The following is a 57,671-nucleotide window of genomic DNA, read 5'->3' as shown; positions in this document are numbered from 1 at the left end:
TTTGCGTTTTTCCCGATGAGCAACACGGCCGAATCCGGTATAATTATGCCTACTTATGGCGATAGTAACTCGCGGGGGTATTACCTTCAAAATGGTGGTTACTACTTTGCACTGAGCGATTTTTACGACCTTACCGTTACCGGAGATTACTACACCAACGGTAGTTACGGCCTTAGGTTTGAAACCAATTATGCACAGCGCTACAAGTTTAACGGTAACTTTAATGTACGTTTTGAAAATATTGTAAACAGCGAGAGGGGTTTCCCGGATTATTCGCGCCAAAAAAACTACAACATACAGTGGAGCCATAGCCAGGACACCAAGGCCAGCCCTAACTCCAGGTTTTCGGCCAGTGTTAACTTAGGTTCCAGTAAATATTTCCAGCAGTCGTTAACTACGGTAAACGTGGGGTCTACGCTGGTTAATAACATGAACTCGTCTATATCGTACTCAAAAACGTTCCAGACGGTGCCGCAGGTTAACCTTTCGCTTAGTGCCACGCACAACCAGAATACGCAAACAGAGGTTATAAACATGACCCTGCCTACCCTGCAGGCCAGTGTAGACCGTGTTTACCTTTTTGCCCCGGCCGATGCCAGCAAAAAAGGCCTTATAAAAAACATTAACTTACAATACAACCTGCGTGGCGAGAACAGGATATCTACGTACGATTCGTTATTCTTTAAGCCTCAAATGTTTAGAGATGCTAAAAGCGCCATGCGCCACACTATACCTTTAAGTACCAACTTTAAGGTGTTTAAATATTTTAGTGTATCGGCCAGTACTACGTATGAGGAAACCTGGGTTATGAACACCCAGCAAAACCAATACCTTGTAGAGCAGGATACGGTTATAAACCGCGATGTAAAGGGTTTCGATTCGTTCAGGACGTATAACTTTTCTTCGAGCATTGGTACAACCATTTACGGTACCTTTAATTTTGGCGAGGATAAAAAAATACAGGCCATTCGCCACGTAATGCGTCCGTCGGTATCGTACAGCTACACACCAAGTTTCGACCAGTATTACGATACGTATCAGTTAGATTCGTCTGGCCTTAATTATGCCTCATATACCCGTTTTGCCAATGGCGTTTTTAGTGCACCGGGGCAAAGTTATTCTAACAATATTGGCCTTGCCGTAAACAATACTTTCGAAGCCAAGGTTAGAGATGATGATGAGAAAGCTACCGAACCTAAAAAGGTGATGCTGCTTAACAACTTAAACCTGAGTACCAGCTACAACATGGCAGCCGACTCGCTGGCGTGGTCGCCCGTTCGAATTTCGGCCGGTACCAACCTGTTTAAAGAAAAAATGAACATTAACTTTGGTACTACCCTGGACCCGTATGCTATAAACAATTCGGGACAAAGGATAGATACGTACAATATTAACAACGGCGGTAGCCTTTTTAGGCTTACAAGTGCCAACGTTACCATGAGCTACTCGGTTACCAGCGAAGACGGAAAATCGGGCGCAGGTAAAGACGAAGACAGCCAGACTGCCCGTAACGGTGGCCGTACCGACGATTTATTTGGCCGTGCAACAGACCTTGCCGATAGCAGGCAGAGCTTGTTTAACGAAGACGATGAAGACGAGGACAAGAAAAAGAAAGACGACTCTAAAGGTGGCTTCTACAACGCAAAACTACCGTGGGATTTGCGCTTTGCCTACTCGCTAACCTATGTTAACAACAGCCGCGAAAACCGTATTAGTGGTAACTCTATAATGGTATCGGGTAACGTAGATGTTACTCCACGCTGGAAAATGGGCTTTTCGTCCGGTTACGACTTTGTACAAAAGGGTGTTACCTTTACCCAGCTTAGGTTTGAGAGAGACCTTTTAAGCTGGAGGATGGATTTTAACTGGGTTCCGTTTGGCGATAACACCTATTGGGGCTTTTTTATTGGTATAAAATCATCTGTACTTAGCGATATTAAATACGATAAGCGTAAAGTGCCAGACCAGACCGTTGGTAACTAATATGGAGAGTGTTGCATCTAAAAGAGGGCTATTTAATTACTTTAAATTAATAGTAGTCTTTTTTGCACTACTACTTTTGGGCCTATTAATGGCTTATAGTTTTTTAGATAAAAACAGTAATAATCCAAAAGAATACTTTAACCTGCTACTTGGTGCCGCACTTGTATTTTATGCTTTTTTTAATGTTTACGGATATTTTAAACATACACCAAAGATTGTAATCGATCGAAAAATATTCCGCGTTGCAAACACATCGTATCGATTAGAAGATATAAGAAGCCTGAAATTAACGGGCAAAAATGGCCATACGTATTTAACGTTAGCCTCTAAAGAAGCTGCAGAAATTATTTTTGAAGATGGTTATGTTGTATATATTAATGATAGTCTATACGCAAATTCATCTCAATTAAAAGTTTTTCTGGAAGATGTTTACAACAGGAAAAACGACGGTATTACAGAACAGGTTTTAATCAAAGAACCTCTTTTGGAAAAACGTGTTAGTAGCAATAAACAATCTATCGATTATAAATATTATAAAGGATTATACATTTTTAGCACTCCGGGTTTAGTTACTATTGTATGCGCAACTATTATAATAGTACAATTATTAATGGCAAATTCTGATGCTGCCCTTTATATATTTTTTGCTATCTTTTTACTATTTTTCCAACTCATATTTATCTCAAGATTTTACTATTTCTTAGCTAATGATAACTTCCTGATCGTTAAAAGTTCTTTTTTATTTTGGAAAAGGCACACCTATCCGCTTTCTACGATAAAAGAAGTTGTTTTTGAATTATCAAGCAAAAAAACTAATGGATTACGCATTATAACTACTGATTACACTACAAGAATATATTTAGCTGGTAGCCTGCAAAAACGCCATTGGAAGGCGCTTAAACTACATTTAGAACAACACAATATACCTGTTAGAAACGAACTCTATTTTAATATATAAATTATGAAAAAAATTATTTTTACAGATAAAGCCCCTGCTCCTATTGGGCCTTACAACCAGGCGGTGCTGGTAGATAACACACTTTACACATCAGGCCAAATTCCGTTAGACCCGGTAACTATGGAGGTTGTAGGCGGCGATATTGAGACCGAGACCAAACAGGTTATGGAAAACATGAAAGCGGTTTTAGAGGCTGCCGGTATGGATTTTAGCAACGTGGTTAAAACAAGCATTTTTATTATTAACATGGACGATTTTGCTAAAATAAACGCCGTATACGGCAGTTATTTTAACGAAGAGTTTGCCCCTGCCCGCGAAACCGTACAGGTAGCACGCCTGCCTAAAAACGTAAATGTAGAAATATCTATGATAGCCGTGCTTTAAGCATTTAAAAACCAATAAAAAAAGGGATTGTAACGCACTTGTTACAATCCCTTTTTTTTATGTAGAAAAGCTAAAATTATTTAGCTTTAGCTTTGTTTACTTCGTGGTATTCAATCAAACCATCAATTGGCCTTCTTAAAACATTACCAAGTTTAAGGCCGTTTTTGCCAAGAATTTCGGCAAGTTCAGCTTTAAGGTAAAAAGCAATAGAACCAACAAAATGTGTTTCAATTTCGTGGGCATTTTCGTACTGGGTAATGTAGTTATCTACAAAAACCTGCATGTTTTTTACAATAATTTCTTTAATAAAAGGCTCTTCTTTATTCTGAATTAAGAATTTAGCAAAAGTAGCCAGGTAAGCATTTGGGTTAGGCTCTTTGTATAAATTATGTTTTATAACATCGGCATCCAGGTTGTATTCGCTCTCAAATTTTTTAGCAAGATGATCTGGCATCTTGTTGAAAAAATACGCACGAACAAGATCGCGGCCAAAGCGGTTACCACTGCAATCGTCCATAGCTATGTAGCCTAAAGACTGTACTTTTTGCTGAAGTTCTTCTCCATCAAAATAGCTGCAGTTAGAACCTGTACCAAGAATACATATAATAGCCTTATCGTTATTTGGGTTGGTAGCGTAGGCTGCTGCATAGGTATCTTCTTTAACGCTAACTTCTGCATTCGGGAAAAATTCCGTAAATATGTTAGTCATATACGTTTTCATCCTGTCTGTACCGCAACCGGCACCATAAAAGTAAAGATTAGATACCTCTTTACGATTGTTGTAAATATCAAATCGGGCCTCCAGCCTTTCAAGGGCTTCTTCCTTATTGATAACCTCAGGGCTCAGGCCAAGTGTCTGGGTTGTAAACAGCCTGTTACCATCGTCATCCAGCGCTATCCAGTCGGCCTTCGTAGCACCACTATCAACTATTAATACCATAATATCAATTGGGTTAGTTTGGGTTAAATATTGAGATATAAGTTTAAATTTGGGTTAAATAAGCTTATATATAAAAACAATGTCCCGCCTTTATTTAAAAAGCGGGACAAAGTTAAGAAATAATTATAGAGATGCAATATGCACCGACAGATCTATTAGTTTGCTTGAGTAGCCATACTCGTTATCATACCAGGAAACCAGTTTAAAGAACGTAGAGTTAAGGCCAATACCGGCTTTAGCATCTATAATAGACGTTCTTTTATCTGAAACGAAATCCTGAGATACAACATCGTCTTCTGTATAGCCAAGGATACCTTTAAGCTCGTTTTCAGATGCTTTTTTAAGTACAGCCATAATTTCTTCGTAAGAAGTTTCTTTAGCTACTTTTACAGTAAGGTCTACCACAGAAACGTCTACCGTTGGTACGCGGAAAGACATACCTGTAAGTTTACCGTTAAGTTCCGGGATTACTTTACCTACTGCTTTTGCAGCACCTGTAGATGAAGGAATGATGTTTATGCTTGCAGCACGGCCACCTCTCCAGTCTTTTCTTGACGGTCCGTCGGCAGTCATCTGGGTAGATGTTGTAGCATGTACGGTTGTCATTAAGCCTTCTACAATGCCAAAGTTATCGTTGATTACTTTAGCAAGCGGAGCAAGGCAGTTTGTAGTACAAGAAGCGTTAGATACTACAGTATCTGCAGCTGTTGCTTTATCGTGGTTTACACCCATTACAAACATTGGAGCATCTGCAGACGGGGCAGAGATGATAACTTTTTTAGCACCACCTGTAATGTGCTGCTGTGCAGTTTCGATAGTTGTAAAGATACCGGTGCACTCTGCAACAACATCTACACCTACTTCATCCCATTTAAGGGTTTTAGGGTCTTTTTCGGCAGTAACCCTAATGTGTCTTCCGTTTACGTATAGTTGGTTATCTTTAACCTCTACAGTACCGTTAAAACGGCCGTGAACAGAATCGTATTTTAATAAATAAGCCAAATGATCTACATCAAGCAGGTCGTTAATAGCCACTACCTCAACATTATCTCTGTTGAAAGTTTCGCGGAAAACAATTCGACCTATCCTGCCGAAGCCATTTATTCCTAATTTAACTGTTGCCATTTTCTTCTAATTGTTTTTTTGTTGTTTAATTATTATCGAGCATTATATAGAAACTATATCAGATACTCTGATAAGTTCCTGGTCTATTTGTGATTTTCCTTTTACAGCCTGCTCAAGCGGTGTAAGCACCACGTCGTCTTTTAAAAGTCCAACCATATAATTTGAATTGCCATCAAGCAATGTTTCTACCGCCCTTACACCCAGCCTGCTTGCCAGTACCCTGTCAAAACAAGATGGTGCGCCACCACGCTGCATGTGGCCTAATATAGATACGCGTACATCGTATTCCGGCATGTTCTGGTCAAAATAGTCTTTAAGTTCAAACGCGCTTTTGCCTATCCTGTCGCCTTCGGCTATTACCACAATGCTGGACGATTTGCCCGATGCCTTACTCTTTTTAAGCGAGTCTACAAGCCTGTCTAAGCCCATATCTTCTTCAGGGATAAGTATTTCCTCGGCACCTGCGCCAATACCTGCGTTAAGTGCTATATGGCCTGCATCCCTGCCCATAACCTCTACAAAGAAAAGCCTGTTGTGCGAGCTTGCCGTATCTCTGATTTTATCTATAACCTCTACTACCGTGTTAAGGGCAGTATCATACCCAAGGGTAAAGCTGGTGCCATAAATATCGTTATCTATGGTGCCCGGTATGCCTATTACAGGGAAGTTGAATTCTTTATTAAATAAAAGCGCACCTGTAAAGCTGCCATTACCGCCTATAACTACAAAGGCGTCTATACCGTGCTTTAAAAGGTTGTCGTGTGCTTTTTGGCGTCCTTCCGGGGTCATGAATTCTTTGGAACGTGCCGACTTTAAAATTGTACCACCTTTATTTATAATGTTATTTACACTACGCGGGCCCATTTCTTTAAAATCGCCTTCTATCATTCCCTGGTAACCCCTGTAAATACCTGTACACTCTATATTATGAAATGCACATGTGCGCACTACTGCTCTAATTGCGGCGTTCATACCCGGCGAATCTCCACCCGATGTGAGCACACCAATTCTCTTTATATTAACTGACATTTTTTAGTATTTGATTGTAAAATTAATAATTTAATATGAATTTTATATTCTAAAATACGTTATATTACAAAATACGCAAACTTTCAATCGTTTTCGTTAATAAGTTTTTCTAAACATCTTGTTAAGATTGAACAAAAAAGCAGGCATATCTGTAAAAATATGCCTGCTTTTTTTTATTATATAGAATTTTAAAAAACTAAAATTATCAATTAATCAGTTTCAGGAATTTGTTCTGGAGGCTTCTCCTCGGTGGTGGGTTTTTTCTTGTTCCTGCTCTCTGCAAATTTGATAAATTCGGGCGACAGTTCAGAGTCCGGAATGTCCGTTCCCTGGCTGTTGGCAGCCTCTGTTTCGGCCTTTTTAAATATTTTGCGGTACAGCTCGCTCAGGGTATCAAAATCAAGTTCGTACGTTAAGCCAATGCCCTGCGTATAGCCTATACCCTCTCCTAAAAAGTTAATATCGTTCTCGCGGTTAAACACCCTGCTCCTAAATGTATTGTCTTCGTTTAGCCTAAACTGCGCCTCTACGTTACCCACAATAGCACTCTCGTTAACCCCGCCAACGGGTACCCCCAGCTGGCCGTTTATGGTTATCCTGTTGTTTATTTGAGACGATACCGTTACCCCCACCTGCGAGTTGGTTTCTACATACGGGTTTTTATTGGCCTGTACATAGTTTAGGCCTATATTTATTTTACTGTCGCCATCGCTAAACAAATCGTTAAACATGCTGCTGGCCCTTTCAAAAAGGCTGCCATATACTGCCGTGTTGGCGTTACTGGTACTGGTAAAGCCACCGGTAGAAAGCAGCGACAGTGCCTGCGTTTGCCTCATATCAAGGTCGGACAGCCTGTATTCAAGATCTGACTTTAATACCGAACTGGCCCCCGGGAAGCTGATGCTAAAATCAGGCTCCGGCGTGGTAAGCGTACCGTTAAGCACAATGCCCACCTCTATAGGTATGTTTCGGCTAAACGACGGGTTTTCTAAAAGCACCGCCGGGTTGGCCTGCGTTTTATACACCGCCTCCAGGTTTAGCCTTGCACGGGTAGGGTCGCCTTCCCACACAATGGTTCCGCCCCTGCGTACCGATAATTTTTTATCTATAAGGCCGCCGTACTTAAAGTTATATTCACCTTCCTGCACCTGGTAGTCGCCCCACATATTAAATTTACCAAGGGTATTAATATTAAGGTATAGTGTACCGTAGCCGGTAGCATTAAGGCTGTGGCCGGTGTTTTTATCTATAATAACCTCAAGGTTAGCATCTGGCGTTACATTAAGGTCGAATTTAAGCTCTAACCCTTTAATGGTTTTGGTTTGCTGCGCAATGCCTTTTATGATATTTTCTTTTTCCTGCGGACTTAAGAAGTGAATGTACGATGCATTGGTACTGCTGGCTGCACCGGTATTGTTGATAGGAATTTTGATATCGGTACCTTTTTCTGATGTGGCATCTACCTCTATAAACAGCGAGCTGGTTGGCCCGGTTAGCGTTGCCTTACCTTTTATAAAGGCGGTGCCATAGTACATGGCTTCGTCTGAATCTTTAGTATCGAGCACCAAAATCCTGTCCGACGTTATATTAAGGTCCAGACCCCAGTCTTTAAAGAATTTATGTTTAACCGACCCGTTAAGCCTACCCGTGGTTTTATACTTGGTGTCTTTTAGCTCTATGTTCCTAAAAAATATCTGCTCCTCATTAATATCTACAGTGGCACCTTCCTCAAAATCAAAGTCTACATTTAGGTAGCCCACCTTTAAGCCACCATCGTTAATGTACAGCCTGCCATCAATTTCCGGGCTTCGGGCGTTGCCCACAATAGCTGCCCGGCCCGATGCCTTGCCCCGAATATCAGGAAACACCGATTTTAAGAAGACTTCTAATGGAGCGAGATCGAAATTAGAGAAAACGGCATCTAACGATAGCTGCGTTTCTTTATTTACAATATCTATAGAGCCCTTGGTGTAAAACGTTTCCTGGTCTTTATTTACGATAGAGCTGCTAACGTTGAACTTTTTAAACGTCTGGTCGCCAATAACATCAAGGTTCATATTGCCCAGCACATAGTTGTTTAGCTTAAGCGAGTCGATAGTTACCGATGAAGCCGGCTCAAACTGGTTCTTATTCTGCTTAAAACTAACCTCGCCATTAAGGCGGCCACCAAAGCTAAGGCTATCGAGGGTTGGGGTTATTTTATTAAGGTCGACATCGTTAAACGACATTTTAAGGTCTTTATAATCTTTACCCTTAATAAGCCCCATTAGCTGCACAGCCTGTTTGTTATGCGACAGCGATATGTTATCGATCTCAAAATCGGTCAGTTTTTTATTGAAGACCACTTTGTTATCACGGGTATCCTGCTCGTTAATATACCATACGTAGTCTTTAAAATTGATCTCTGATTTTTTAAAGCCTACAACCGAGTTGTTTTTCTCGTCTATAGTATGATACAGGTTAAGCTTAAAGCTATCGGTAGCTTTTGGCCCACCTTTAAACTCAGATCGTAAATAGAGCGTATCGTTTTGGGTAACGTTAATAATATTAAGGTCGGTAACCTTGTATCCCTTCATACGGATGCTATCCATACTTATATAGGTGTTGTACAGCGGGTTTTTATTGTCGATATCTATAGCGATATTATTAAAGTACGTTTTATAAGCCTCTATATTAGGCGAATTGAATGCGAGCTTAAACTCACCCTTATCGGCATTAATGCGCCCCCGCAGCCTGGTGTTTTCGCCCACTACCACATCGGGTAAAAAGATGCCTACAATTTTGCTGTAAACGGTAAAATCAAAGTTAAGGAACTGCCCTTTCTTGACTTTATATGGAGAATAATTGGTGTACAGGCTACCAGCGGCATTTTGCGCCAGCTTGGGCAGCTCGTTAACATCAAAAATACCGCTTACACGGCCATCCAGTATATCCTGAGAGTTTAGCGTAATAGTACGCACGTTGTCTTCATCAAAAACCGACTCCAGTAAAAAGTCTTCAAAATAGTAGCTTTCGCGGCTGTTTTGGTACGAAAGGCGCGATAAGTGTACTGTACCGGCCATATCGTTTAGGTTGCTGCCACGGGCATCTATAAGCAAATCGCCTTTAAATATGGAGATGGAATCGTTCGTCATTAGCTTAAGCAACGCCAAATCGGCATAGTCTATCTGTGCATGAAAATCGAAATCCTTTTTCTTTTTGCTCATATCCACCAGCCCGTCAAAGCTCATAAGCAGATTAGGGTCGTTGCTGTTTAGCTTGCCTTTATAATATGGCCAGCGGAACAATCCATCCAGCGTGATGCTCTTATAATTATAGCCGTTAAAGGCCAGGCGGGTAACATTGCCTTTAACAGATGTATTTAACGATTGCTGCGTAAACCCGCGCCCGTCTACATCTAAATGCAGTGTGGCAAGGCCAAGGGTTTTTATGTTGGCAACTGCCCCAAGGTTAAAATCCTGCAGGTCTATGTTGCCGGTATAAGCAGCCTCTGTAGGCTTGTTGTAATTTTTAACCGAAAGGTTGGCCTCTGCCTCGCCCAGTTCGCTCATTACATACAGCTGGGTATCAATATCTTTTTTGGTAAGGGTAACGTGGCCCACAAGGTCTATACGGCCAAATTTTTCTAAAATAGTGGGTAAACTTTTGCCCAGTATGCGCGGCATTATACCCTTAAGGTTTTGGTAGTTAGATGTTATCCTGTCAAAATTACCATTCATGTAAAAGCCCGGCCCCTGCTTATCGAACAAATGCCTGAAGTTAATACTACCGATGATTTCGCTCTGCTCGGCATCCAACAGCTTAAGGTCCTGGAGTATAAAATTGTTAAGCGGCCCGGTAAGGGTTGTAGAAAGGTAAAACTTTTGGTTCTTGCCAAACTCGTTATAAAAATAGTTAAGCTCGTTAGTAGCTATGGTGGCCCTGTTAACCTTAAAGTCGAACTTTACACGGTTAACAAAATCTTTCATATCGTCTTTGCCATAGGTAAGCTTAACCGCACCGGTAAGGGCGCTTTCGGCGGTTTTAAGCTCTAAAGCATCTAAAATAATATTGGTTTTAGAGTAGGTAAATTTAGCTTTAAGATTGTCTACAAAAAGTCCGCGGTGGTCCAATAGCGAGAGCTTTTGTATATCAGCCGTAACATCGCTACCCTTAATATAAAAATCCTGAAGGTGGCCACTTAGCTTTTTAAGGTCGAGCACGCGCGCCGTTACCGCATTTTGGTTGGTTAGCCTAAAGCGGCCGTTAGACACAAAAAGATCATCGGTATGGAGTCGGAATTTACCGCTGCCGGGCTTGCCGTTATCAAAAGATTTTACAAAAACATCAAGGTTAGATGTTTTTTCGCCTTTGTAGGTTTTCATGTGGAAGTTAAGCTTCTCGGCACGAATGGTACCAAACATAAGCTGGGTGTTGCCCAACGACTCTAAATTGCTTAGCAGGTTGGTTTGCAGCCTGTCGGCAGAAACAAGCGTATCGTTATGGTGGTCTAAAATTACAACGCCTTTTAGCTTAACGCTACCAAAAATGGTTATGGCAACTTTATCTATTTGTATGTGGGTGCCAAACTGCTTGTTAAGATAGTCTGACCCATAGTGGGCCAGCCTGGTTTGTACAAATGGCAGCGACAAAACAATAGCCAGTAACAGCAAAAAAAGAAGCAATCCTACAAGGGTGCGGATAAGTATTTTTTTAAATTTTTTGATACTGCTATTTGTTTTAAATTTGCCTATTGGTTGGTTAAGCCACACAACCCACAAAAGTAGGAATTTTTACCTTTGTTAAAATAGGCTTTAACCCTTTTTTATAATTCAAAATCTGTGCCCAAATTATGGCTGATACGCCCGTATATATTTTATCTATAGAAAGTTCGTGCGATGATACCGCCGCGGCTGTACTACAAAACGCCAAAGTGCTTAGTAATGTTGTGGCACGGCAGGAAGTTCATGAGCAATATGGCGGCGTGGTGCCAGAGCTGGCAAGCCGCGCACACCAGCAAAATATTGTGCCTGTGGTAGATGTTGCCCTTGCCAAAGCCGGCATTACGCGCAATCAATTAGGTGCCATTGCCTTTACGCAGGGCCCCGGATTAATGGGGTCGTTACTGGTGGGCAGCTCATTCGCAAAATCGCTGGCACTTGCGTTAGATATTCCGCTGGTGGCCGTAAACCACATGCAGGCGCATATACTGGCGCATTTTATAGACGAGGAGGGTTTTGACAAGCCGCAGTTTCCGTTCCTGGCGCTAACCATTAGCGGCGGACATACGCAAATTGTAAAAGTGAGCAGCTTTTTTGATATGGAGGTTATTGGCGAAACTACCGATGATGCCGTGGGCGAAGCCTACGATAAGAGCGCCAAGATATTAGGCCTGCCCTACCCGGGCGGCCCATTAGTAGATAAATATGCCCAGTTGGGCAACCCAAAGGCCTACCCTTTTACAAAACCCAAGGTGCCGGGACTTGATTTTAGCTTTAGCGGATTAAAAACGCAAATACTGTATTTTGTGCAAAAAAACGTGGCTTTAAACCCTAACTTTGTGCAGGAGAATATGAACGATATTTGTGCCTCTATACAATATACCATTATTAATATTTTAATGGATAAGCTTAAACTGGCTGTAGCCGAAACCGGCATTAAGAAGGTGGCTATTGGCGGGGGCGTATCTGCAAACAGCGGCATTCGCGGCACGCTTAAGGAGGCCGAGAAAAAATACGGCTGGAAAACGTTTATCCCAAAATTTGAATACACTACCGATAATGCCGCCATGATTGGCATTGTGGGCTACCATAAATACCTGGAGCATACGTTTAGCGATGCATCCGTAACCTCTAAAGCACGCATACAACTATAATGCAGTTATTTTATAACCCCGATATTACCCCCGGCAGCACGTCTTTTTTGTTTGATAAAGAAGAAAGCCGCCATATTATTAAAGTGCTTAGAAAAAAAGAAAGCGACATTATACAGATTACCAATGGCGCCGGTAGCTTGTTTACATCGGAAATTGTGTTTGGCAACGAGAAAAAATGCGAGGTTAAAATTACGGCAGAGCAGTTTTTTGAGCCTGCACAGTACGAGCTTCACTTAGCGGTGGCACCTACTAAGCTAAACGACCGCTACGAATGGTTTTTAGAAAAGGCCGTTGAAATTGGCGTTACCCAGATTACCCCGCTTATTTGCGAACACAGCGAGCGCACCAATTTTAAAGCCGACCGTTTTGAGAAGATCCTGCAAAGTGCCATGAAACAGTCGCTGCAATTTTACTTACCCAAACTGCATGAACCCGTGCCTTTTACAACCTTTGTAAACGATGCCAAGGCCGGCGAGCTGTTTATTGCCCATTGCGAAGAAACCGACAAGAAACTACTTAAGCACGCCCTGCAGCCCAAACATAACATTACGATACTTATTGGCCCCGAAGGCGATTTTTCTACTAAAGAAATTAACCTGGCCCTGGCACAAAATTACGTACCGGTATCGTTAGGCAACACCCGCCTTCGCACCGAAACCGCCGCCATTGTTGCAGCGCACAGTGTTGCGTTTGTTAATGAGGAGTAGTTGGCAGTGTTTAGTGTTCAGTTTACAGTCGCAGTTGGCAGGTATTTTGCAGATAATTTTCTTCACGTACTGTCATTGCGAATGAAGCACAGCGGAATGTGGCAATCTCACATAAAAAGAGATTCTTCGACTCCGCTGCGCTTCGCTCTGAATGACAGCCTACGCAGTCTTAAAATGGAACGCGGATGACGCGGATTTAAAAAGGGATTGCGCAGCATCTGCGTTATCCGCGTTCCATTTTACGCAAACCTGAACACTAAATATAAAGCTCCTCTTTTACACCACTACTCAAAATAAAAAAGATCTGGTACTGATTGTCTGAGCTGTACTGAAGGCAGGTTTTATCGTTATACGCCTCTTCATCATAATCTTTTATAAAATCCTGAAGTTCGGCATCTATAGACGGTGCCACATATACATTATAAGTTTTGCCATCTGTGGTAATGCTATTGCCCACGGCATTGTGTTTAAGCTCGAAAGCGTCCTGATAATTCATACTATTGGGGTTTGACCCTAAATTACAAAATTTACAGTTGCAGTAAGCGTTTTGAGGTATTTTTAATGAAATAGGGTGCGTTGATTAATCAGTGTCAGTTAAATCTATAAACATTATTTCTGATTTCTGAGTATCGAATATAAGTAATGAATAATCCCAAGCTACATCAAAAAACCAGTCAGCATCCAAATATTTATAAGTAAATATTATTAGATCTTTAAACCTGTTTTGATATTCCTCCTGCAAAAATTTTGACACAATTAAGGTGGCTTTCTTCTTTACAATACTTCTGTACGCTCCGCCGTCCACCAAAATCCGGATAAGATATTGCGATAGTAAGTCGCCACTTATTTGCTGCGCATTTTCAAAGGATGGGTCGCTCTTTTCAATCTTTAATCGTTCTATATATTCCTGAATATCGTGATGCATCAAAACATTTCTGACAAAGTGTTCGGCATTTAGCGGTTCTTTTAATACAAAGTTATCTTTCTCCTGAAGGTCTACCCTGTACTTATGCAATAGTATACCTCCGTTGCAGTATGCATATTGTACCGCATCCTGCCAACCTTTCGCATTCGCACTAAATTTGCTTATATCAATAAATTTACCCGAAGCCCACGCTAAATCAATTGCTGTTTGTAAACCGTTACCCATTGCACATTATTTAAATCCTTTTGCAGGCAATATAAATAAAAGCATTGTAAACCTACCCTGAGATTTTATATATTTACATTTCTAATTTTTGAAAATTGTAATGAAAAAACTTCTGTATATAATTGCCTTACTGCCTGCCCTGCTTACCGCGCAGGAAATTGCCGTGCTTAAATATTCGGGTGGTGGCGACTGGTATGGCAACCCTACATCGTTACCCAACCTGGCTAAGTTTTGCAACCAGAATATTAGTACTAAACTTAAGCCTAAAACCGCTATTGTTGAGGCCGGCAGCCCCGATTTGTTTTCGTACGCCTTTGTACACATGACGGGACACGGCAACGTGGTGTTTAGCGATAATGATGTAATAAACCTGCGCAACTACTTAACGTCAGGTGGCTTTTTGCATATTGATGATAACTACGGTATGGATAAATTTATCCGTAAAGAGATTAAGAAAATATTCCCCGATAAAGAGCTAGCCCTGGTGCCCATAAACCACGAGATCTATAAAGGCCCGTTTGCTTTTCCGCAGGGTATGCCTAAAATTCACGAGCACGATAACAAAGCGCCGCAGGCTTGGGGCATTTTTGTGGAAGGCCGCCTGGTACTGCTATACACCCTGGAAACCGACCTTGGCGATGGCTGGGAAGACCAGGAGGTGCACAACGACCCCGTTGATGTTAGGACGAAGGCCCTTAAAATGGGGGCTAATATTGTTAACTACGCGTTTAAAGAATAGTTTTTTAAATTACGAATTACGAGTCTTTAAAATGGAACGCGGATGACGCGGATGCTGCGCAGACACGGATTATCACGGATTAATACTGAAGCCAATTTTGCATTATTAATGACCAATTACATGTGAGATCGCTTCGTCGTGCCTCCTCGTAAAGACGGTGCGTGAAGAGTGGAACGTACAGTACCCGTAATTGTCATTGCGAACGTAGCGCAGCGGAGTGCGGCAATCTGTAATGGAATACGGATTATCACAGATTTTTAAAAGCAAATATTGTTTTAGTTACCGATGCAAAGTTACAACCTATCCCTCCAATTAGTACTGAAGTCACTGCTTCAGTAAATGCCATCTTACCTTTAATGGAGCGCACTTACTGAACAGATTGCTTCGTCGTGCCTCCTCGCAAAGACTGTGCGTGAAGAGTAGCACGTACAGTACCCGTAACTGTCATCCTATGTTTGTATAAATAAAAAGTAAGGTGGATTTTAGAGAAAGAATTATTAAATTTCAATAGAAGAAGGGAAAGAAATAAAAACCGAGTTTCGTCATTGGTCTTATAAGGCTGTTCGCAATGCCGGTTCCTTTCCCTTTCTGCTTTAAACTTGGACAGTTCGTTAGGCGTTGGGAGCCTGTAAGTAGGATTGATAAGTTAAGCAGATCTTCTATTTACTTTGTTTCTCTAATAACAAATTTATGGAAAAATCTTTTATTTATGTAGGTGTCGACATTAGCAAACTAACTTTTGATGTGGCTATTTTTAAAAATGGCATTTATTATCATCACAAGTTTAGCAATGATTTAAAAGGCTTTAAATCGTTCATCAAATTACTGAATACTGATAACTGTTGTGTTATGGAAGCCAGTGGGCCTTACTACCTTAACCTCGCCTTTTTCCTTGTGGATCAGGGTATAGCTGTTAGTGTTATAAACCCCTTGGTTATACGCAGGTTTTCACAAATGCGTATGCTCCGCGCCAAGACTGATAAAAAAGATGCTGCGATGATAGCAGAATATGGTAAAACAGAGCGTCCGGTTTTATGGGAGAAAGAAGAAAATTATGTTCTGGAGTTAAAGCAAATGCAGGCATACTGCGAACAACTCAATAAAAGCCGGACAGGCTTAATTAGACAAAAACAGGCCTTTGAAGCTAATCCTGTACAAAGTCAGATAGTGATGAATAGCCTGAATAAACAGGTAGAAGAGTTGGAACAACAATTAAAATTTATTGAAAAGGAAATGGTTAGTTTAATAAAACAATATCATCCGGAACAGTACCAGCAATTAAAAAGCATACCGGGCATTGGCCCAAAGTCAGCTATGGGGCTAATTGTGCTGAGCGGAGGTTTTACAAAGTTCAGTAATGCAAAGCAACTTAGTTCTTATGTTGGAATATCACCAAGAATCTTCGAATCGGGAACCAGTGTAAAAGGGAAAGCACGGATATGTAAAATGGGAATGAGCAGGATAAGGGCAATATTATATGTATGTTCCTAGTCTGCAGTCAAGAAAAATAAGGCGTGTAAACAACTCTTTGAAAGGTTGCTTGAGAAAGGTAAAGCAAAAAAACTTGCCCTAATAGCAGTTGTAAATAAACTATTGAAACAAGCTTTTGCTATCGCAACAAATAAAATATATTATAATGAAATAATTTAAAATTCTCTTGCATATAAACACAGTTCATTGCGAACGTAGCGCAGCGGAGTGCGGCAATCTATAATGGAACGCGAATCTCACGGATTTTTTAAGCGCAAATATTGTTTTAATTCCTGATGCAAAGTTACAACCCATTTCTCTACTTAGTACTGAAGTCACTGCTTCAGTAAATACCATCTTACCTTTAATGGAACGCACCTGCTGAACAGATTGCTTCGTCGTGCCTCCTCGCAAAGACAGTGCGTGAAGAGTAGCACGTACAATACACGTAACTGTCATTGCGAACGTAGCGCAGCGGAGTGCGGCAATCTATAATGGAACACGAATTATTACAGATTTTTAAATGCAAATATTGTTTTAGCTACCGATGCAAAGTTACAACCCATTTTTCTATTTAGTACTGAAGTCACTGCTTCAGTAAATGCCATCTTATCTTTAATGGAGCGCACTTACTGAACAGATTGCTTCGTCGTGCCTCCTCGCAAAGACAGTGCGTGAAGAGTAGCACGTAGAGTACCCGTAACTGTCATTGCGAACGTAGCGCAGCGGAGTGCGGCAATCTGTAATGGAATGCGTATTATCACAGATTTTTAAAAGCAAATATTGTTTTAATTCCTGATGCAAAGTTACAACCTATCCCTCCAATTTGTACTGAAACCAATGTTGCAGTAAACTTACCTTTAATGGAACGCAACTGCTGAACAGATTGCTTCGTCGTGCCTCCTCGCAAAGACGGTGTGTGAAGAGTGGAATGTACAGTACCCGTAACTGTCATTGCGAGGAGGCACGACGAAGCAATCTCACATGTAACTTAGGCATCATTGGTAAATACTCCCTTATTATCTGATGCAAAATTACAATCTATCCCTCCAATTAGTACTGAAGCCGTTGCTTCAGTAAAACAAACTTTACATTTTTTGTACAACCTATAAAACAAAAAAAACAGCCTGTAAACTATATACATGGCTGTTTTTTGCTATTTTGGATGTTTTATGGAATATTGCAGAAAAAAGGCTGCTTCCAAAATCCGAAAGTGAAATATCAAAAATAAAATACCTGATTATCAGGATAGATTTACAAACTGATTTCACATTATTTTTACGACGAAAATTGATGCTAAATTGTTATACATACATACTGTTTCGTAAATTAAAACTTACAATCATAAAAGTTCTGACAGGTGTTTGTAATTTGCTTTAACGGTATCTAAAACCTCCTCCATTTTGCCGCCTAAAATAAGCTTGCTCATGGTGGTGGCATAGCCCTTCATTTGCTTCCATTCTATTTTTGGAGGCATCGCCAGCGAGTCAGGATTAGTCATAACATTCACCAAAACAGGCCCATGCGATTGGAAAGCTTCTTTTAAAGCGGGTTCAAGCTCGTGTGGTTCGTCTACCGTAATGCCCCTAAAGCCCATGGCAGCAGCCACAAGGGCAAAGTCGGGGTTAACCATATCGGTCTCATTATCAGGCAGTCCGGCAACTTCCATTTCAAGCTTAACCATACCTAACGCCCTGTTGTTAAACACAATAAGCTTAATAGGCAACTTATATTGATGGATGGTAGCAAGGTCGCCCAGCAGCATAGAGAGGCCGCCATCGCCACACAGCGCAACTACCTGTTGATCAGGGTGGCTAAGCGCCGCACCTATAGCCATTGGCATGGCATTGGCCATAGACCCGTGGTTAAACGAGCCAAGCAATTTTCGCTTGCCGGTGGCATTAAGGTAGCGGGCACCCCACACGCAGCACATGCCGGTATCTACGGTAAAAATAGCATCGTGGGCAGCCAGTTTATCTATGGTATGTGCCACATACTCAGGCGATATGCGGTCTTTTTCGCCGCGGTCGTTAACATATATGTTCAGGTTTTCCTTAACCTTTTCATACAGCGCAAGTTGCGCCATTAAAAAGCTGTCATCGGGCTTAGCGGTAACCAACGGAAGCAGGGCTTCTACCGTATCTTTAATGTTGCCGCACAGGCCCAGGTCCAGCTTAGCACGGCGGCCCAAACGCTCTGGTTTTAAGTCGATCTGGATAATCTTTTTATCGGTAGGCATAAAGGCCGTGTACGGAAAATCAGTACCCAGCAACAGCACCACATTAGCCTCATGCATAGCATGATACGCCGATGGAAGGCCAAGCAGGCCGGTCATTCCCACCTCATACGGGTTGTCGTACTGCATGCCCATTTTGCCCCTAAACGAGTAGCCGATGGGCGCTTTAAGCTTACCTGCCAGCTCAATTACCTGATCGTGAGCGTCATCGGCACCCGTCCCGCAAAAAATGGTCACTTTCGGGTGGGCGTTCAGTATCTCGGCAAGCTGGTCTAACTCGGCATCGTTAGGTCTGATAATAGGGTTGTTACGGTAGTTGTGCATTGCCGTAGCACTCTCAGCAGCAGGCATTTTCGATACATCGCCGGGTAATCCAAACACCGCTACACCCTTATGGTGCAACGCATGCTGAATGGCCGTTTGCAGCATTCGGGGTGCCTGCTCTGCCGTGGTAGCAATCTCGTTATAACAGCTGCAATCGTCGAACAAACGGGTGGTATTGGTCGATTGAAAGTAGTCGGTACCAAACTCAGGCGTATTAATGGTAGAGGCAATGGCAATAAGCGGTACGCCGCTACGGTGGGCATCATACAAACCATTAATTAGGTGCACATGACCGGGGCCGCAACTACCCGCACAACAGGCAAGCCCATCGAGTTCGGCTTCGGCGGCAGCGGCGTAGGCTCCTACTTCTTCATGGCGAACGTGTATCCACTTAATCTTGCCACTTCGCCTAACGGCATCGTTAAGTTCGTTAAGGCTGTCGCCGGTAACGGCATATATACGTTTTACGTTGTTTTCTACAAGCATTTCTACTATCTGGTCGGCTACTTTTTTACTCATACTATTGTAATTTAAACCTTAATAATTTTTGCTACAAAGGCTATCAAATTTACTAAACAATACTGGCCTGATTGCCCTATTTAACGTAGTAATAACGTTTAAAAAGGCTTACAAACGTTATAGTGGCGCGGCTGCATGCCATAACCTTATCCTACAAACTTCATCAATTCTTAATGTTGTATTAAAGGCAAAAGCATTCGTGATATTTTTCATACATTCGATGTACTAAATCACCAAACTAACCCAAAATGACATCTAAAATTATCGCTAACGGCATAGTCAGGGCCGTACTGGTTCTGGCCGCTATATATATAGGACTGATGTTTTTGTACCAGATACAAACGGTACTTATTTACCTTTTTGTTGCCCTGATACTTAGCATGGTAGCCAGCCCTATTGTATTCTTTTTAAAACGCAAGCTAAAGTTTCCGCACATACTGGCCGTTATAGTAACACTGGTATTTTTACTCAGTTTGCTGGTAGGTTTTATAATGATGTTCGTTCCGCTTATCATCACGCAAAGTGAAAACCTATCCTTACTGGATACCAACAAATTAGAGGGCGATTTTAACCAAATGGTGGCCCAGGTAAACGACTATTTTGGTATCGATACCCAAAAAATGATAAAGGATGCCAACCTTACATCTAAGCTTAACTTTAACTTTATTCCACTGTTCCTTAACTCTTTACTTGGCATATTAAGCGGTTTTGGTATGGGACTTGCATCCGTACTCTTCATAACCTTCTTTTTCTTAAAAGACCGCAAGCTGTTTTTTGTGGGTGCTAAAAAACTACTGCCCGATGCGCATGAAGACAAGATACTCAACTCTTTCCGTAAAATAAACTACCTGCTAAGCCGCTATTTTATTGGGCTTATAATACAAATGGCGGTGCTGTTTACACTGTACCTTGCCACCCTACTTATCTTTGGAGTTAAAAATGCCTTTATAATAGCCTTTATAACGGCATTGCTAAATATTATACCTTACATAGGGCCGGTTATAGCAACCGTTTTGGTAATTGTGCTAACTTTGCTGGGCAATATAGGGCCCGAAACACAGGGCGAAATGCTGTCGACTACGCTGTATGTGGTTATAGGCTACAGCATTGCGCAGTTTATAGACAACAATGTTAGTTCGCCGTTAATATTTTCCAACAGCGTTAATTCGCATCCGTTGGAGATCTTCATAGTGATACTGATAAGCGGCTTTGTGTTTGGCGTATTAGGAATGATAGTTGCCATACCGCTTTACACCGCCATTAAGGTTATTGCAAAGGAATTTTTTCCGCAAAACCCTGTTGTTAAAGCCCTTACTAAAGATATATAGCTTTGCTTTCTACATTATTACAGCCCGAAATCCAGCAATACATTCGCGAGCATACTGCCGATGCCGTTACACAACTGGCATTGCAAAAGAACCCTTTTCCGGAGGTGCCCTTTACCGATGTTATTAACCAGATAGCAGCACGCCAAAAGGCTAAGGATAAGCTGCCTACATGGTTTGAAGCGGAGGATATTATCTACCCGTCCAAGATTTCCGTCGAACAAACATCGTCGGAGGTGGCGGCAAAGTATAAATCGGGACTGGTTTCGGGCGAATGCCTTATCGACCTAACCGGCGGTTTTGGCATAGACGATTATTACTTTAGCAAGGTAATGCAGCACGTTACGCACTGCGAAATGAACATTGAGCTATCGGCCATTGCTGCCCATAATTTTAAAACGCTTGGCGCGGAAAATATTGAGTGCCTGCCCGGCGATAGCCATGATATACTGACACTTACCAACAGGCAGTGGGACTGGATCTATGCCGACCCATCGCGCCGCAGCGATGTTAAAGGCAAGGTTTTTATGCTGAAGGACTGTCTGCCCAGCGTGCCCGATTTGTTAGATACCTACTTTAAATATACCAATAATGTACTTGTAAAAACGGCCCCGCTGCTGGATCTTACTGCCGGATTGGCCGAGCTGCATTCGGTTAAGGCGATACACATTGTGGCCGTTAATAACGAGGTTAAGGAGTTGCTGTGGCACATACAAAAAGGCTTTACCGGCACCCCTGCCCTGCTTGCTGTTAACCTTACCAAAGAGGGCAAGGAGGTTTTTGAAACTACCTATGATAATGCTGCCGAAGCCGCTTACGGCCTCGCTAAAAAATACCTCTACGAACCCAACAGTGCCATTATGAAATCGGGCGCGTTTGATGCCGTTAGCAGTCATTACAATATTAATAAACTGCACAAGCATTCGCAATTATATACATCAGATGAGCTTATCGATTTTGCAGGGAGGCGATTCATTATCAACAACATCATTCCGTATCAAAAGTCTGAAATTAAGCAATTTATAGAAGGTGAAAAGATGAATGTAACCGTGCGCAATTTTCCGTTGGCAGTAACCGAGTTACAGAAGAAATGGAAGATTAAAGATGGCGGCGATACCTATGCTTTTTTTACCACAAACATTGATAACGAAAAGGTTGTGCTGCTGTGCAGTAAGGCGTAACAGCTTAATAATCGTATCTTTACCGCAACGGTTTACATTGTTATTATGGAAGAAATTTTAAGGAGGCAGATTGAGAAAATTGTAAAACTGACTGATGATGAGTTTAGCTTTGTACTGAGCCACTTTACAGCGCGCTCTTACAAAAAGCACCAGTATTTGGTACAGGCCAACAACCCTGCCCCTAACGATAATTTTGTGGTTAAAGGCCTTTTAAAATCGTTTTATATAGACGATGCAGGCAAGACCCACATACTGCAATTTGCTATGGAAGACTGGTGGATATCAGACCCGCAGGCCTATCATAACAAAGTAAACGCTACGCTAAATATCGACTGCCTGGAAGACACCGATATCTTTTTTATCTCGATAGATAACCGCGAAAAACTGTGCGCCGAAATGCAAAAAATGGAGTACTTTTTTATGAAGAAAACCACTGCCGGTTACATTGCCCTGCAAAAAAGGATACTATCGCTTATGAGCCAGAAATCGGAAGAGCGGTACGCGCAGTTTGTGCAGCTGTACCCTGATTTACTCAGCCGCGTACCAAAGGCGTTAATAGCCTCTTACCTTGGCATTTCGCGCGAAACGCTGAGCCGTATGAGTACCTTTTAATGTGATAAACCTCACATTTTTGGCGTGACTAATATCCTTTTTTCCACCAGATCCATTGCCGAAATTTGCAGTACAAATTTTAATACTCGCATTATGGATAAAATAGCATTAGTTGTGGGCGCAAGCGGCATAACAGGCAGCAACCTTGCCCAAAAACTTATTTCTAAAGGCTGGATCACCTACGGCCTTGCCAGGAACCCACAACAGGATATAGAAAACCTTACACCAGTAGCCGCCAACCTTTTAGACCCCGAAAGTTTAGAGAAGGCACTACACAATATAGCCCCTACCCACATATTTATTACCAGCTGGATGCGCAACGATACCGAGGCAGAAAATATTAGGGTTAACAGCCTGATGGTTAGAAATTTGCTTAATGCGCTATCGGCAAAAAAATCAGTGCAGCACGTGGCGTTAGTAACCGGGTTAAAACATTACTTGGGTCCGTTTGAGGCTTATGCCAAAGAAGGCTTTTTACCCGAAACCCCACTTAGGGAAGAGCAGCCACGCCTTGATATTGAGAACTTTTACTACGCACAGGAAGACGAAGTGTATGCTGCCGCAGACCGCGATGGCTTTACATGGAGCATTCATCGCCCGCACACTGTTATTGGCAAGGCTGTGGGCAATTTAATGAACCTGGGCACCACGCTGGCCGTTTACGCAACCATTTGTAAAGAAACCGGCAGGCCGTTCCGCTGGCCGGGATCTGAAGCGCAATGGAACGGCCTCTCTGATGTTACCGATGCAAGGATGCTGGCACGCCAACTTATCTGGGCTTCTACCACCGATGCGGCACGTAACGAGGCATTTAACATTGTTAACGGCGACTTTTTCAGGTGGAAATGGCTGTGGAATAAAATAGCCGAACATTTTGGTATTGAAGCTGTTGGCTTTGATGGAACCATACATCCGCTTGAAGAAGAAATGGCTAATGATGCCGCGGTTTGGAAGGAAATTGCCGAACGCCATAATTTAGCCGAGTCCAATTTAGACCGACTGGCATCCGCATGGCATACCGACCTTGACCTTGGCCGCCCTATTGAGGTAATGACGGATATGTCTAAAAGCCGTAAGCTGGGTTTTACCGCTTTTCAGCACACCGAAGGCTCTTTTTACGACCTGTTTGAACAGCTTCGTAACGAGAACCTGATTCCATAAACAGCACCTATTCAAACAAATAAACCCCTGTAAGCATTGTGTTTACAGGGGTTTTGTTTTTGTGAGTCATATAGAGATCGAACCTGAGACTGCACTTAATCTTCAATATCACAGCCCTACTCTACCGGCACAAGCCTGTAAACAGCCGCAGCCGGACTTTCTACTGCTACGTATATAAAGCCATCCGGCCCCTGCCGAACGTCTCTTACACGGCCAATATTCTTAAGCAGCTTTTCCTGCTTTACTATTTTGTTGCCGTCAAGGTAGCAGAGGTTTAAATATTTAAACCGCAGCGACCCTACAAGTACAGCGCCTTTCCAGGGTTTGTAAACATCTGTAGTTAAAAATGCCATGCCCGATGGCGCTATAGACGGTATCCAGTACAGCTCTGGGTTTTGTATGCCGGGTGCCGTAGTTTTATCGGTTATGGTGTTGCCATCGTAGTTAATGCCATAGCTGGTAAGCGGCCAGCCGTAGTTTTTGCCGGGTTCGATGATGTTAACCTCGTCGCCGCCACGTGGGCCGTGTTCGTTTTCCCAAAGCGCACCGGTATCGGGGTTTATGGCAAGCCCCTGCGGGTTGCGGTTACCATAGCAATACAGCGTGGTAGGTTTGCCGGCCTTATCTTTAAACGGATTATCGGCCGGTATCGATCCATCATCTTTAATACGGTGAATTTTACCCAATTGGTTATCATCCAGGCTCTGCGGGTTCTGCCTTTCGTTACCGCGCTCGCCTACCGATATAAACAGGTAACCATTTTTATCGAACACCATGCGGCTGCCATAATGATGGCGCGTTGGAGCATATGGCAGTGCCTCGAAAATTATCTTACTATCAATTAGCTTGTTGCTTTCCACTTTAGCGCGTATAACTGCAGTTGTGGCAACGGTGCCCTGATTAGTTTTTTTAGGCTTGGAATACGAAAGGTAAATGTAGCTGTTGTTAGCAAAATCAGGGTGCACAATAACATCAAGCAAGCCGCCCTGGCCTTCGGCAAGCACTTCGGGCACACCCGTAATTTCCTGCTTCTTTTTGTTTTTAACACGGTACAATTTGCCGCCCCTTTCGGTAACAAACATTGTTCCGTCCGGTAAAAAAGCCATACCCCACGGCACATCAAGCCCTGTTGCAATAGTATCTAATTTTACGGTAAGTTTTTCGCTTGTAAAAGTGCTGCTAACCGGCACAGCATCAAAATTGTAGGCCTCTACATTTTTAATGCCCTTTAGTATATATTCAGAGAGTTCTTTAATCTCGGCATCGGTAAATGTTTTGGCAAAAGCCGGCATACCCTCGTTTGCGTAGCCATTTTTAATAGCCTTCATTAAATCTTTAAGGCTGTTGCCGTGTTTCCATTGCCTGTCGGTAAACGCGTCCATTTTTTCGCCGTGGCAGCCGCTGCAATAGTTGGCATAGTTCTCGGCAGGTGTTGCTGTGGCAGATGGCTGGTGTACATCCGTTACTGCGCAGTAGCCATCATTTGCCTCTAAAGTAAGGCTTACGCCGATGCCCGTGCAAACCAGCACCGGAATGATTAAATATTTAGCGATCATAAAAAGTTAGATTTGTGTTTTTTGGAACTCAAATCTAATCAATTTTACGACATAATACGATAACGATACCTTATTCTGTAACCAATACAGGCTCAGCAACTTTAGATTTTACCAGTTGCGCCACCCTGCGGATTAAAAATACCGAGCAAAGCGTTACGGCTGCAATTACATAGCCCAGTATATTGTAATTTTCGAGGGGACTGGTCTTGGTAGACTGGTGCACTATATAACCGGCACAAACCGCTGCAATACCGCCCGCAATTTGCTGAAGCGATGATGTTATTGCCATATACGCCCCACGGTCTTTCATCTCAGGGATACCCGTGTTTAGGGTTGTTGCGGGAATCATCCGGCTCATAATACCCATAAACATAACCATATTAATGGCTACTACCTGCCATAGCGGTATGGGGTTTATATTAGTGTATATCAAAATCATAACAATAGAAATAAGCGACCCGGCCGCAAACAGCCAGAACTTGCTAACCCTGTCGCTCAGCTTACCTACCAATGGCATTATAATTAGTACCGATATTCCTGTAAAGAAAAATATAAGGGGCAGCTGCTCGTGCGTCATGCCAATGTTGTTAACCAGGTAAGCACTGCCAAAGGGCTGTAGCATAAATCCGCCCACACTTAGCAGCGCAATGGCCGCAAAGCCAATTTGGTACTGCTTGTTGCTAAGCGTATGCCAAAGGTGCAGGAACGGGCTTTTATCTAACTGTAATTCAAGGTGTTTATTAACCGGCTGCATTTTAGTAACAATGGCAATAAGTATGAGTACGCCCAGTACTGCTATCATTAAAAAAGCCGAATGCCAGCCCCATAGGTTGGTAAAATACAGGCCTAAGGGTATACCCAGTATCTGGCTGGTGGCAAAGGCCATTTGTATAAAACCCATAACGCGGCCACGCTGCTGTATTAAAAACAAATCGGTCACAATAGCCAGCGAAACCGACCCGATTACCCCACCAAACAACCCGGTAAAAATACGTGCCGAAAGCAGCATCCAGTAGCTGGTAGAAAGGGCGCATAAAACGGTGCCTATTATAAAGCCAGTGTAAAAAAAGATAAGCAGTTTTTTACGGTCGAATTTATCGGCAAAGCCCGCTGCCAAAAGTCCCGATGTACCCGCACTAAAAGCATAGGCCGATACGGCATAGCCAAAGTTGGCGGTGCTCATATTCAGGTTTTTCATAAGGATATCGCCCAATGGAGATATGATTATAAAATCCAGTATAACAGTAAATTGCAATAGCGCCAGTATGGCAATTATTATTTTTTGATGTAATGTAAATGGGGCTGCTTTAGCGGTAGGTTCCATTCGGTTTTTTGATTGATGATTTTGGTTGATTTGATTTTGATTGATGACTGAACCCCTGTTTATAGTTCGTGGCATTGGTGGCCCAAAGCATTGATAAGCGCAATTATAGATTGCGGCGTAAGCGTAGCGCTTGCTACACGCAGCACACAATCTACATCATCGGTATCTATGCTCCACTCCTGTATTTCGGCATGGGTGCTTAAGGTTTTATGTACTTCGCAATTAGCGCAAAGTGGGCCTATATCGGTTTTAAAAATATAGAGTTGGGTAGTAGTTTCCATAGTTGGATATATTATGGTTTTAGGGCTTTAATGGTGGCATTAAACGCCTCCTCCATCATATCGGGCGTAAGCGTAAAGGTCTTACCTCCCATGCTTTTGCCTTCGCGGTGAAAGTTGAGCAATGTATACAGCGGCCCGTAGGCAACACTCCAGAAAACCTCGAAAGACATGGGTACTAATTGCTTATTGTTTAAAGCATTATCTATAAACTGCCGCATCATTACTTTAAAATCGGCTAAGAGTCCCGACTGCATTATCTGGTCGCGGTACGGCGAATGCTTAATAACCTCAAAGCAGGCTACCTGTAGCGGAAACTCCAATGCAAAGGCAGCGCGGTTTTGCCACTGTTTCCATAACCCTTCTTCAAAAGGCATCTCTGGCGAAAAATCTTTTACTGTAGATGCAAAGAAGTCAACGCCAATCTCCTCGCCTATCTTCATAATAAGGTCGTCTTTGTCCTGGTAATAAATGTACAATGTGGCGACCGATATGTTGCAGGCTTTGGCAAGCTTATTCATGCTAAACCCCTGAAAACCATCCTGCACAATTTGCTCTATTGCTTTTGCAATAACCAGTTTTTCTTTATCAGTATCCCGTGTGCGCATAGTATTATTTTGTGCAAAGATACTATTATAAATGAATGTTCGTTTATTTATGTATAAAAATTTACTACATCCATATAGTCCTGTAATTTTATTTATATTTGGCGGCATATAGCCAACGCTATATAAATAACCTGATTTTTTTATACTTACTGTAATGAAACAACTTTTTTTAGCCCTAATGTTGGCTTTTTCTTTAATGGCAACGGCACAAGACTGCCAATATAGTGTGGAGGATGCTACCCCCGGAGAAGAACTTAAAACCACCAAAGATTATTTAATGTACGAAAAGGTATTTGCCGGTACCTCTCAGTTTTTGTTCTTTTCTCTTAGCAAAAGCCAGGGTACGCCCATATTAAACTTTCAGTTACTGTCTAAAAGCAAAGATTTTCCGCAGCAATATTGCCTTGATGCAGCCTCTAAAGTGTACCTGCAGCTTAATAATGGCAAAATTATTACCCTTTTAAGTGCTACCGAAGACCAGTGCGCCGGCCTGATGTACGACAATAACGAGAAAAATAACATACGTGTGCTTACCGGAATGTTTTTATTTACAAAAGGATCGTTAGAAGAGCTTGAAAAGTCGCAAATATCATTCATACGAGTTAAGTATGCTACTGAAACGGTGGACTATATAATAAAAAAGGACCTGCAAAGCGAGGCTATGGGGCAAAAATATGAGCCCGAGACCTATTTTATAAAGACACTTAAGTGCATAAAATAATTTAAACAAATTTAATGCTGCAGGTGCCTGACTGTTAATTACTTTCAAAAAAATGCAGAAAAAAAATAAAAAAACCTTCTAAAATAGTTGCAAATAACTAAATAAAAAAGCTACATTTGCAACCGCAAAAAAGGGTTAATTTCTTTAGAGCAAAAGCAGGAGAGGTGCCGGAGTGGTAACGGAGCAGATTGCTAATCTGTCGACGTGCAAACGTCGCCAGGGTTCGAGTCCCTGTCTCTCCGCTGTTTTCGGGGTGTAGCGTAGCCCGGTCATCGCGCCTGGTTTGGGACCAGGAGGTCGCAGGTTCGAATCCTGCCACCCCGACAAATAATGTTCACGTAAAGTGATCGTAAGGGGTCACATAGCTCAGCTGGATAGAGCACCTGCCTTCTAAGCAGGCGGTCCCAGGTTCGAATCCTGGTGTGATCACTAAAAGTTTAAACCATCCGTAACCGGGTGGTTTTTTTGTTTTACTATCTTTTGCACCAAAAGTTATCTTGGCTAAATTTAAGTTATGAGCAATATTGGAACAGAATATCTATTTTTATGCAGGGATAACTATTTGAGAGGAATAACGCCATCTAATAACCAAAACTATTCTAATCCTAACTATGTTAGAATCATCGAAATTGCACAAGAATATTTTGCTGGTAGTAAAATAGATGAGTATAAAAACTTCTTTCAGGAATACCAATACCTGGTTAACCTTTGGACTGCACATATGATTTTAGAGCATGGAAACCCTGATTCAGAATTGAAAGCAGAATGTATTGAGATCATTATGAGGTATACTAATTCTCATAGTACAGAATTGGCTAACCAAGAAAAACAATGGTTGTTAAACAACAGGTATTTTATACAATAGTATTGGTTTGGATTCAATACCTGTGCCTCATTAAATTAGGCGAAATTTGAAAAGCTACTGCAACTACAATTTATATGAGCATAGAAGAACAAATACAAAACTACATTGCCGGCCTTCCCGAGCCAAAAAGTGTTGATATGCAGCTACTACATAAGCTTATACTTAATGTAGTAGCAGGCGGCAAATTATGGTTTGATAACGGTATAAACAACGAAAACAAAACAGTTAGCAACCCCACCATAGGCTATGGATTTCAGGTTATGAAATATGCTAACGGAAAAACCCGGGAGCTTTTTAAAATTGGCCTGAGCGCCAACAAAACCGGAATCTCAATATACATCCTTGGTATTGAAGATAAGGCGTATTTAGCTCAGACATTTACTAAAGAAATAGGCAAAGCCAGCGTAACCGGTTATTGTATTAAGTTTAAAACCCTAAAAGATATAAACGTTGATGTACTTAAAGCTGCAGTACAATATGGGACTGAGACTTAAATAAAATTTTAATACAAACAACGTCTGAATTTGATTCAGGAAACGAAAATTTACGGCTTATAGATATGTACTTTAACCAAAACTTTGAAGATTATTTAGAAGAACTCTACCATTAAATTATAACCGAAGTTATAAAACGCAACATATTGTTTAATGAACCGGGAATTACAAAACGTGTAGTAGCATTGGATAAAAAATTCGGGCTTACGTATTATCCGGAAGGAAGCCAGCCACTAATAGATAAATATGGCCTGAGCTAAAATTAAACCGGTTTGTTATCTTATAATATGTGATGATAAATATTGTGAAGGCAGCAAAATAAGTAGTCTACAGAGGTGCAAACACTGCTTATCATCCCTTACAAACCTAAAACAGAAAGATTTTTAGCACAAAAATGCTAATTTTAAAATAAAATATTTTCATATCACGTTCAAACCTCTATTTTTGCCGGCTAATTTAAATATTGCATACCATGAAAGAATTATTTGCTCAAATTAACGCCGAGATTGAAACATTTAAAACAGAAAGCGACCTGCACATTGAAAAAGGCAACAAAGCTGCCGGAACAAGGGCTCGTAAATCAGCTTTAGAACTAAGCAAACTGCTTAAAGACTTTAGAAAAGTTTCTGTAGAAGAATCAAAAAAATAAGGTTCACAAAATACTAAGCCCTTTGATACGCTCAAAGGGCTTTTTAATTTTATTGGCAGTATAAAACAATCTGTTTTACATAGCTTTCTCCCCCACTCTTTCTCCTCCAAAAAAAGTAATTTAATTGTACGTAATATCTTAGCCTGCTAAACTATATTACGTTATTAAATAGTAGCTTTGTGTTATCCAAAACATCTATCCAAATAAAATTACATTATGATAACACCCCCATATTAAGAATACACTTTTCCATCCACATCCATTTTATTAATCAACAATCTTTATTTTTATGAATGCATTCAAAAAGTATCCCGCAGGGGTACTGCTGCTTGCGCTGTGTGCGGCTACGCCATCTTTAAAAGCGCAAAGCAAAACACCGCAACTTGGCACCAATACCATTAAAGAGGTTATTGCCGCCATGACGCTCGAAGAAAAAGTACAACTTTTAGTGGGCACAGGCCGCGCACCCAAGCCTAAGCCGCCCGGAGAGGGCATTAGCAACGGTTGGGTGCCCGAACCACCCATGATTGGCTATACAGAGACCAAAGTGCCCGGAGCGGCCGGTAACACCGCCGAAATAGCCCGTTTGGGCATACCCTCTTTAGTTATGGCCGATGGCCCTGCCGGCGTACGTGTATCGCCTACGCGGAAAGATGATGCCAATACCTACTATGCCACGGCTTTCCCTGTCGGTACCTTACTGGCTTCTACTTGGGATACCGAACTGGTGGAGGCTGTAGGCCGCGCTTTTGGCAACGAGGTTAAAGAGTATGGGGTAGACATATTGCTGGCGCCGGGTGTAAACATTCATCGTAACCCGCTAAATGGGCGCAATTTTGAATATTATTCGGAAGATCCTTTAGTAGCCGGTAAAATTGCAGGCGCTATTATAAACGGCATTCAGTCTAACGGTGTGGGCACATCAATCAAACATTTTGTGGCCAACAATCAGGAAAGCAACCGCAACTACGTTAGCTCTACCGTTAGCGAAAGAACATTGCGCGAAATCTATCTTAAGCCTTTTCAGATTGCTATTGCCGATGCTAATCCGTGGACGGTGATGTCGTCTTACAACAGGGTAAACGGGGTGTACACCGCCCAAAGAAAAGACCTGCTTACGACAGTACTTCGCGACGAATGGAAGTTTAAAGGCTTTGTGATGACCGACTGGGGTGGTGGTTACGACTGGATTGCCGAAATGAATGCCGGTAACGACCTTATTATGCCCGGCAGGCCCGACCAGATAGCTACGCTTATAAGTGCCGTAAAACACGATTCGCTTAGCATGAAAGTGCTCGACCAGAATGTAGAGCACATGCTGAATATTATTGTAAAGTCGCCATCGTTTAAAAAATACAAGTACAGCAATAAACCCGACCTGAAAGCCCATGCCGAAATTGCCCGCAAAGCAGCAACCGAGGGTATGGTATTGCTTAAAAACAACTCCGAAGCCCTGCCCCTGCCTAAAAAAGTCAAGTCCATTGCGGCTTTTGGCAGTGGTACCTACAATACCATTCCCGGTGGTACGGGCAGCGGAGAGGTAAATAAGGCTTATACGGTTAACGTGTACGACGGACTTGTAAAAGCGGGATATACGGTAGACCAGAACATAAAGAACGCTTACACGGGGGCTAATAACGATAAACCCATACTTACTGATGCCCTTATTGCCAATGCATCTGTAAGTAATGATATTGCCGTGGTAACTATAGCAAGAAATTCCGGCGAGGGGCACGACCGTAATGTTGCGAACAATTATACGCTTACGGCGGATGAAAAACTGGAATTCAAAAAAATTGCCGATGCTTTTCATACCAAAGGCAAAAAGGTAATTGCAGTGCTAAATATTGGCGGTGTTATAGATATGAACGACTGGCAGGATAATGCCGATGCTATATTACTGGCCTGGCAACCGGGTCAGGAAGCAGGCCTTGCTATTGCCGATGTGCTTAGCGGCAGGGTTAACCCATCGGGTAAGCTGGCAACTACCTTTCCTGCAAAGTATGAAGATGTGCCTTCGGCAAAGAATTTTCCGGGCACACCGGCCGAAAAACCTGCACAGGTGTTGTATGAGGAAGGTATTTATGTGGGCTACCGCTACTACGACAGCTTTAAAGTAAAGCCAATGTATGAGTTTGGTTACGGACTATCGTACACCAGTTTTGATGTGAGTAACTTAAAGCTTAGTTCGGCTACGTTTAAAGATAAAGTAACAGTAACCGTAACAGTTAAAAACACGGGCAAAGTAGCCGGTAAAGAGGTGGTACAGATCTACGTAAGGGCCCCAACGCAAACCATAGATAAACCCGAACAGGAACTTAAAGCCTTTGGCAAAACCAAGCTACTACAGCCGGGCGAAACCCAGGTACTGACCTTTACACTTACCCAGGCCGACTTAGCATCTTACCACACCGATAGCTCGGAATGGATTGCGGATGCCGGAAGCTACACCGTAAAAGCAGCTACATCATCGCGCAATATTAAGCAAACCGCAACTTTTATGGTTGCTAAATCTATTGTGGTAGAGAAAGACCACAAAGTACTACAGCCGGATATTAAACTGTCTGAAATCAGGCCTTAAAGCCAATTCTCATACTGCCTAAAAACTATAAAAGCCCTGTAAATGCAGGGCTTTGTGTCTTATATAAATGATTATTCGGTGGTGCTATCTGCGGTTTTAAAATCTTTGCGCTTAATGTCGAGCTTTTTCATTTTAGAATTTAGGGTGGTGGGTGGCATATCCAGCAATTCGGCCGCACCACCAACGCCCCAAATTTTACCCTTGCATTTTTTTAGCACCTCTATAATGTGGCCCCTCTCGTTTTGCTGATAACTCATTACAGGCACATAGCCCGTGCCTGCAAGTGGCTGATTAGTATTGAAGTTAGGCATAGTTACCTCTTTAATGGTACTTTCTTTAGCGAGCAGTATACTCCTTTCAATAAGGTTTTCGAGCTCGCGTATGTTGCCCGGCCAGCTGTAGGCCATAAATTGCTGCAACACTTTTGCCGATACCCCGGTAACCTTTTTACCCGACTTTTTATTGTACTGCTCAATAAAGTGGTCTATAAGCATGGGCAAATCGTCCAGGCGGTCGCGCAATGCCGGTATTTGTATCGGGAAAATATTAAGCCTGTAATACAGGTCGAGCCTAAAGCGGCCTTCGCCAACTTCTTTCTCTAAATTACGGTTAGTAGCCGCTATAATGCGCACATCTACCTTAATAGGCATACGCCCCCCTACTCGTTCTATTTCTTTTTCCTGAAGCACCCTAAGCAGCTTAGACTGTAGTTCCAACGGCAATTCGCCAATCTCATCTAAAAATAACGTGCCCTTATCGGCCAGTTCAAATTTGCCAATGCGCCTTTCGGTAGCTCCGGTAAAAGCACCTTTTTCGTGCCCAAAAAGCTCCGACTCAATTAAATTGGCGGGCAAAGCCGCACAGTTAATTTTAATAAGTGGCTGTTTTTTTCTGGGCGATAAATTATGTATGCAACTGGCAATACGCTCTTTACCTGTACCGCTTTCGCCAAGTACAAGTACCGATGTATCTACTGGTGCTACCTGCGTAATATAATCAAACACATTCAGCAACAAATGGCTGTTGCCTATAATACCTTCAAAAGCAGTAGCTTCCGGCTTTTTGGTGGCAGGTATTTCTTTTTCTGATGAAGCAACAACTTCAGATTGCGCGGCCTTTACAGGACTTGCCACTTTTGCCAATGCCGTAGCCAGCGAATTTTGCAAACGCTCTGCCAGCGGAATGTGCGATGTGTTATAAGCATCGGCGCGCCTGCTAAAAAACAATAGGTTATAAACGCGGCCATCGGGTAAAAAAACCGGCAGGGCCAAATGCCCCTGCATACTAAAAGTAGCGGCAAACAATGCTGCCAGGCCCTGTTGCTTTATAATGGTCTTAAAATCGTTATTGGCATAAAACACAACCTCTTTGCCTTGTGGTGTATTTCTTTTATAGTTTTGAAGCTCCGATAACTTCAGGTTGGTAATTATCTGTACCTGCTCCAGCCCAAGCGATTGGTATTCGTTAAAACCAATACGCAAAAAGCCTGCATCCTGCTGCATTGCTGCATCACTATCTAAATAGCTGTATAAAAAATCGAAGGGAATATACGCCTGTATGGCCCTGGCAATTTGCAATAGCCTTTGCTGTGGCTCTGCCTCTGCCTGCGCAATCGTATTTAACTGTTTCTGAAACTCGGCTTCCTTTTTAAAGTTGGCCTCGGCACCATTCTCGTGCCTGTAGCGGGCAATTTCTAAGGTAACCAAAAGGTCTTTTTCCCTGTAGGGCTTTACTAAAAAGCCGTAAGGTTCGGTTTGCTTAGCAGCCTCTAAAACCTCGCGGTTGGAGTTAGCCGATGTATAAATAAAGGCAATGCCCATTTGCTGTAACGTGCGGGCAAGGTCTATACCTGTAGCAGGGCCCTGCAAAAAAATATCTACAAGTACCAGTGTGGGCTGCTCTTTTTTAACCATTGCAAGGGCGGTATCAACATCGCGCGCTATGCCGCACACTTTATATCCTGCGCTAAGCAGCATCAGCTTAAGGTCGTTAGCTTCTACAAACTGGTCTTCTACTATCAGTACTTTTTCATTCATAACTCACAAAATTTAAATTACAGTACCGGCTTGCGGCGCAAATCACGCTTAAAATTAATCTTTATAACCGTACCGTTATTATTAATAATAGAGAACGTTCCGTTTAAATCGCCGGTAAGGCCCTGCATAAGGCTCATGCCAAGCGAATTAGAATTCTCGGCATCAAAATCGCGGTCAATGCCTTTGCCGTTATCTGTTATAAACATCTCAAAATAATTGGGTTCTTTTTCTTGCAAAGTTATTGCAATCGTACCATCCTGACCATTAGTAAACGCATATTTTATGGCATTGGTTATTGCCTCATTCAATATCAGGCCAATAGGAACCGCCTGAGAAACATCTAATAAAACATCGTCTACCGTTACTTTAAACTGAATGTAGCCGGTATCAAAACTGTCTTTTAAATAGGCCACCAACTCGTGTATATAAGTAGGCATGGCTATAGCCGAAAGATTATCTGACTGATACAGCTTTTGATGGATAAGCGACATACTGTGCACCCTGCGTTGACTGTCTTTTATGGCGGTAACTGCTGTTGCATCTTTTAAATAAACCGACTGGCTGTTTAAAAGGCTCATAACTATTTGCAGGTTGTTTTTAACCCGGTGGTGAATTTCTTTTAACAACCACTCTTTCTCTTCCAATAAATGGTTAAGGGTGTTGTTTTTAAGGCTAATTTCTACCTGTTGCGATCGTAACAGCCTGTTTACCTTAATTTTATTTCTATACGCTAAATAGATGGCGCCAACTGTAATAAGCAGTAATATAGTACCCCCTAAAAATATGTTTTTAGACTTATTTGCCTCATACGTTTTTTGTTTTTGAAGCTCGCCCTCTTTAGCCAAAAGCTTAATATTTTGATTTTTAAGCAATATATCTTTGTCTTTTTGTTCGGTTTCGTAAGCAATTTGCAGTTGCGATATTTCTTTGTTTTTATCGATGTTAAAGAGCGAATCGTCCTGCGTTTTTACTTTTTTTAGATATTCTATAGCCTCTTTATAATTGCCCTGTGCCGAATCTATTTGATACGCAACGGTATAGGTACTTTTTTTGTTGGCAAACCCAACCGACTGGTCTATGTTTTTTAAATTTTTAGAGAGGTATTGTTTAGCGGTATCATAATTTCCTTTTGCAAGATACATGCGGGCAATTGCCATGTTAGCATTAAAAATTATATGGGGCATTATATCGCTCTCCTTATTTTTAATAATATCAGTCAATTGATTGCTATACACTTGTGCCCTGTCAAATTTAGAGAGATTTGTATACAGAATTAAGTAGCAAGTTTTTACAGTAACAACATCTATTAAATTTATGGGTTTGTATTTACTGTAAATGCTGTTAAGGAACCTCTCTGCCTTAGCATATTTTTTTTCGTTTATAAGGCTTACTACCATGTTGTTAGTAACCGTATAAATAAGCTCTATATTTTTTATTGCAAGGGCATGCTCTAACGATTTTGAAAGGTAAGCATACGACAGTTTATCTTCGTGTAAATGGTGGTACACCGCAGCTAACTGATTGTAAATAAAGCTAAGCTGGTCGTGCAGGTTATTCTTTTCTTCGCCATATTTAGCCGCGAGCAATAAATATTCAACAGCCTTTTTATACTGCCCGGTACTGGAATATACATTGCCTAATGCCCTGTAGACATTAACCATATCTTTATGCCCTATAGACCGGTAAATTTTAAGCGACTGGTTAGCCAGGTCTATTGCTTTGGGGTTGTCTCCCAAATAGTTATAATGTTCTGCTGTGGTAATTAAAATAAAGGCCAACTGTTCTTTAGTACTCTTTTTTTTGTAGGCCTCTAAAGCTTTTTCAATGTAATCGGTTTTTTTATCCAGTTCGGTATACCAGTTAGTAAGGTCGTACAATTCAATATAGGCATCGCCCTGAATATCATAATCGTTGTTGGCGATAGCCAAATCCAGTCCCTTTTGGGCAAAGGTTAGTGCCTTCTCATTCTGGTGTTTTTTTTTATAAATTTTGGCATACAGTACGTTGCTATAGCTTTCTCCCCTTTTATATTTTAGCCCGCTACTTATTTTTTGTGCCTGATTAGTATAATAAAAAGCACTATCAATATCGGCTTTGGTATCTCCGGGCTTAGCTATGTAATAATCGCTTAATTCCTGTAAAGTAGTTATCTTTTCGGAATTATTTTTTTGCTTTTGCAGTTGCTGCAATAGGTGCTTATTATCCTGTGCCTTAACACTAACGGATAATAAAACAATAAGCAAAAAAATAATTTGTAGAATTTTTCTCATAGCCCACTAAATTACCTATTTTGCCTTTAAATTGAGCGTATATTTTATGCAAAAAATGGTACATTTTATAGTGACTTTTATGCAGGGCTCTTTTTGAAATAAAGAGAATATAATGCCAATAAAATACCAACCATACCGGCCATTACAATTACCAATGCCCAAAGTGGCATATTGGTAACTCCGACAAAATGTTGGTAAATACTGTAAGCCAGCAGTATAAAAAATAAACCAAGGCAAACCGGCAATGAACTTAGCAGCGATTTGGCAAATAGTTCTTTAAAACCCGACATTGATTTACCAAATGCATAAGCCATAAGCGCGACAGATAAAAATCCAAAAACAACGCTAAACAAAAGCCCTGCAATTACTAACATTAAAGTGATTATGTTATTTTCTACAAGATCGTTGTTAGTAGCACTGTAAATAATTTTTATTGTCGATCCGACTTCAGGAACCCCTCCCGTATGGGTGGATGAATTTACTTTTTTTATGCTGCCATTTTTATCTTTAAATTCTAAGACAGGTATGTACATGGTTGTATACCGCGTGCGATTATCAGAGCCGGTATACCGGTCTCTGTAACTTTCGTATCCTACAATTTTAGCGGAGTAATTATCTCCGGTAAAATATATAAAAGACGAATTAGCAGTAATAAATAAGGCAGAAAAAAAGATGGAGAGTACACTTATAAACAATGTAAAAGTAAAGCCGATAGAAAGACAGCCACTGTCTTTTAGTCGTTTAGATATCCTGTAGCTAAAGTATAAGGATGTTATTATTACTCCAATAACTATATAGCCGGTAGATGTAAGTAGTAGCGGTGGCATCATATAGCTAAGATAGCTATAATATTAAATCAGGTTAAGCTCCATTGCAAATTTAATAAGCCCTACCGTATTTTTTGCGCCAGATTTTATCATTAAACTGTTCCTGTGGTTGTCTACCGTTCTTTTGCTTATGTAAAGTTTAGTAGCAATTTCGCTGTTAGAATATTCGCTTGCAATATGCTTTAATATCTCTACCTCACGTTTGGTAATGTGCGGCCTGGCCTCGGCCTCGGCACTAAGCTTAATTTTTTCCTGGTTGGGTACTTTAAGGGCATTATCTATATACATGCGCCCATCGTAAATATGGTTAATGGCCTCCAGTATACTGTTAGAGTCGGCAGTGCTTTTAAGCAGGTAACCCATGCAGCCGCTGCCAAAAATTTCGTCGGCAAGGCCCGGCTTATCGTAGCCGGTAAGAATAAGCATTTTAATTTCTGGGTGATAATACGATATAAACCGCGCCAGTTGCGTGCCCGTTTGGTCGGGCAGGTAATAATCAAGTATTAGCACATCGGGCTTAATAACCCCAAGGTCTCTTTTTAAGGCTTCGCCCGTTTGATATTTGCCAACAAACTGCATGTAAGGCGTTTTGTTTACCAAAGTTTCCAGGCCCGAAACTATAAGGTGATGATCATCTGCAACAGCAATTCTCATAATACAATAATTAACTTAATAAAAATGTTTCCATTGGTATTTCTATATAAACGGTACAGCCCTGCCCAGGCTGGGTCTGAATATCCATACTAGCATTTAATACAGCTACCTGGCCGGCAATGTTGCTAAGGCCCATTGTGGTTACCCTATCCTTATCATAATCAAAGCCTACACCATCGTCTTCGGCGGTTATACCCAATACACCATCGGCATAAAGCAACTGAATTACAAAAGTATTAACGCCGGAGTGCTTAATTATATTTTGTATTAACTCTAATACTATAAAAAATATTACTTTTTCTGCCAATTTTTTAACGGGTGGCAATTCGCCATAAAACTGTGCCCTGATTTTAAAATGCGGATCTACAATGCTCTTAATAAAATTATCGATAGACGAATAAAGGCCGTTCTCGTTTAAATGTACCGGTATAAGATTATAGGCTGTAGCTCTAAGCTTCTCGGCAATGTGGCCGGACTGGTCTATAATTTTTTGATAATTGCACGCATGCCCAGTATTGGCAAAAACCCCTTCCATAGACTGCAGGTTAAGCCGTATAACTAAAAGTTCGCTAACAACAGCGTCGTGCAGTTCTTTGGCAATACGCTCCCGCTCTTTTTCTTCGCCATTAATGCCGGCCTCAACCAATTGCAGTTTTTTGGTGTTCTTTTCATTATCAAGCTTTTCTTTGAGGAATTTCCTCATAAAATAAAAAGTAAGTATTAAAAACAACGTAGCAGTAACTAAAATTGCGGCCAGCCAATTGCGGTTGCGTATACTTTTTTCCTGATCTTTAATTTTAATTTTGTTGCGGGCAATCTGGTTGTTCTTTTCTATCAGATAAAAATTAGCCTCCTTACGCCGCTTCTCTTCAAAAGAATTATCTTCATAAATAGAATCTCTGTACGCCATAGCCAGCGCCTGATAATAGCACGCTTTTTTATAATTACCCAGTTTAGAGTAGCAGGTTGCCATAAGCGTATTGGCATCTATACCATAATATTTATTGGCAAAGCTTATATTTTTAAGAATTCGCTCTAAGTACTCCTGTGCCTTGGTGTATTGTTTTTTATAAACATAATAATCGGCCATGGTTTTATTAAACATGTCGTTAACACCGGCTTCCTCTGTAGGATAATAGGGCTTTATTTTATCTAAATATTGCAATGCCAGCTCGGGTTTGTCCAGTTTTATATAATTGCTGGCAATTATAGCTAAGCTGCCTGTTGTTAAGGTATTTGTTGGGTCTAATACAATTTTTTTTGCACTAAAGCTGTCCAGGGTTTTAATAACCTGGTTGCATATTTTGCTTGATTTTAAATATTTTTTTTGGGTAGAAAACAAATCGCCCTTGCTAAACAAGGCGTATGCATGTAATTGCGGTATACCTGTACTGTACACCAGAGTAGAATCAAGGTAACTGTTAGCAAGGTCTAAATCATTTGCGGTATACCAAACAAAATACAGTTGGTGAAACGCCCTTGAAATTGCCATAGAATCTTTAGACTGCTTCATGAGGTCTAAAGATTCAAAACCATACTCTAATGCTTTTGGATATTTTAAAAGATATAAGTATCCTTCTGATTTTTTTAAGGCAATACGCCCCAGGTTTCTTTTATCGCCTTTGGCTTCGGGTACTGCTTTTTCTAAAAGTTTAAAAGCACTGTCAATCTGGTTTTTTTCAAAGAGGGCGTTACATTTTTCAGAATAGCCATCTATAATAGTATCTGCTTTAGTAGAAGGCCACTTGGCATACGTTGGCATTGGCGGTTCTTCTTTTTTACAGGAAAGTGCCAAAGCTGCCAATACAATATATAACAGTATATTTTTATAACAGGCTAAAGTATACATCTTTATTCTTAAAATAATGGTAGGTTTACTAATGACTCAACTTTAAATTGCGGTTAATTTGTTGTAAAACAACACAAAGAAAACAAATAAACAGGTTAAAGATTTACACATCTTAAAGTTTTGTTAACTATATCGCAATAGTAAAAAAATTTAATTATAAATTTTATCTTCAAATATACCCGTTTGTGCCCTTTATAAGAAATTTAGCTTTAAAAATAGGTATAAGTACCTATAAACAACCTTAAAATTGAGTACAATACCCTATTTTATTTTTGTTTGTAATACATCAATTTTGAAACTGTATAATCAACATATCGACATAATGATGTGTAATTATACAGCGAATATTTACAAAAACACATAACTATTTTTAATTATTAATTTTCTTCTTTTTTGAAGAAAGCGGCTGCTTATTACTACCCTTTATCAAGGGCTTAAAAAGCACATTCCGGGCAAACCTGGCGCATACTATGCAATACTTATAATGGGTTTAAGAAAATGCATAGCTGCCTGTTACAGGTTTTACCCGGATATATTTAGGGTAGTAGTACAAGCCGTAATTTAAATAATAGTGTTTTTATAATAGTCGTGATTTTGGCACTAACACACACAATGAAATAAAACGCTATGAAAAAGAAATTTTTATTACTTGTTGCCTCCTTATCCTCCCTTTGCGGCTATGCACAACTAACTCCCGCAGAGGGTTTTGAGGGTGCTGATTTTCCGCCACCGGGCTGGTTGATTGCAAATAACGGTGTTGGGGCACCTACCCCGGTTTGGGTGCAGGCAAACGGTACTGCGCAACAGCCTGCTTATTTGGGCAGCCATGCTGCATTTTTAGACCACGAAAATGTTGGCGCTGGCACCGTTGCTGCAGACTATCTTATAACTAAAGAATTTACCTACCCCACCAGTGCAGAGCTACACTTTTTTAGCAGGCTTATTACGGCCGGCAACCAAAACAGCACTTTTAAATTTTACCTATTGGATAGTGCCGATACTACTATAAACCCCGAAGATGTTACCACCTATCCGGCACCATTTTTAACATGGACAGAAAACAATTTTAATCCGCAAACGGTGTATACCGAGCGGGTTATTGCACTACCTGCCGGTGTTGTGGGTAACAATTACAGGGTTGTTTTTGGTTTTGAAAACGATAATGGCGACCGCTGGCTTATAGACCAAGTGTCGGTACTCGCTAAATGTCTTGAGCCTACAAACCTTACGGCAGCCAATCCCGGGGTTACCTCTATAGACCTAAATTGGGATAACCCCAGTGGTGCAACATCGTGGGAGATAGAAATAGTGCCAACATCCGGATCTACAACGGGCAGCGGCTTTATATATAACGGTACACTGCCCCTTACTGCTACGGCGGCTAATGGCCTTGTTGCAGCTACAAACTATAAGTATTATGTACGTGCCCTTTGCGGAGATGGTGGCGTGAGCGATTGGGCCGGACCTGCATTTTTTAGTACTAACGTATGTGCTGCAGAAGACAAATGCGATTATACCTTTAAATTATCTGATTGGTATGATGGCTGGAACGAAAATACAATGCAGGTATACCAAAATGGTGTTTTAGTAGCAAATCTGGAGCTTATAAATCAACTGGAAGGTACTGTTACCGTACCATTGTGTAATGCATTTCCTTTTGAGGTTTCTGCTACGTCGGGCGATTTTATAGGCGATTCAGGATTGCAGATCATCAATCCGTTCGGACAAATTATTTACAGTAAAGAAATTGGCGAAAATACTCCCTTAATTCTGTACCAGGGTATGGCAGATTGTTTTGTACCGGCATGTTTGCCTCCACAAAACATAGTTGCCTCTAACTCCGGACAAACCGGCTTCGATCTGTCCTGGGATGGCCCCACAACGGGCAACTGGGAGTACTACATTGTACCCCAAGGGAGCACCGCCCCTACAACAGATACTAATGGCACTATTGTAACAACAAATCCGGTTACCATTAACGGCTTAAATGCAGCCACCAATTACGATATTTATATAAGGACTGTATGCGAAAACAATGTGTACAGTACATGGGCCGGGCCGGTACAACACAGTACATCTATGTGCGACCCTTCTGAAAAATGTACTTATTATTTTGAAATGACCAGTAATGGGTCGGGCTATTTTGGCCATACCATGACAATACTACAGGGTGGTGCAACCGTAGCTACTATCGGCAGCACCTTTGAGGAAGGGCTTACAGCTACAGTAGCGGTAGCTTTATGCCCCGATGCACCTGTAGATATTGTTTGGAATGCCGATGCCGATGGCGAATTTAACTTTATGTATATAGGATTAAATGTATACACGCCATACATGGAAGAGTTTTTTATTAAACCTGCCGGAACCAGCGTTATAAACACTACTATATTTACAGGCATACCATCTTGCGAGGCGCCTGCCTGCCTAAAACCCCAGCAATTATATGCCTCTGATATAACAGCGCATACAGCTACTGTTGGCTGGACGGAAATGGGCACAGCAACAAGCTGGGAGTATTACGTTGTACCTTTAAACAGTCCCGCACCGGATACTTCGCAATCGGGCATACCAATTACAGTAACTACCGCCAATCTTAGCAATTTACAAAGCGGCACTTTTTATACTTTGTACGTAAGGGCACTTTGCGGTGGCGATAATGGCAACAGCTCGTGGTCGGTTGCCTATATATTTGTTACAGACATTGAGAATGATGAGTGTACTGGTGCTACGACCATACCTGTTAACAGCGGTGTACAATGCAACCAGTCTATAACCGGTACGCTTGATGGCTCTACCGCATCGGGTAATATGCCATCCTGCATAATTGATGGCGTTGCAGCAGATGTTTGGTATCAGTTTACCGCCACAGCACCGGCGCATACTATTACCATTGCAAGCGTAGGTGCAACCTTTGCCTATGCTGCAGTTTATCAGGGCAGCAATTGTGGCAACCTCGATGAGATGAGCTGCACCCAGAACCCTATTACTATGGTAAACAATCTTACTATTGGCGCCACCTATTATATAAAAGTATTTGTAGAGTATATTGAAGAACAAACGTCTACCCAATTTACGCTTTGCGTTACTACCCCTGCCCCAATACTTGTTACTGATGTATTTGAAAATGAAGAAGTAACCGCTATGGTAAACGATGTTTTAGTTACCGCCGAATGTGCACAGGTTAGCAACATAAGCTTTTCGGGCAATGGATTGGGTAAATTCCAAAAAGGCAACTCGGCATTTGCCATAAGCGAAGGTGTTGTTTTAAGTACAGGTATAGCTTCCAGTGCAATGGGGCCCAACTTTAGCAAACTCTCTGAAGGTGATGAAAACTGGCTGGGCGATACCGACCTGTTTAATTACATGCAAACGGTTAATTCAGATCCGTCGTTAATGTCGCATGTTAATGCAACTGTGCTCGAATTCGATTTTATACCTTTTACCAACCATATTAGCTTTCCGTTTATTTTTGCATCGGAAGAATACGGAATGTACCAATGCGAATTCTCTGATGCTTTTGCTTTCTTTTTAACCGATCTAACCGACAATACGCCTACAACCAACCTGGCCGTTTTACCGGATACTACCATACCGGTATCGGTTACAACCATAAGAGATATTGCCTATAACCCTGCCTGCGTATCGGCTAATCCGCAGTATTTTGACACCTACTATGGCGACCTTGGCGGAGGTGCCGACCCGTTAACATCGCCTACAAATTTTGAAGGCAATACTGTGCAATTACTGGCACAATCTGATGTGGTTAGCGGCCATACCTACCACATTAAGCTTGTAATTGCCGATGAAGGCGATTTTGCCTACGATTCGGCGGTATTTATTGGTTCTTTTAATGTAGGTGGGGTAAACCTGGGCCCGGATATTTCTGTGCAAAACGGCACCGCATTATGTTTTGGCGAAAGCTATACCATACATAGCAACCTAAGCACTGCAGACTATAGTTTTGAATGGTTTTACAATGGCACGCTTATTACCGGAGAAAACAACCCCTACCTTGTGGTTACACAAACCGGCGAGTACATGGTTAAAACCCACGACCTAAATACGTTTTGCGATAATACCGATATAATATTTATAGAGTTTTACAATGTATTGCAAAGTACCGGCACACCTATAGATTTAACAGCATGCGATACATCGGGGTACGCCGCGTTTAATTTATCGGTTAATACTGCTGCTTTATTACAAGGGCTTAATCCGGCCAACTTTATAATTACCTACCACGCCACCCAGGAAGATGCCAATGCAAACACCAACCCTTTAAACCTAAATTACGTAAACGCTATGCCCAACCAGCAAACCATTTTTGTAAGGATATACAATAGCATTTTACAATGTACAGGTATCAAAACCTTTAGCCTTATTGTAAATACTACAGCCCCTCAGTTTGATATTACTACTAATTTTGCCATTTGTCAGGGTAATTCGGGTACTATAAGTGTTACTCCGCTTAATTTTGATGGTTCCGCTGCAACCTATAGCTGGACATTAAACAGTCAACCATTAGCTGATACCACTGCCTCCATTACCGCAACACAGGCAGGAACGTATGCTGTTACAGTTAACGTTGCAGGGTGTACAACTATAAAACAGGTTGTGATTACCGTTGTTTCACCGCCAATAGCCAATATCTTACCTAATGTTTTTGCCTGCAGCTACACACTGCCGGAATTAAGCGCCGATAATATATATTACACTGCCTCGGGAGGATTGGGTACAAACCTTGCACCCGGAACAGTAATAACCACCACGCAAACTATTTATATTTACGCTGTTAACCCAACGTTAGGCTGTAGCAGCGAGAGTAGCTTTACCATAACTATATTGCCTACAGCAACCTTAGAAATAACCCAGGGTTGTGAAGACGCAAATTATACTCTTAAAGCTGTATTTGATAACGATGCTAACAACTCCGGTAACGTAAGTTTTGTGTGGACTAATGCCGGCGGTATAGTTTTAGGGTCTGAAAGTCAGCTTATAATTACGTTGCCCGGTACCTATTATGTTACCGCTACACCTAACGCCGCAACCGGCTGCCCTGTTACGGCCGATGTTACCGTTACCAATGTGGCCTGTATGATACCTAAAGGTATATCGCCTAACGGAGACGATAAAAATGATAGTTTTGACCTTACCGGCTTTGATATAAACAAGCTTAGTATTTTTAACCGCTATGGTATGGAGGTGTATTCTAAAATCACCTACACCAGCGAATGGCATGGGCAGACCAATGAAGGCGGAGAACTGCCTACAGGCACGTACTACTATGTTATTACATTTAGTAGTGGCAGTAGCAAAACCGGCTGGGTTTACATTAACAGGCAAGAAAAATAACAAAACATTCTTTTATAACAAAAGCAGCTCATAGAGGCTGCTTTTATGTTTTATAATTATTGGGTATTACCGAGTTTCTTACTGGCTTTACGGGCAATTATATCGGCAATGGGCTCGTTGTTGATGTTGCTTTCCAGCCAGGAGATAATATCAAGGTACAGGAAAGCCCTGCGTTCAAACGGGTGGTTTTCGTACTGAATAAGCGTTGCATGTAATTTCCTGAACTCATTTTTTATTTCTAACGGCGATACGTGCGAAAGGTTCTTTAAAAACTCCATCAATGCTTTTTGCACCTCGTGCATATCATTCATCTTACTTAAAAAAATATGGGTACTGCGCACAAGCGCCTCCAGGCGATAATCCAATCCGGCCTGATAATGCGCCGCAAGGTTTAGTATACGCGAAAAACACACCAGGTCTTCGCGCAACTGCGTGGTTTTATTGTCAATAATCTTTTTAAGGAAGAAGATGCACTTATCATACTTACGGTTGCCAAAATGCAGGCAGGCCATTTTGTAGTAAAGTATCATAACATGGTGCTCATCAATCTTATCGCTGTAGCGCGTCAGTTTTTTATGAATGGTATCCAGCAACTCTTCGCCATCGCTGTAATCGCCCTTCATAAAGCGAAGGTTCAGCTTGTTAGAATAAATATATAAAAAAGAGAGCACTATAATATTATCATCTTCCGGGATATCGGCATTGCTTAATATGGTCTCAAAATTATCTAAAGCCGTTTCAAACTGTTTGGCGCGGTTAAGGTAAAATAACGACTCCAAAACATAATGGTTGCCTTTAATGTAAAACACCGGGTGCACGGCAATAAGGTGCTGGTTCTTTTCGAACAGTGCTACCCATCGCGTAGCATATTTGTAGCACGACACAAAATCCTGAATAATAAAACTGTACCATAGGTACGACTGGTTGTACCACAGTTTTTCCCTAAAACCCAACCTATTCTCGTCGTACTTGGGCAGGTTGCTAAAAAAATAATCCGATATAGCTTTGGCTTCTGCCTCAGTACGGGCATAGCCATTCTTTAAAAATACATTGTACAGGTGCAGCGCCATGTTAGAGAGCTGGCTTGTAATGGTGTTAAGATACGTAAGCTCGTTAGTTTGCTCAATAAGCAAATCGGCACGGTTGGGGCGGCTGCGGGTAATGTATTGCGACTCAATAATCTTTTCCAAATCCAGTATCTCGTAGCCAATGCTTTTTTCTTCGTACAGAAGTGCTGTAGCTTTTAGTTTATCAAGAAGTTTAAGGCTTTGCAAATACAGCCCTTTGCGGTACAATATCATGGCAAAGTCCAGCTGTTCGCGTATTTGTAGCGGAATATTACGCTTAGAGGGATTAAGCCTTAAGCTGGTTAGTATCTGGTTGTAAAGGTGCGCCTTAACGTTAGATAACTGCTGTTTCGATATATCGGTGCTCTTTAAAATAGCCTCCTCGTCATACTTTGTTTGTGAGCATAGCACTTTAAAAAGGCTTATAAATTTGCTCTCGTTATTTAAGGGTATACGGCCTACATATAACGAAAACTGCCGCTTTTCTGACGATGTAAGCGACTGCACTAAAGAGAAAAGGTTATCGGTTAATTCGTTATGATTTTTATACACGTAGGCGCTGTTGTTATAAGTACTGTTAAAAAATAAAAGTACTAAAATATTTTACATAACAATACGCCATCAAAAATAGAATTTTAATTAGGCATCGTAAAACAAACCCAATTAACATATTAATTATTAAATACTTAAACCTTTAAATACCCTGTCAGGCATCGGTAGCGCTAATTTTCGAAAATCATAGTCGTGCATAATAACTATAATTTAGTCTCTGAATCGAAAAACACAATGAGATCATGGAGCACGTAGAAATTTTTGACACAACATTAAGAGACGGTGAGCAGGTACCCGGCTGTAAGTTAAATACTTCTCAAAAACTGCGAATCGCCGCTCAGCTCGACCAACTCGGTGTAGATGTAATAGAGGCCGGTTTTCCTGTTTCCAGCCCCGGCGATTTCCAGTCGGTTACAGAGATATCAAAACTGGTTAAAAATGCCACCGTTTGCGGCCTTACACGGGCTGTAGAAAAAGATATTGAGGCTGCCGCCGAAGCCCTTAAATATGCACGCAGGCCGCGCATACATACCGGTATTGGCACATCAGACTCGCATATAAAATACAAATTTAATACTACTCCCGATAAGATTTTAGAGCGTGCCCGCGATGCTGTGGCCTATGCCAAAACATTTGTGCACGATGTAGAATTTTATGCCGAAGATGCCGGCCGTACCGATAATGAGTTTCTTGCCCAGGTATGTGCCGTAGCCATTAAAGCAGGTGCCACGGTGCTGAATATCCCGGATACCACGGGCTATTGCCTGCCCGATGAGTACGGTGCCAAAATAAAATATTTAATGGAAAATGTGCCGGGCATACACAAGGTGCGCATTTCGTGCCATTGCCATAACGATCTTGGCCTTGCAACCGCCAACGCAATTGCAGGCGTTACTAATGGAGCCCGCCAGATTGAGTGTACCATTAATGGCATTGGAGAGCGTGCAGGCAACACGTCGTTAGAAGAAGTTGTAATGATTTTAAGGCAGCACCCTAAGCTAAACCTTAGCACAAATATAGATAGTAAGCGCCTTTTGAGTATAAGCAAAATGGTGGCCGAAGAAATGGGAATGATGGTGCAGGCCAATAAGGCCATTGTTGGTGAAAATGCCTTTGCGCACAGCTCTGGCATTCACCAGGATGGTATGATTAAAAACCGCGAAACGTATGAGATTATCAACCCTACCGATGTAGGCGTTAACGAGTCGTCTATTGTATTAACAGCACGTAGCGGCCGCTCGGCGCTGGCATACAGGGCCAAGAACATCGGCTACGATTTTACCAAATTAGACCTTGATATTGTGTATTCTGAATTCGTAAATTTTGCCGATACCTGCAAGGTTGTGGTAGATAACGATATTCATCACATTGTGCAAATGTCTAAGAACAAGTTTCAATTAAGTCTTTAAAAAATGAAAAAAACGCTATTTGATAAAGTTTGGGATGCCCACGTGGTGGAGTCTATAACCAACGGCCCCGATATTTTATATATTGATAAGCACCTGATACACGAGGTTACAAGTCCGCAGGCATTTAACGAGCTGGAGCAGCGCCATATACCGGTTTTCCGTCCCAACAAAATTGTTGCCACGGCCGATCATAACACGCCTACCATTAACCAGCACCTGCCTATTAAAGACGAGATGTCGCGTAAGCAAATTGAAGAGCTTACCCTAAACTGCGACAAAAACAACATCGAATTTTATGGCCTTGGCCACCCTTATAACGGTATTGTACACGTAATTGCGCCGGAGCTTGGCATTACCCAACCGGGAATGACCATTGTTTGCGGAGACAGCCACACGTCTACCCACGGGGCGTTTGGCACTATTGCCTTTGGTATAGGCACCAGCCAGGTGGCACAGGTGTTTGCAAGCCAGTGCCTGCTGTTGGAAAAGCCTTTAAAAATGCGCATTAACGTAAACGGAAAGCTAAAAAAAGGCGTACTGCCTAAAGATGTTATTCTTTACATTATTAGCAAGTTAGGTACTAACTCCGGCACGGGTTATTTTTGCGAATATGCCGGTAATGTGTTCCGCGAAATGTCGATGGAAGGCCGTATGACCGTTTGCAACATGAGCATTGAAATGGGTGCACGTGGTGGCTTAATAGCCCCCGACGAAACTACTTTTGAGTATGTTGCAGGCCGCGAATTTGCCCCTAAAGGCGATCAACTGGCTGCTAAAATTGCCTATTGGCAAACCCTTACTACTGATGAGGATGCGGTTTTTGACAAAGAATATGATATTGATGCCGAAGATATTGCGCCAATGATTACGTATGGTACCAACCCGGGTATGGGCATTAAAATTGGCGATACCATACCCAACAATGTAGAAACCAGTACCGACAAGGCTCTGGCCTACATGGGTTTTGATTACGGGCAATCGCTATTAGGCACTAAAATAAATTACATTTTTATTGGTAGCTGTACCAACTCGCGCATAGAAGATTTCCGAACGGTGGCCGGTTACATTAACGGTAAAAAGAAAGCAGATAACGTTACGGCACTTATAGTTCCCGGATCGCAACAGGTGGCAAGCGAAATGAAAGCCGAGGGCCTCTACAAAATTTTTGAAGATGCCGGTTTCCAGGTGCGTCAGCCGGGTTGCTCGGCATGTTTAGCTATGAACGAAGATAAAATTCCGGCCGAAGAGTACTGTGTTTCTACAAGTAACCGTAACTTCGAAGGCAGGCAGGGCCCGGGTGCCAGAACCATACTGGCAAGCCCGCTTACCGCTGCCGCCATTGCCATTGAAGGAAAAATTATAGATTTTACCAAAAACCTTAATTAGCATGCAAAAGTTTACAACACTTACTGATGTGGCCATGACGCTTGATATTGAGAACGTGGATACCGACCAGATAATCCCGGCAAGATTTTTAAAATCTACCGATAAAGATGGTTTTGGCGCTAACCTGTTCAGAGATTGGAGGTATATAAAAGATGATGAGCTTAACCCCGATTTTAGTCTTAATAAGCAATCGCAAAGGGGTTCGGTCCTGGTTACAGGCAATAATTTTGGCTGCGGTTCCAGTCGCGAGCATGCCGCATGGGCGCTTTCGGGCTTTGGATTTAAGGTTATTGTATCGAGCTATTTTGCCGATATTTTTAAAGAAAACTGCCTAACCAACGGCCTGTTGCCGTTGCAGGTAACGCCACAGTTTTTACAGGTTTTGTTCGGGGCTTTTAAAGTAAACCCCTTAGAGCTGGTAACAATTAACCTGGAAGACCAAACCATTAGCTGCGCAGGTAATACAGAGCATTTTGATATTAATCCGTACAAAAAGCTCTGCCTTATAAACGGTTACGATGACATCGATTTTTTATTGAGCAGGCTTGAAGCAATTACACAATTTGAAGAAAAATATAGTTAGTTATGGACTTAAAGATAGCAGTTTTAGCCGGAGACGGTATTGGCCCCGAGGTTACTAACGAAGCCGTTAAGGTTTTAAAGGCCATTGCATTGCGCTTTGGGCACGATTTTAATTTTGCCGAAGCATTGCTTGGTGCCTGTGCAATAGATAAATACAACGAGGCCCTGCCTGCAAATACGCTGCAAATTTGCCAGGAAGCCGATGCGGTTTTGCTTGGCGCCGTAGGCCATCCTAAATATGATAATAACCCCGACGCGCCTATAAGGCCGGAACAGGGCTTGCTCGCCATACGCAAAGCCTTACAGCTATTTGCTAACATTAGGCCCATAACCATTTATGATAAACTCATACCGCAGTCTCCGCTTAAAGCCGACAGGATTGCCGGTGTAGATATAGCCATTTACCGCGAGCTTACGGGCGGTATTTATTTTGGCGAAAAGTTTTTAAGCGAAGATAAAACCGTAGCTTCAGACCTGTGCACTTACTCGGTTAAAGAAATTGAGCAGATAGCCCACATGGCCTTTAAAGCGGCGCAAAACAGGCGTAAAAAGCTTACCCTTGTAGATAAAGCCAACGTGCTGGAAACATCGCGCTTATGGCGCAGGGTGGTTACACAGATTGCAACTGAATATCCTGATGTGGCACTCGACTTTTTGTTTGTAGATAATGCTGCCATGCAGCTTATTTTAAACCCTAAACAGTTTGATGTAATGCTTACCGAAAATATGTTTGGCGATATATTATCAGACGAAGCCAGTGTTATTGGTGGTAGTATTGGCCTGGCGGCATCGGCCTCTGTCGGCGATACCTACAGCCTTTTTGAGCCCATACACGGCTCGTATCCGGCTGCTACGGGTAAAGGCATAGCCAACCCGGTTGCGTCTATATTATCGGCGGCATTACTATTGGAACATTTTGATTTGTATGACGAAGCTGCTGCCATTAAAAATGCCGTGGCTGCCAGTATCGATCAAAACTTTTGCACCCCCGATATTTTTGCCGATAGCACTTATTCAACAAGCGATGTAGGCGATTTTATTGAAAGCCTTATTTTGGGTAACGAAACCTTTACTAACAGCAGTAATGTTAGCATTGGCAAATCAACAATTATTTAATGTATTATAACGATAGCACCATTGTTTTTCTTAATGGAGAATGGATTCCTGCAGCGCAGGCCAACACCAGCCTTTACAACCAGACCATGCACTATGGCAATGGTATTTTTGAAGGCATCAGGGCGTATGATACACCCACTGGCGTAAAGATTTTTAAGGGTAAGGAGCATTATCAGCGGATGCTGGATTCGGCTAAGCTGATGCATATAAAAACCGATTATACGGTAGACCAGCTTATTGAACTGAGTTACGAATTACTGCAAAAAAACAACTTTACCAATGCGTATATACGTCCGTTATTTTATTTAGGCCCGAACATGACGCTTATGCCGGTGGAAGAAACCAACCTGTTTTTATGCGCGTGGGAATGGGGCAAATACCTTGGCGATAGCTTGCTGCGGGTTGCAACCTCATCGTACCAACGGCCTAACCCCAAATCGTGCCATGTAGAGGCCAAAACGGTGGGGCATTATATTAACTCTATATTAGCCAGTACAGAGGCCAAACAAAAAGGTTTTGACGAAGCCCTGATGCTCGATGCCGCCGGTTTTGTAGCCGAAGGCCCCGGTGCTAATTTTTTCTATGAGAAACACAGCTGCCTGTATACCTGCCCGTTGGGCAACATACTGCCGGGCATTACGCGCAATACTATTTTAGACCTTGCTAAAGAACATAACATACCCACAGCGGTAAAACTGTTTACCATAGATGATGTAAAAACTGCCGACAGTGCCTTTTTTACCGGCACTGCTGCCGAGGTTATTGGCATTAAAACCCTCGATGATTATACTTTTCCGTTGGATTGGGATAAGAGTTTGGGCAAACAGTTGCTAACCGCCTACCAACAAGAAGTTAGAAAATAAGCAAAACCCACTCGCCTGAGTGGGTTTGTTGTTTATATTAGTTTACTAAATTTTCTATGGTTATAAACTCATTCTGAATGGCATAGATAATTAGGCCAATCATGTTTTTGCATTCGGTTTTGCGAAGCAAATTGTTACGGTGGCCCTCTACCGTCCGGGCGCTAAGGCACAGTTTATCGGCAATTTCTACACCGCTGTACTGCTGGCAAATAAGCTTAAGAATTTCTATTTCGCGGTTTGTAAGGTCGTCTTCGTCAAAGCGGCTCTTAATTTTTTTCTTAGATATAATAAGGCACTCGTTTATAATATCCATTACATAATCGCTGTAGTAAAAGCCGGTAGTTTGCACCTCGTTAATAGTTGTAATAAGCTGCTGCGGAGTGGTGTTTTTAACCAGGTAGGCAACTGCCCCCACCTCTATTATATTGGCTATAAAAAACTTGGTGTTATAGCTTGTAAGGGCAATTATTTTAACGTCAGGAAACTCGGCACTAATAACTTTAGTGGCTTCTACCCCATTTACTATAGGCATTTTAAGGTCTATTATAACAATATCGGGCTTAATGGTGCTCTCCCTTAAAAAGCTGGTAAGCTCTTCGCCATTAGAAGCTTCAAACAACACCTGAATATTTTTTTCTCTCTGTAATAAAAAAGAAATTCCCTGCCTGAACAACACCTCGTCATCAGCCAGGACTATTTTAATTGGATTGCTCATAATTTTAGAATTTAAAAACTACATCAGTTCCCTTATTAAGGACAGAACTGATAGTAATTGTTCCGTTTATAAAAATTATCCTGCTCTCAATATTTTTCATTCCGAGGCCCTTTTTATTTTTAAGGCTCTCTACATCAAAACCTTTTCCGTTGTCGGAATAGTTACAGTTAACCAGGCCGTCCTCTTCGTTAAAAACAATGCTTATGGCCTTTGCTTTACCGTGGCGCAACGAGTTGTTTAATAACTCCTGTATAATCCTGAAAACATGCAGGTGCCTGTTTTTATCAGCATCGTTAAACTGCACATTATTTTTATACGTAACCGCTACCGACTGGCTGCTGTTAAACTCGTAACACAACTCCTCTAAACCGGCGCTAAGCCCAAACTTATCTAATACGGGCGGTAAAAGGTCGTGCGCAATGCGCCTGGAATTATCGAGCGTTTTAGCTACGAGGTTAATAATATTACACGTTATGTCGTTAAGTTCTTTGTCGGTTAAATTGGGCGTGGTAAGCAAATGGCTGTTTAAAGAAACTACATTTAGCTTAGAGCTAATATCGTCGTGTAAATCCTGGGCAATGCGTTTTCGTTCGTCTTCCTGCACCTCAATAGTGGCAGTAAGCAGGTCTTTTTGGTAGGCTATTTCAAGGTCTTTTTTTTCTAATTCCTTCTGGATAATCTTCTTTTTAGAAAAATAAAAAAACAGCAACAAAACCATACCCATAAAAAACATAAGGAAAACACCCACTATAATAATCAGCTCCGGTTGGCTGCCTTCGGGTAAAAGGTTTGCTTCCATTCCCATAAAATTAGTAATTGATACAGAATAAACAGCAAAGCGTTAATTTTCCAGATGTAGATACTAATTTCATCGGCAAAAGACATAATAGAGACCGCAGAAGCAAAAATTATAGAACTGCTTATCAGATAGATAAAGATGCCGATAGTGGTATAATAAAAAGGCAGTTTTTTAGAAAGCAGTTCGTACAGATAAAGCACACAGTAAACTACCAGCATGCATGTGGTAATTAAAAACCCTAACGAATTGAATGTATAGTATAGACCCGGATAAACTACATACTGTATAATTAAACCTGCAACAATTAATGCCGATGCATATTTTATAAATAAGCTCCTGCCCCTTCTGGCATCTAAAAACAAATGGTAAAAAAAATAACTTAGCAGTATAAACTGGCTAAAGAGATAGTACGTAGACAAAAAATGGTTGTTACGGCCGGCGGCGGCATATGTTTCCATTATAAGTTGTACAACACCTAATGTTAATAGATAAAAAACAAAAAACTTATAGGCTTTGCCGTGTCTGGCAAAACCTATAAAGTATATAATAATGTTTATAAAAAGGATAGCAAAGCCTATATTGGATATAATCTTTAGCACATCTGATTTATAAAGTTAATTTAGAGGGCTGTTTTTATCGCAAGATGGTGGGCATGGCCTTGTAAAATCGTATATGGACCCATCATCAAAACCGGTTTCGGGCAGCATATCTATATATTCGTCGCCCACTTGTTTAGTGCCAACTATCATCAGTTTTTCTACATTATCATCGTCTACCCCAATGTAAGCCCTTACGCCATCTACACCTTCGGCAAGCACTTCCTGTAGATCTATTTTCGGAATCCAGAAGGCTTTAAGCTCGTGGTGTGCATTATAAGTGCCTTCTTCTTTTCTCCACTTGGCGGCATAATGTTTAGCGTGTACCAGATCGATAGTATTGACTTTTTTTTCTGACATAATAAATGTTTTAGTAATTAATAATTGGATAATGTATTTAAGTAAAATTTAAGCCTTTTTATGGTGCTTAAAACGTTAGTAAAACGTTGTAGCAATATACGAATTTTCTTAACTAAATTATAAAACCTAAAATAATTAAATCTCATTTTTAAGCTTTTATGGTTTTATGCTTATATAATAGTATGATTTTTTTAGCCGATAAATGGTTGCCATTTTTAAAGAATTTACACGAATAAATTAATGATTTTTGGCAATACCATAAAACCAGAACATCAGTAAACACTATACTTTTCTTACAATTAAGGCTAACTATTTTTAGATACTGCCATGCTAAAATACAAGCCCTGTATATGTACCAAATAACAGTACTTATGGCGAAAAAAAATCAGGTAAAAACACCTGATTTTGTCCCATCCCCATGACCTAATTTAGCGGTAACAAACCTTAAATCAGTAAAATTATGGACGAGTACATTGGAATTATTAAACTATTTGCCGGAAGTTTCGAAATAAAAGGATGGGCATTTTGCGATGGCAGGCTTTTACCATTATCACAATACCAGGCTTTATTTTCTCTTATTGGAACTACCTACGGAGGCGACGGCAGAACCACATTTGCCCTACCCGACCTTAGAAGCCGTGTAGCATTGGGTATGGGTCAGGGTCCAGGTTTAGGCAACTATGCAGAAGGACAAATGAGTGGTACAGAAAGTGTAACCCTTACTGTGGGCAACATCCCTCCGCACAATCACACGGGGCATGTTGTGGTTAGTTCGGCAGAATCTACAGACGGTACCGCACAACGCGGCGGTGCAATAGCTACCCCGGGAGCATTATCTGGCAGGACCTTTAGCTCAACCCTGGGTTATGTAAACGCTGCCGTAACACCCGATATCCCGTTAAGCGACAGTACCGTGGTTACCAACTACACTGGTAGCGGCCTGCCTGTAAGCACTATGCAGCCTTACCTGGCTTTAAACTATATAATTTGCTTAGAAGGCGTTTACCCTTCAAGAAGTTAATATCTACACTATTTATTAAGCTCAGCCGGGTGTTCTTAAATAAAGAGCACCCGGTTAATGAGCATAATACACTTAATCATAATTTATAAATGATGAAAAAATATTACTTACTATTAATTTGCCTGTTTTTTGCCCATTGCCTTTTGGCGCAAACAACAGAGACTTTTGAGACTGAAACTAATGGCAGCACCAGCTTTACTGATAATGGCCAGGTTTTTAACATTACCAGCCAGGCCCAGGGCCCGTTTTACATTCAGGGTAATTATGCCGGAACGGGCTGGAACGGATCTGGCCCCGACAATAAGTATATAGATAATAGTGGCAATTCATTTGCTAATATGCCGGTACAATTTACTATTACCGCTGCGGGAGGATCTCAGTTTACTTTAAAAAGCCTTTATCTATTTATTTCGACCAATAATCTTAATTTAAACGTAAATGGCAATTCGGTTTCTATAACCGGCAAGCTTGCGGGTGCAACACAGTATACCGCCACAGCAAGCTCTGGATTTAACACATCGTGGGCCACTAACAATGGATTTACTTATATAAACATGGCAAATTACGGGGGTGCAGATAATTCTAACACACTTATAGACCAATATATTATAACTACTACCGGTATTATTTCTTATATAAGTTTAGATGCCATGAGGTGGCAAACTGCGGCTGCTCCATGTCCTGCTGTAACTGTAACTCCCGTTTCTCAAACCAATATTGCCTGCAATGGCGCATATACAGGGGCGGCAACCGTATCGGCATCAGGAGGCAGCGGCTTTACGTATAACTGGTCGCCGGGCAATCCGTCTGGCGATGGCACCGCCAGTGTTACAGGCCTGCCTGCCGGTACCTGGACGGTTACCGTTACCAACTCGTGTGGCAACTCGGGCACCGCGTCGGTTACTATAACACAACCAGCTGCATTATCAGCCAATATTACATCGCAAACCAATATAGCTTGTAATGGTGGCACTAATGGGTCGGCTACTGTAAGTGCAACAGGTGGTACAGCAGGCTATACGTATGTATGGTCGCCTTCCGGCGGAACAGCCGCTACAGCAAGCGGACTTAGTGCCGGTACCTACACCGTAACTGTTACCGATGCCAACGGTTGTACCGCCACATCAACGGCAACTATAACACAACCGGCTGCATTATCGGCCAATATTACATCGCAAACCAATATAGCCTGTAATGGTGGCACTAATGGGTCGGCTACTGTAAGTGCAACAGGTGGTACAGTAGGCTATACTTATTCATGGTCGCCTTCCGGCGGAACGGCCGCAACAGCAAGCGGGCTTAGTGCCGGTACCTACACCGTAATAGTTACTGATGCCAATGGCTGTATTGCGACCTCAACAGCAACTATTACACAACCGGCTGCATTATCAGCCAATATTACATCGCAAACCAATATAGCCTGTAATGGTGGCACTAATGGGTC

General features: G+C 41.6%; 44 protein-coding genes, 3 tRNA genes and 1 pseudogene (1 of these 48 running past the window's edge). 27 read left to right on the top strand and 21 right to left on the bottom strand.

Features of this window, described 5'->3' with window-relative positions; all coding sequences use genetic code 11:
* The 3 genes in view from G509_RS0113080 to G509_RS0113070 are tightly spaced (at most 3 nt apart) and all read left to right on the top strand, a layout consistent with a single transcriptional unit that may run on beyond the window.
* On the top strand, positions 1 to 1,983 hold the 3' portion of the coding sequence (locus G509_RS0113080; protein WP_035739168.1) for a putative LPS assembly protein LptD. Its footprint begins 717 nt before the window's first position; only the last 1,983 of its 2,700 coding nucleotides appear in the window; its start codon lies beyond the left edge, outside the window; its stop codon occupies positions 1,981 to 1,983.
* Position 1,984: 1 nt separating this feature from the next.
* Complete coding sequence (locus G509_RS0113075) at positions 1,985 to 2,941, top strand: hypothetical protein (protein ID WP_131450683.1); 957 nt, start codon at positions 1,985 to 1,987, stop codon at positions 2,939 to 2,941.
* Positions 2,942 to 2,944: 3 nt separating this feature from the next.
* Positions 2,945 to 3,325 carry a RidA family protein gene (locus tag G509_RS0113070; protein WP_026991939.1) on the top strand — a complete coding sequence of 127 codons (381 nt, stop codon included), beginning with the start codon at positions 2,945 to 2,947 and terminating at the stop codon, positions 3,323 to 3,325.
* Positions 3,326 to 3,401: 76 nt separating this feature from the next.
* Here the strand turns inward: G509_RS0113070 and G509_RS0113065 are convergent, their stop codons facing one another.
* The 4 genes from G509_RS0113065 to G509_RS0113050 all read right to left on the bottom strand — a co-directional run bounded on the left by G509_RS0113065 (position 3,402) and on the right by G509_RS0113050 (position 11,050).
* Positions 3,402 to 4,265 carry a BadF/BadG/BcrA/BcrD ATPase family protein gene (locus G509_RS0113065; protein ID WP_026991938.1) on the bottom strand — a complete coding sequence of 288 codons (864 nt, stop codon included), beginning with the start codon at positions 4,263 to 4,265 and terminating at the stop codon, positions 3,402 to 3,404.
* A 123-nt stretch (positions 4,266 to 4,388) separates the two neighbouring features.
* The gene (gene gap / locus G509_RS0113060) at positions 4,389 to 5,390 is read right to left on the bottom strand and encodes a type I glyceraldehyde-3-phosphate dehydrogenase (protein WP_026991937.1); all 1,002 of its coding nucleotides are present in this window, start codon (positions 5,388 to 5,390) and stop codon (positions 4,389 to 4,391) included.
* 42 nt (positions 5,391 to 5,432) lie between these two features.
* A complete protein-coding gene (gene pfkA / locus G509_RS0113055) occupies positions 5,433 to 6,419 on the bottom strand; it encodes a 6-phosphofructokinase (RefSeq protein ID WP_026991936.1) in 987 nt (328 codons plus the stop codon).
* A 209-nt stretch (positions 6,420 to 6,628) separates the two neighbouring features.
* A complete protein-coding gene (locus G509_RS0113050) occupies positions 6,629 to 11,050 on the bottom strand; it encodes a translocation/assembly module TamB domain-containing protein (protein ID WP_242604831.1) in 4,422 nt (1,473 codons plus the stop codon).
* A gap of 200 nt (positions 11,051 to 11,250) precedes the next feature.
* On the opposite strand from G509_RS0113050, the gene tsaD reads away from it, so the two are divergent.
* Positions 11,251 to 12,273, top strand: a complete 1,023-nt coding sequence (gene tsaD / locus G509_RS0113045; protein ID WP_026991934.1) for a tRNA (adenosine(37)-N6)-threonylcarbamoyltransferase complex transferase subunit TsaD — start codon at positions 11,251 to 11,253, stop codon at positions 12,271 to 12,273.
* Positions 12,273 to 12,980, top strand: a complete 708-nt coding sequence (locus tag G509_RS0113040) for a 16S rRNA (uracil(1498)-N(3))-methyltransferase (RefSeq protein WP_026991933.1) — start codon at positions 12,273 to 12,275, stop codon at positions 12,978 to 12,980. Before tsaD ends, G509_RS0113040 begins: the two co-directional genes overlap by 1 nt.
* Before the next feature lie 256 nt (positions 12,981 to 13,236).
* On the opposite strand, the gene G509_RS0113035 is transcribed toward G509_RS0113040, so the two are convergent.
* Both G509_RS0113035 and G509_RS0113030 read right to left on the bottom strand, forming a co-directional pair.
* Complete coding sequence (locus G509_RS0113035; protein ID WP_026991932.1) at positions 13,237 to 13,476, bottom strand: hypothetical protein; 240 nt, start codon at positions 13,474 to 13,476, stop codon at positions 13,237 to 13,239.
* Positions 13,477 to 13,560: 84 nt separating this feature from the next.
* The gene (locus G509_RS0113030) at positions 13,561 to 14,130 is read right to left on the bottom strand and encodes a hypothetical protein (protein WP_026991931.1); all 570 of its coding nucleotides are present in this window, start codon (positions 14,128 to 14,130) and stop codon (positions 13,561 to 13,563) included.
* Positions 14,131 to 14,230: 100 nt separating this feature from the next.
* On the opposite strand from G509_RS0113030, the gene G509_RS0113025 reads away from it, so the two are divergent.
* Together G509_RS0113025 and G509_RS22100 are read left to right on the top strand one after the other, a co-directional pair.
* Positions 14,231 to 14,869, top strand: a complete 639-nt coding sequence (locus G509_RS0113025; protein ID WP_026991930.1) for a DUF4159 domain-containing protein — start codon at positions 14,231 to 14,233, stop codon at positions 14,867 to 14,869.
* A 690-nt stretch (positions 14,870 to 15,559) separates the two neighbouring features.
* Positions 15,560 to 16,360 (top strand): IS110 family RNA-guided transposase, encoded by an 801-nt coding sequence (locus G509_RS22100; RefSeq protein ID WP_242604830.1) that lies wholly within the window; start codon positions 15,560 to 15,562, stop codon positions 16,358 to 16,360.
* 1,321 nt (positions 16,361 to 17,681) lie between these two features.
* Here G509_RS22100 and G509_RS0113015 read toward each other — a convergent pair.
* The gene (locus tag G509_RS0113015) at positions 17,682 to 19,418 is read right to left on the bottom strand and encodes a thiamine pyrophosphate-dependent enzyme (RefSeq protein ID WP_026991929.1); all 1,737 of its coding nucleotides are present in this window, start codon (positions 19,416 to 19,418) and stop codon (positions 17,682 to 17,684) included.
* 248 nt (positions 19,419 to 19,666) lie between these two features.
* On the opposite strand from G509_RS0113015, the gene G509_RS0113010 reads away from it, so the two are divergent.
* The 4 genes from G509_RS0113010 (at position 19,667) to G509_RS0112995 (ending at position 23,697) form a co-directional block, all read left to right on the top strand.
* Positions 19,667 to 20,746 carry an AI-2E family transporter gene (locus tag G509_RS0113010; protein ID WP_026991928.1) on the top strand — a complete coding sequence of 360 codons (1,080 nt, stop codon included), beginning with the start codon at positions 19,667 to 19,669 and terminating at the stop codon, positions 20,744 to 20,746.
* A gap of 2 nt (positions 20,747 to 20,748) precedes the next feature.
* Positions 20,749 to 21,924, top strand: coding sequence for a THUMP-like domain-containing protein (locus G509_RS0113005; protein WP_026991927.1), 1,176 nt, complete (start codon positions 20,749 to 20,751; stop codon positions 21,922 to 21,924).
* Positions 21,925 to 21,969: 45 nt separating this feature from the next.
* Positions 21,970 to 22,536, top strand: a complete 567-nt coding sequence (locus tag G509_RS0113000; protein ID WP_026991926.1) for a Crp/Fnr family transcriptional regulator — start codon at positions 21,970 to 21,972, stop codon at positions 22,534 to 22,536.
* 93 nt (positions 22,537 to 22,629) lie between these two features.
* Positions 22,630 to 23,697 (top strand): SDR family oxidoreductase, encoded by a 1,068-nt coding sequence (locus G509_RS0112995; RefSeq protein WP_026991925.1) that lies wholly within the window; start codon positions 22,630 to 22,632, stop codon positions 23,695 to 23,697.
* A 116-nt stretch (positions 23,698 to 23,813) separates the two neighbouring features.
* Here G509_RS0112995 and G509_RS0112990 read toward each other — a convergent pair whose 3' ends face one another.
* From G509_RS0112990 to G509_RS0112975, 4 genes are all read right to left on the bottom strand, one after another.
* Entirely contained in the window at positions 23,814 to 25,253 is a 1,440-nt protein-coding gene (locus G509_RS0112990; protein ID WP_117590874.1) for a PQQ-dependent sugar dehydrogenase, read from the bottom strand.
* Between the two features lie 70 nt (positions 25,254 to 25,323).
* Positions 25,324 to 26,652: an MFS transporter gene (locus G509_RS0112985; protein ID WP_081663307.1), complete on the bottom strand. Its 1,329-nt coding sequence runs from the start codon at positions 26,650 to 26,652 to the stop codon at positions 25,324 to 25,326.
* Positions 26,637 to 26,858, bottom strand: a complete 222-nt coding sequence (locus G509_RS0112980) for a hypothetical protein (protein ID WP_026991922.1) — start codon at positions 26,856 to 26,858, stop codon at positions 26,637 to 26,639. Before G509_RS0112980 ends, G509_RS0112985 begins: the two co-directional genes overlap by 16 nt.
* An 11-nt stretch (positions 26,859 to 26,869) precedes the next feature.
* Complete coding sequence (locus tag G509_RS0112975; protein ID WP_026991921.1) at positions 26,870 to 27,463, bottom strand: TetR/AcrR family transcriptional regulator; 594 nt, start codon at positions 27,461 to 27,463, stop codon at positions 26,870 to 26,872.
* Positions 27,464 to 27,617: 154 nt separating this feature from the next.
* On the opposite strand from G509_RS0112975, the gene G509_RS0112970 reads away from it, so the two are divergent.
* From G509_RS0112970 to G509_RS22095, 8 genes are all read left to right on the top strand, one after another.
* On the top strand, positions 27,618 to 28,184 hold the full coding sequence (locus G509_RS0112970; RefSeq protein ID WP_026991920.1) for a hypothetical protein: 567 nt from the start codon (positions 27,618 to 27,620) through the stop codon (positions 28,182 to 28,184).
* Positions 28,185 to 28,342: 158 nt separating this feature from the next.
* Positions 28,343 to 28,426, top strand: a tRNA-Ser gene (locus G509_RS0112965).
* Positions 28,427 to 28,433: 7 nt separating this feature from the next.
* A tRNA-Pro gene (locus G509_RS0112960) sits at positions 28,434 to 28,508 on the top strand.
* Between the two features lie 31 nt (positions 28,509 to 28,539).
* Positions 28,540 to 28,613, top strand: a tRNA-Arg gene (locus tag G509_RS0112955).
* Between the two features lie 85 nt (positions 28,614 to 28,698).
* Positions 28,699 to 29,049: a hypothetical protein gene (locus tag G509_RS0112950; RefSeq protein ID WP_026991919.1), complete on the top strand. Its 351-nt coding sequence runs from the start codon at positions 28,699 to 28,701 to the stop codon at positions 29,047 to 29,049.
* 74 nt (positions 29,050 to 29,123) lie between these two features.
* Positions 29,124 to 29,543 (top strand): DUF1801 domain-containing protein, encoded by a 420-nt coding sequence (locus G509_RS0112945; protein WP_026991918.1) that lies wholly within the window; start codon positions 29,124 to 29,126, stop codon positions 29,541 to 29,543.
* 472 nt (positions 29,544 to 30,015) lie between these two features.
* A complete protein-coding gene (locus G509_RS0112940) occupies positions 30,016 to 30,192 on the top strand; it encodes a histone H1 (RefSeq protein WP_026991917.1) in 177 nt (58 codons plus the stop codon).
* 289 nt (positions 30,193 to 30,481) lie between these two features.
* A complete protein-coding gene (locus G509_RS22095; RefSeq protein WP_051200210.1) occupies positions 30,482 to 32,773 on the top strand; it encodes a glycoside hydrolase family 3 C-terminal domain-containing protein in 2,292 nt (763 codons plus the stop codon).
* A gap of 71 nt (positions 32,774 to 32,844) precedes the next feature.
* Here G509_RS22095 and G509_RS0112930 read toward each other — a convergent pair whose 3' ends face one another.
* The 5 genes from G509_RS0112930 to G509_RS0112910 all read right to left on the bottom strand — a co-directional run bounded on the left by G509_RS0112930 (position 32,845) and on the right by G509_RS0112910 (position 40,409).
* Positions 32,845 to 34,809, bottom strand: coding sequence for a sigma 54-interacting transcriptional regulator (locus G509_RS0112930; RefSeq protein ID WP_026991916.1), 1,965 nt, complete (start codon positions 34,807 to 34,809; stop codon positions 32,845 to 32,847).
* Between the two features lie 17 nt (positions 34,810 to 34,826).
* Positions 34,827 to 37,079, bottom strand: a complete 2,253-nt coding sequence (locus tag G509_RS22930) for a histidine kinase dimerization/phosphoacceptor domain -containing protein (RefSeq protein ID WP_051200208.1) — start codon at positions 37,077 to 37,079, stop codon at positions 34,827 to 34,829.
* Between the two features lie 77 nt (positions 37,080 to 37,156).
* Positions 37,157 to 37,909: a hypothetical protein gene (locus tag G509_RS0112920; protein ID WP_026991915.1), complete on the bottom strand. Its 753-nt coding sequence runs from the start codon at positions 37,907 to 37,909 to the stop codon at positions 37,157 to 37,159.
* Positions 37,910 to 37,930: 21 nt separating this feature from the next.
* Positions 37,931 to 38,560: a response regulator gene (locus G509_RS0112915; protein ID WP_026991914.1), complete on the bottom strand. Its 630-nt coding sequence runs from the start codon at positions 38,558 to 38,560 to the stop codon at positions 37,931 to 37,933.
* Positions 38,561 to 38,570: 10 nt separating this feature from the next.
* A complete protein-coding gene (locus G509_RS0112910; RefSeq protein WP_026991913.1) occupies positions 38,571 to 40,409 on the bottom strand; it encodes a tetratricopeptide repeat-containing sensor histidine kinase in 1,839 nt (612 codons plus the stop codon).
* A gap of 627 nt (positions 40,410 to 41,036) precedes the next feature.
* Between G509_RS0112910 and G509_RS0112905 the strand changes: the two genes are divergently transcribed.
* Positions 41,037 to 45,761 carry a choice-of-anchor L domain-containing protein gene (locus tag G509_RS0112905; protein ID WP_026991912.1) on the top strand — a complete coding sequence of 1,575 codons (4,725 nt, stop codon included), beginning with the start codon at positions 41,037 to 41,039 and terminating at the stop codon, positions 45,759 to 45,761.
* A 56-nt stretch (positions 45,762 to 45,817) separates the two neighbouring features.
* Here the strand turns inward: G509_RS0112905 and G509_RS0112900 are convergent, their stop codons facing one another.
* Complete coding sequence (locus G509_RS0112900) at positions 45,818 to 47,380, bottom strand: hypothetical protein (protein ID WP_026991911.1); 1,563 nt, start codon at positions 47,378 to 47,380, stop codon at positions 45,818 to 45,820.
* 242 nt (positions 47,381 to 47,622) lie between these two features.
* Between G509_RS0112900 and G509_RS22085 the strand changes: the two genes are divergently transcribed.
* Genes G509_RS22085 through G509_RS0112875 form a run of 5 tightly spaced genes read left to right on the top strand, consistent with a single transcriptional unit; the run spans position 47,623 to position 52,736 of the window.
* Positions 47,623 to 48,789 (top strand): 2-isopropylmalate synthase, encoded by a 1,167-nt coding sequence (locus tag G509_RS22085; RefSeq protein WP_051200205.1) that lies wholly within the window; start codon positions 47,623 to 47,625, stop codon positions 48,787 to 48,789.
* 3 nt (positions 48,790 to 48,792) lie between these two features.
* A complete protein-coding gene (gene leuC, locus G509_RS0112890; protein WP_026991910.1) occupies positions 48,793 to 50,175 on the top strand; it encodes a 3-isopropylmalate dehydratase large subunit in 1,383 nt (460 codons plus the stop codon).
* A gap of 1 nt (position 50,176) precedes the next feature.
* Positions 50,177 to 50,758, top strand: a complete 582-nt coding sequence (gene leuD / locus G509_RS0112885) for a 3-isopropylmalate dehydratase small subunit (RefSeq protein WP_026991909.1) — start codon at positions 50,177 to 50,179, stop codon at positions 50,756 to 50,758.
* 2 nt (positions 50,759 to 50,760) lie between these two features.
* Positions 50,761 to 51,873, top strand: a complete 1,113-nt coding sequence (gene leuB / locus G509_RS0112880; protein ID WP_026991908.1) for a 3-isopropylmalate dehydrogenase — start codon at positions 50,761 to 50,763, stop codon at positions 51,871 to 51,873.
* Entirely contained in the window at positions 51,873 to 52,736 is an 864-nt protein-coding gene (locus G509_RS0112875) for a branched-chain amino acid transaminase (RefSeq protein ID WP_026991907.1), read from the top strand. The genes leuB and G509_RS0112875 overlap by 1 nt, the downstream gene beginning before the upstream one ends.
* Positions 52,737 to 52,773: 37 nt before the next feature.
* Here the strand turns inward: G509_RS0112875 and G509_RS0112870 are convergent, their stop codons facing one another.
* The 4 genes from G509_RS0112870 to G509_RS0112855 all read right to left on the bottom strand — a co-directional run bounded on the left by G509_RS0112870 (position 52,774) and on the right by G509_RS0112855 (position 55,206).
* Positions 52,774 to 53,451: a response regulator transcription factor gene (locus G509_RS0112870; protein WP_026991906.1), complete on the bottom strand. Its 678-nt coding sequence runs from the start codon at positions 53,449 to 53,451 to the stop codon at positions 52,774 to 52,776.
* Positions 53,452 to 53,455: 4 nt separating this feature from the next.
* On the bottom strand, positions 53,456 to 54,250 hold the full coding sequence (locus tag G509_RS0112865) for a sensor histidine kinase (protein ID WP_026991905.1): 795 nt from the start codon (positions 54,248 to 54,250) through the stop codon (positions 53,456 to 53,458).
* The gene (locus tag G509_RS0112860; RefSeq protein ID WP_131450710.1) at positions 54,208 to 54,708 is read right to left on the bottom strand and encodes a hypothetical protein; all 501 of its coding nucleotides are present in this window, start codon (positions 54,706 to 54,708) and stop codon (positions 54,208 to 54,210) included. Before G509_RS0112860 ends, G509_RS0112865 begins: the two co-directional genes overlap by 43 nt.
* Positions 54,709 to 54,864: 156 nt before the next feature.
* Positions 54,865 to 55,206, bottom strand: coding sequence for a hypothetical protein (locus G509_RS0112855; protein ID WP_026991903.1), 342 nt, complete (start codon positions 55,204 to 55,206; stop codon positions 54,865 to 54,867).
* A gap of 460 nt (positions 55,207 to 55,666) precedes the next feature.
* On the opposite strand from G509_RS0112855, the gene G509_RS0112850 reads away from it, so the two are divergent.
* Together G509_RS0112850 and G509_RS22925 are read left to right on the top strand one after the other, a co-directional pair.
* On the top strand, positions 55,667 to 56,227 hold the full coding sequence (locus G509_RS0112850; RefSeq protein WP_026991902.1) for a phage tail protein: 561 nt from the start codon (positions 55,667 to 55,669) through the stop codon (positions 56,225 to 56,227).
* Between the two features lie 89 nt (positions 56,228 to 56,316).
* Positions 56,317 to 57,671: pseudogene (locus tag G509_RS22925) on the top strand (SprB repeat-containing protein); the annotation flags it as partial.

The organism is Flavobacterium subsaxonicum WB 4.1-42 = DSM 21790 (assembly GCF_000422725.1).
Lineage (GTDB): Bacteria > Bacteroidota > Bacteroidia > Flavobacteriales > Flavobacteriaceae > Flavobacterium > Flavobacterium subsaxonicum.
The sequence above is the reverse complement of the archived record's forward strand: the minus strand, read 5'-3'. Positions and strand labels throughout refer to the sequence as shown.

Coding starts and splice junctions, on each gene's coding strand:
- G509_RS0113075 (WP_131450683.1), top strand. CDS start 1,985: ATGGAGAGTGTTGCATCTAAAAGAGGGCTATTTAATTACTTTAAATTA.
- G509_RS0113070 (WP_026991939.1), top strand. CDS start 2,945: ATGAAAAAAATTATTTTTACAGATAAAGCCCCTGCTCCTATTGGGCCT.
- G509_RS0113065 (WP_026991938.1), bottom strand. CDS start 4,265: ATGGTATTAATAGTTGATAGTGGTGCTACGAAGGCCGACTGGATAGCG.
- gap (WP_026991937.1), bottom strand. CDS start 5,390: ATGGCAACAGTTAAATTAGGAATAAATGGCTTCGGCAGGATAGGTCGA.
- pfkA (WP_026991936.1), bottom strand. CDS start 6,419: ATGTCAGTTAATATAAAGAGAATTGGTGTGCTCACATCGGGTGGAGAT.
- tsaD (WP_026991934.1), top strand. CDS start 11,251: ATGGCTGATACGCCCGTATATATTTTATCTATAGAAAGTTCGTGCGAT.
- G509_RS0113040 (WP_026991933.1), top strand. CDS start 12,273: ATGCAGTTATTTTATAACCCCGATATTACCCCCGGCAGCACGTCTTTT.
- G509_RS0113035 (WP_026991932.1), bottom strand. CDS start 13,476: ATGAATTATCAGGACGCTTTCGAGCTTAAACACAATGCCGTGGGCAAT.
- G509_RS0113030 (WP_026991931.1), bottom strand. CDS start 14,130: ATGGGTAACGGTTTACAAACAGCAATTGATTTAGCGTGGGCTTCGGGT.
- G509_RS0113025 (WP_026991930.1), top strand. CDS start 14,231: ATGAAAAAACTTCTGTATATAATTGCCTTACTGCCTGCCCTGCTTACC.
- G509_RS22100 (WP_242604830.1), top strand. CDS start 15,560: ATGGAAAAATCTTTTATTTATGTAGGTGTCGACATTAGCAAACTAACT.
- G509_RS0113015 (WP_026991929.1), bottom strand. CDS start 19,418: ATGAGTAAAAAAGTAGCCGACCAGATAGTAGAAATGCTTGTAGAAAAC.
- G509_RS0113010 (WP_026991928.1), top strand. CDS start 19,667: ATGACATCTAAAATTATCGCTAACGGCATAGTCAGGGCCGTACTGGTT.
- G509_RS0113000 (WP_026991926.1), top strand. CDS start 21,970: ATGGAAGAAATTTTAAGGAGGCAGATTGAGAAAATTGTAAAACTGACT.
- G509_RS0112995 (WP_026991925.1), top strand. CDS start 22,630: ATGGATAAAATAGCATTAGTTGTGGGCGCAAGCGGCATAACAGGCAGC.
- G509_RS0112990 (WP_117590874.1), bottom strand. CDS start 25,253: ATGATCGCTAAATATTTAATCATTCCGGTGCTGGTTTGCACGGGCATC.
- G509_RS0112985 (WP_081663307.1), bottom strand. CDS start 26,652: ATGCCACGAACTATAAACAGGGGTTCAGTCATCAATCAAAATCAAATC.
- G509_RS0112980 (WP_026991922.1), bottom strand. CDS start 26,858: ATGGAAACTACTACCCAACTCTATATTTTTAAAACCGATATAGGCCCA.
- G509_RS0112975 (WP_026991921.1), bottom strand. CDS start 27,463: ATGCGCACACGGGATACTGATAAAGAAAAACTGGTTATTGCAAAAGCA.
- G509_RS0112970 (WP_026991920.1), top strand. CDS start 27,618: ATGAAACAACTTTTTTTAGCCCTAATGTTGGCTTTTTCTTTAATGGCA.
- G509_RS0112950 (WP_026991919.1), top strand. CDS start 28,699: ATGAGCAATATTGGAACAGAATATCTATTTTTATGCAGGGATAACTAT.
- G509_RS0112945 (WP_026991918.1), top strand. CDS start 29,124: ATGAGCATAGAAGAACAAATACAAAACTACATTGCCGGCCTTCCCGAG.
- G509_RS0112940 (WP_026991917.1), top strand. CDS start 30,016: ATGAAAGAATTATTTGCTCAAATTAACGCCGAGATTGAAACATTTAAA.
- G509_RS22095 (WP_051200210.1), top strand. CDS start 30,482: ATGAATGCATTCAAAAAGTATCCCGCAGGGGTACTGCTGCTTGCGCTG.
- G509_RS0112930 (WP_026991916.1), bottom strand. CDS start 34,809: ATGAATGAAAAAGTACTGATAGTAGAAGACCAGTTTGTAGAAGCTAAC.
- G509_RS22930 (WP_051200208.1), bottom strand. CDS start 37,079: ATGAGAAAAATTCTACAAATTATTTTTTTGCTTATTGTTTTATTATCC.
- G509_RS0112920 (WP_026991915.1), bottom strand. CDS start 37,909: ATGATGCCACCGCTACTACTTACATCTACCGGCTATATAGTTATTGGA.
- G509_RS0112915 (WP_026991914.1), bottom strand. CDS start 38,560: ATGAGAATTGCTGTTGCAGATGATCATCACCTTATAGTTTCGGGCCTG.
- G509_RS0112910 (WP_026991913.1), bottom strand. CDS start 40,409: ATGTATACTTTAGCCTGTTATAAAAATATACTGTTATATATTGTATTG.
- G509_RS0112905 (WP_026991912.1), top strand. CDS start 41,037: ATGAAAAAGAAATTTTTATTACTTGTTGCCTCCTTATCCTCCCTTTGC.
- G509_RS22085 (WP_051200205.1), top strand. CDS start 47,623: ATGGAGCACGTAGAAATTTTTGACACAACATTAAGAGACGGTGAGCAG.
- leuC (WP_026991910.1), top strand. CDS start 48,793: ATGAAAAAAACGCTATTTGATAAAGTTTGGGATGCCCACGTGGTGGAG.
- leuD (WP_026991909.1), top strand. CDS start 50,177: ATGCAAAAGTTTACAACACTTACTGATGTGGCCATGACGCTTGATATT.
- leuB (WP_026991908.1), top strand. CDS start 50,761: ATGGACTTAAAGATAGCAGTTTTAGCCGGAGACGGTATTGGCCCCGAG.
- G509_RS0112875 (WP_026991907.1), top strand. CDS start 51,873: ATGTATTATAACGATAGCACCATTGTTTTTCTTAATGGAGAATGGATT.
- G509_RS0112870 (WP_026991906.1), bottom strand. CDS start 53,451: ATGAGCAATCCAATTAAAATAGTCCTGGCTGATGACGAGGTGTTGTTC.
- G509_RS0112865 (WP_026991905.1), bottom strand. CDS start 54,250: ATGGAAGCAAACCTTTTACCCGAAGGCAGCCAACCGGAGCTGATTATT.
- G509_RS0112860 (WP_131450710.1), bottom strand. CDS start 54,708: ATGGAAACATATGCCGCCGCCGGCCGTAACAACCATTTTTTGTCTACG.
- G509_RS0112855 (WP_026991903.1), bottom strand. CDS start 55,206: ATGTCAGAAAAAAAAGTCAATACTATCGATCTGGTACACGCTAAACAT.
- G509_RS0112850 (WP_026991902.1), top strand. CDS start 55,667: ATGGACGAGTACATTGGAATTATTAAACTATTTGCCGGAAGTTTCGAA.